Here is a 55,160-nt window from a genome sequence, read left to right as displayed (position 1 = left end):
CTGCGACTTCGAGCACTCTCCGCTATCCGGCCCCGTCACGCGGGATGGCGAGACGGTCGAGATCGAGATCTATCGCTTCCCAGGCTCGCCGGAGTGTTGGCGCATGGAGGTTGTGCACACCTCCGGCTGCATCCGATGGGACACCACTTTTGCGACCGATACGGATGCACGTGCCGCCTTCGAAGCGATGCTGGAGGCGGTTGGCATAGCGTCGTTCGTCGGCATTCGACCCAAGGCGTGGAACTGATTGCGGACCCGCAGCACCGGAGAAGCCGCTGCGACGAACCCATTTCTTACTCCGAACGCCCTCTGAAACGCTGGCACGCCACGGTGCGGTTGCAGTTCGATGAACTGGGCGGCATCGGTGCCGTATGATCCGGTCCGAACTTGTCGCCCGCATCGCGGAGCAGAACCCGCACCTCTACGCCAAGGATGTCGAGGCGGTGGTCGACGTCATCCTCGATCGCATCGCCGCCGCGCTGGCGGACGGCAACCGTGTCGAACTGCGCGACTTCGGCACGTTCGCTACGCGGGAGATGCGCCCCCGCATGGGTCGCAACCCGCGCACGGGCCAGAGCGTCGTCGTCGTGGCCAAGCGGAACGTCCAGTTCAAGCCGGGTAAGGCCATGCGGGCGCGGCTGAACCTCAGAGAAGGCGTTCGGGACCATGCTGTCCGCCACAATCATAGCTGCCCAGACACCGCTGTGATCCTTTGCCGCCCGGCTCCGCCCCGATCCGCATAGCGGCGAGGATGCGTCGAGCCTTCAGCTCATCCTCAGTGGATCTTGGTGCCCCGGGGCCGTTGGGGAACGCCCGCTTCCTCGCGCAGTGAAGCCGCGAGTTGGCAACCAAGCTCGTGTAGGAGGGCCTCGATCAGCGGACGGAGCCGAACCGACTTGCCCGCGTCCAAGCTGCGGATCAGCTCGCAGATCTCGATCGCTCGCTGAGCGATGCGGTCCAAGACAGCGCCCGGCGTCTCGTAGGTCGTGAGGAAACGTGACGGACCATCGATCTCTCCATCGGTCCGACTATCGGTCACGTCGATGACGATCCCACGCCCATGCATCCCACCGTTCGGGCCCCGCTCGTAGTGGCCACGGGCGAGTACCCAGCGCACGACGCCGGGCGTAGGCAGAATGCGGTGTTCCCACACGAACAAGCCGCCGTCCTCGCGCACGCTGCGGCGAAGCTCCGGGTCTTGGACGACGTCCTCGGGATGGAAGATCGACATGAGTTGCGCCCGTGAGATCCCCTCACTGGCCTCCGCGGCAGACAGTCCAAACATTTGAGCCATCACCGCATCGCATCGGACGCGATCCGTACCGACGTTCTCCTCCCACAAGCCGATGTTGAGCGTCGTCAGCGGTAGCGATGCGGGAGATAGCGTGTTCTGCGACGACCGACGCGGCATGAGCGAAGATGCCTTTCGTAATCTTGAGAAGCCGCATCACCACAACTTTTAGTGACGTTTCAATCGGAAAATCAATCATAAGATGGGAAAAACGCTAGGCCTATGATAGGTGGGTGCGGCAAAAACGACTGTCGAAGATATCTGCCTCCGTCAGTCGACACCATCTCTGTCAGTCGGTGCCATCAAAGTGGGGATCTCGCGCTTCCCGGGTCGGTATGCTGCGGCATGCAATTTTCTGAGCAACCTTGAGCAGGAGCGTTCGGCTTAGAGTCTTCATCTCCTGTGTGCCGTGCTCCTCGATAAGGCGATGAGCGGCGATGATTGCTTCGGCAACGGCATCCAGATCACGGCTAAGATCCACGATGTTTTCCTTCCACCCTAGGATAAAAAAATGTAATTTTTTTACATAAAGCTCTTTTACCGCTATCATTGTATATATTTTACTGTTCTACAACCTAATTTACAATGCTAAGGTGCATCTGTACCTGACCATACACGCTTGAGCGATGCGAGAAACCGCATGGATATGCCGACGCCGGATGCGCCCGCCACCGGTACCGATACTGATGATCACCCGATCCTTGTCCGGATCGCGGGGTTGCTCGACTGCGCCCCGGCCAGCTTCTACGAAGCCGCCCCGACGAGCCAGCCGAAAGACACCTCGCAGCTGATCCAGACGTGGCTCGCGATCAGTTCGCCGGAAGGTCGTGGCGCGGTGTTCGCGTTCGCCAGGGAGGTCCTACGCGCGGAAAAAATTAGGTCTTATGCCCTAAAAGATACGAACGCGGCACAGTGATCTGACGTCTAGCAGTATATGTAAAATATTTACATAACTCACTCGTCGTTTAAGTAGGTTGCTAAACTAAGGAAATCACAATAGCTCCAGCGCGTCGCTGGCTCGATCCGGGCGCTGGCGCTTGAGGGACGATATGCGCTCTTGCCCTCCGCGCGAGAGTCGTCGTGGCAGACCTCAGGCAGGCCGACCTGCGCAACCGCCTCTTGCGCGCACTCGCGCCGGAGGATTTCGCCGCACTGCTGCCCGCCCTGCGCCCCGGGGCAATGGCTCTCAAACAGGTGCTCATCTCGGCCAACACACCGGTCGAGACCGTCCACTTCGTGGAGGCGGGCATCGTCTCCGTCACCAGCGACGCGCCGAGCGGTCGCGTCGAGATCGGGCTGCTCGGGCGCGAGGCCGCAGTCGGCGTCCTCCCCATCCTACTCGAGGACGACCGCAGCCCGCACACGCACTTCGTGCAGATGGCCGGGCGCGTGCAGTCGATCGACGTGCACGCGCTGCGCGTGATGATGGAGGCGCGCCCCGCGCTTCGTCGTGTCCTGTGCCGATACGTCCGGGCCCAACATATTCAAACCGCCCAGACGGCCTTCGCAAACGCCAAGGGCAGCACGGCGATGCGTCTCGCCCGCTGGCTGTTGATGTGCCAGGACCGGAGCGACCGCGATGAGATCACGGTCACGCAAGAGTTCATGTCGCTGATGCTGGGCGTCGAGCGGCCTGGCGTGACGACCGCATTGCGAGCGTTGCAGCGAGATGAATTGGTCACCAAGCGCCGTGGCGTCGTCCAGATCATCGACCGCGACGGCCTGCTCGACCGCGCGGGGGACACCTACGGTCTAGCCGAGATCGAGTACGCCCGGCTGATCGAGGGGAATACCGCTCCGGAACTCTGATCCAGCTGTGCGACAGGCGTCATGTCGCTGGTTCATCCGCCAGTTCGCGTAGGCATTCCAGTGCTCGGCGCCGGCCATCGGCGGTCTTGATCCTGTCCCATAGCCGCAGGCACTGACCCACCTCGACGAAGCGTCCTGCGGCCTCATGGCCGGTAAAGAAGCTGTCCACCGGGATACCGAGGCAGGCAGCTATCACATGCAGCCTCACCATGGGGGCGCCTGTCAGATCGTCCATGCTCACCTCCCCTAGAGGCCGTGTGCGTCGTCAGCCTCAAACATGCGCCTCCCGGGACGGAATGTAAAAAGCTTACATTTTAGGGTCTTCGTAGGATCGCCCGCACATCCGCGTCGTGCTCGGGCTCGGGGATCCCCGGCAGCATGGCGGCTATCCGCTCGTGCAGCGCCAGCCATCGCCACATCAGGCGCAACAGCCGGTCATCAGCGAAGCCCTGGCCCCGCCGAACCTCGACGTTCATCCGAAGGTCGAGGAGCTGTAGTCGCGACACCCTGATCGACGCTGCGGTCTTCCGCGAATGGCTGGTCAGCATGGGCCGTCGCACGTCTTTCGAACACGTCGCGCACCTGTTCTGCGAGCTGTACCTGAAGCTGCAATCGGTGGGCTTGGCTGGCGATCACCGCTGCCCGCTGCCGATCACACAGACCGATCTCGCCGACGCGCTGGGTCTCACGCCCGTGCACATCAACCGCGTGCTGCAGGGGATGCGCGGCCGGACCCTGAGCACGCTCCGGCCACGTCTCTCCCTCCCCCGCAGAGGGGGGAGGGAGAGACGTGGAACCGTGGATACGACCCCCTACTTCACCAGCGCGTAGATATTCACGTCGAGATTGTCGTCGGTGCCGTCCTTGAGGTCGGTGGCGTATTCCTCGACGAAGCGGTCCTGCACCACGATGTCCTTGGCATCGAGGTAGGCGGTCAACGTCTCGTAGGTGCTGTCGATCGACTCGTAGGAGCCCCTATGGGCGAAGCGCAGCGCCTTGCCGGAGGGCGTCGTGCCGAAGCGCAGCCCGTCCGGCTCGGCGGGCACGGGGTTCGGCGCGGCCGCCACCGGGATCATCGCCTCGAACTCGAAGCCATCGTCGTCGGTGCGGGTGAAGACCGCGAGCGGCCGGCCCGCCGGCGCGACGCCGAGCTTGGCAAGATCCGCCTCGATCCGCGCGAAGGCCTGCTTGAGGTTTACGACCGCCTCCTCCCACTTCGTCTTGCCGGTGACGATGGCGGCCGGCTTGGCGGGCAGCGTCACTTCGTCGACATCGCCCGGCTCGCCGGGCTTGTCGATCAGGGTCGGGCGTGCGGGCGTCCCAACGGCGCTCTGACCGGCCGGCGGCGGCGCTACCGCCTGCTCGGGCGCCGGCGCCGGGCTCTTGCCCGGATCGGGCGCCGGGTTCGGAGCCGTGGTGGTCGGCAACGGGTTCGTCTGGGCCGGGGACGGTGCGGTCGAGGGTGGTGGAGCCGGCTGCTGGGCGGCCAGCGGGCCGACACCGAGCATGAGACCGACGGACAGGATTGCAAGCGGACGAAGGCGGATCACGATGGGCGCTCCGGACGGGGCCCAGCGGATGGTCCGGGCTTTCCACCACATAGGGTAGCGACGATCGGGATCGCCCGCGAGTGCGACGTGCATCAGTGCTGCGCAAGAGGGTCGCGCAGGAGGGTCGCGGATGCGGCGCATCTGCCACGACGGCAGGCCACTCGCGCCGACCCGTCGGTTTTGCCATATAGCCGGCCAACCCCTTCCAGCTGCGGGACCGCATGAGCGCACTCGCCCACAGACGCTTCCTGAAGATGCACGGCGCCGGCAACGCCATCGTGGTGCTGGACCTGCGCGGCGCGAGCGCGCGGGTCCAGCCCGGTGAGGCGCGGGCGATCGCCCAGGATCCCGCCTCGTCCTTCGATCAAATGATGGTGCTGCACGATCCCGTGAGCCCCGGCACGGACGCGTTCCTGCGGATCTACAACACCGACGGCTCGGAATCCGGTGCCTGCGGCAACGGCACGCGCTGCGTCGCCTATGCGATGCTCGACGATCCGGCCATGGCCCGCCCCGCCGAGGGGGGCCGGCTGACGCTGGAGACCCAGGCCGGCCTCCTCGGCGTGCGCCGGGTGTCGGAGCGCGCCTTCACGGTCGATATGGGCCGGCCGAAGCTTGCGTGGGACGAGATTCCCCTGTCGGAGCCGTTTCCCGATACGCGGCGGATCGAGTTGCAGATCGGGCCGATCGACGATCCGGTCCTGCACTCGCCGGCCGTGGTGAATATGGGCAACCCGCACGCGGTGTTCTTCGTCGAGGCCGACCCCGAGACCTTCGATCTCGGCCGGATCGGACCCATGCTGGAGAACCACCCGCTCTTTCCCGAGCGGGCCAACATCTCGATCGCCCAGGTGACGGACCGCGAGATGATCAAGCTGCGGGTCTGGGAACGCGGCGCCGGGCTGACGCTCGCCTGCGGCACCGCCGCCTGCGCGACCGTGGTGGCGGCCTCCCGGCTGCGGATGATCGGCCGGCAGGCGCAGGTCGCGCTGCCCGGCGGCGAATTGTTCGTGGAGTGGCGGGCTGACGACCACGTCCTGATGACCGGCCCCGTCGCCCTCGTGGCCGAGGGGACGCTCGCGCCGGAATTGTTCTCCGGCCTCGCCTGATGGGCGTCGAGACCCTCACCTTCGGCTGCCGGCTCAACATCGTGGAGTCGGAGGCCCTGCGGGTCCATGCCGGCGCCGACGGGCGCGACCGGATCGTGGTGAACACCTGCGCGGTCACCGCCGAGGCCGGTCGGCAGGCGCGCAAGGCGATCCGCCGGATCGCACGCGAGCAACCGGGGGCCGAGATCGTCGTCACCGGCTGCGGCGCCGAGGTCGAGACCGAACTTTACGCAGCCATGCCCGAGGTGGGGCGCCTCGTCGGCAACGGCGAGAAGCTGCGGCCGGAGGGCTGGTCGGCCGCGGGGACCGGGCCGGGGGCCGTCATGGCGGTGCGCGCGGCCGATACGACCCGGATCGCAGCCGTCGCCGGGCATACGCGGGCCTTCGTGCCGGTGCAGAATGGCTGCGATCACCGTTGCACCTTCTGCGTGATCCCGTTCGGCCGCGGCCCGTCGCGCTCGGTGCCGGTCGCCGCGGTGATCGCGCAGGTCGAGACGATCGTGGCGCATGGCGGCCGCGAGGTCGTGCTGACCGGCGTCGATCTCACGGCCTATGGCCGGGACCTGTCGGGTTCGTCCCTCTCCCTCGGTGCTCTGGTGCGGGCGATCCTCCGGGCGGTGCCGGACCTCGCGCGCCTGCGCCTGTCCTCGATCGATTCCGTGGAGGCGGACGCGGCCCTGCTGGCGGCTCTGGCCGAGGAGGAGCGGCTGATGCCGCACCTGCACCTGTCGCTTCAGGCCGGCGACGACCTGATCCTCAAGCGGATGAAGCGCCGGCACAGCCGCGCCGATGCGATCCGCTTCTGCGAGGCGGCGCGGCGGCTGCGCCCCGACCTCGTGTTCGGTGCGGACCTGATCGCGGGCTTCCCCACCGAGACCGAGGACCAGTTCGCGCGCTCCCTCGACCTCGTAGCCGCGTGCGGCCTGACGCATCTGCACGTCTTCCCGTACTCGCCCCGGCCCGGGACGCCGGCGGCCCGGATGCCGCCCGTGGCGCAAGGGGCGATCCGCGAGCGGGCGGCGCGGCTGCGGGAGGCGGGGGCGGAGGCGGTTCGGCGGCACCTCGACGCGCAGGTCGGGCGGGACCTGACCGTGCTCGCCGAGCGCGGCGGGATGGGACGCGCCGAGGATTTCACGCCGGTGCGGCTGGCGGCAGATACGGAGCCTGGCACCATGTGCGCGGTCGCCATCGCGGCTCATGACGGCGCACGGCTCATCGCGATCTGAAGGCCCATCGCGGCGACCGCCGCGGCGATGTGGGCCGGCGGCGGCGCCGTCACCGTGATGGCCTCACGTTTCGGATAGAGCGGGATCGACAACGTCCGCGCATGGAGATGCAGGGCGCTCCCGCGCGGAGCCGCCCCGTAGATCGCGTCGCCGAGGATCGGCCATCCGGAAGCCGCGCAATGCACGCGGAGCTGGTGGGTGCGGCCGGTGACCGGCTTCAGTTCGAGCCACGTGCGCCCGTCCGCTCGGCCGAGGACGCGCCAATGCGTCAGCGCGGGGTCGCCGGCGGGATCGGCCTTCATCCACCACGAGCGCGGATCGTCCGAGCGGCGGGCGAGCGGCAGGTCGATGCGTCCCGCCTCCTCGGCGGGGCTGCCCTCGACCAGAGCCCAGTAAGTCTTGTCCACCGCGCTGCCGGCGAAGAGCTTGCCCAGCCGGGCCAGCGCCTTGGCGTGGCGCCCGAGGGCAAGGCAGCCCGACGTGTCGCGGTCGAGCCGGTGCGCGGCCTCGGGCCGGCGCGGCAGGCCGAACCGCAGGGCGTCGAGATGGTCGGTCAGCGTCTCGCCGCCGCGCGGGCCGGGATGAACCGGAAGACCCGGCGGCTTGTCGATGACGAGCAGAAGGGCATCGCGGTAGAGCAGGCGCGCGCCTATGTCGAAGGCGTTGGACATCGGGATCGGCTAGAGGGTTGATCCCGGATCGGCAAGGTAGGGCGAGGACGCGACGACATGGCGAGCGAGGAGAAGCCCGGCTGGTTCGGACGCCTGTTCGGGCGGAAGGGCCACGACGCGGCCGAGGAGAAGCCCCAGGACACCACGGAGCCGACGTCCGAGGAGAAGCCCGAGGCGGACCTCCCCGCGGAGGCGGCCTCGCCCTCCGAAGGCCAGCCCGACTTCGCCACCGGGGCGGAGGATGTCGCGACCATTCCGCTGCCGCCGGAGGAGACCGGGGAGCCGGTCGCCGACGTCGTCGAGGGAGCGGACCTCCTGCCGATCGAAGGCGAGCCGGAGCGTCCGCCCGCCGGTACGGCCGGCGACGATCCGGCCCATGGCGCCGACCCGGTCGACACGGGGGATGCGAACCGCGAACCGGTGATCGCGCCGCAGCCCGACATCCAACCGGTCGATTCCGCGGCGGCTTTGGCCCACGATGCCGGCGCCGGACCGGACCGCGAGCCGGAAGCCAAGGGGTGGTGGACCCGCCTCACGTCCGGGATGAAGCGGACCTCCTCGGCGTTGTCCGAGCGGGTGACGGGCCTGTTCACCAAGCGCAAGCTCGACGCCACGACCCTGGAAGACCTGGAGGACGCCCTGATCCAGGCCGATTTCGGCCTGGAGACCGCGATGCGGATCTCGGAAGCCGTGGGCAAGGGCCGCTACGAGAAGGGCATCTCGCCCGACGAGGTGCGGGCGATCCTGGCCACCGAGGTGGAGCGGGCGCTCGAACCCGTGGCGGTGCCGCTGGCAATCGATGCCGGGAACAAGCCGTTCGTGATCCTCACCGTCGGGGTGAACGGTGCCGGCAAGACCACCACGCTCGGCAAGCTCGCCTCGAAGCTGCGGGCGGAGGGCCGCACCGTGATGCTGGCGGCGGGCGACACGTTCCGGGCGGCGGCGATCGACCAGCTCAAGGTCTGGGGCGCGCGCACCGGCACGCCGGTGGTGAGCGGCGCTCAAGGGGCGGACGCGGCCGGCCTCGCCTTCGATGCGCTGAAGCAGGCCCAGGCCGCCGGGACCGACGTGCTGCTGATCGACACCGCCGGCCGGCTCCAGAACAAGACCGGGTTGATGGCCGAGCTGGAAAAGATCGTGCGCGTCCTGCGCAAGCAGGATCCGGACGCCCCGCACGCCACGCTCCTCGTCCTCGACGCGACGGTCGGCCAGAACGCGATCAGCCAAGTGGAGCTGTTCTCGCAGGCGGCGCCGGTCTCGGGACTCGTGATGACGAAGCTCGACGGCACCGCCCGGGGCGGCATCCTGGTGGCGCTGGCGGCCAAGTTCGGCCTGCCGGTGCATTTCATCGGCGTCGGCGAGGGCGTGGAGGATCTGGAGCCCTTCGCGGCCCGGGATTTCGCCCGGGCGATCGCCGGGTTGGAGAAGGATTAGGTCGCGGCCCGCAGGACATCAGCCGGCCGGACACCGCCGCTACGCTGGGACCCGCGTCAGTCCCGGGCGAGCTGCGCCCGGCCGATCGCGAAGACCCGCCCGTCGCCGAGGAGGTGCGCGTTGAAGCCCTTCGGGAACAGCCCCTCGATCGCCTTGTCGCGGACGTTCAGGCCGCCAGCATAGGCGCCGAAGGCGGGCATCACGAGGCGGCTGCCGTCGGTGACGAAGCAGCGGCGACGCACCGCCCGGCCGCGCATCGCGACCTTGCCGCAGGGATGAAGGTGGCCGGCGATCTCGCCGGGCGCCGCCCCGGGGCTCGGCTCGTGGCGCAGGAGGAGGCCACCGAGCGTCAGCGCGTCGGCGTAGCGGCCGCCGACGCCCTCGCTGACCGCGGCGTCGTGGTTCCCGGCGATCCAGACCCAGTCCCGGCCGTCCTGCAGCGCCGCCACCATGGCGCGGTCGCCCGGCTCCATGCGCTCGGGCCCCCGCGCATCGTGGAACGAATCGCCCAGCGCGACCACCCGGGCGGGATCGTGGCGGATCACCGCCTCGTGCAGGCAGGCCAGGGTCTCGCGGGTGTCGTAGGGCGGCAGGAACTGGCCGGACCGGACCGCATAGGAGGAGCCCTTCTCCAGATGGAGATCGGACACGATCAGCGTCCGGTGGTCCGGCAGCCAGAGGCCGCCGCACAGGTCGAGCACCAGGGTCTCGCCCGCGAGCTGAAGGGTCGGGTGCTTGGAAGTCTTCTCGAGTCTCAGGCCGGCCGCCAAGATCGCATCCTCGTCGTCGGGGGAGGGCGGATCGACGGTCAGGACAGGGCCTCTTGAAGAAGCTCCGCCTCGGCCTCGGCCAGGATCTCGTCGGCGCCCTCGCCGTAGACCCGCTCGCGCCCGATCTCGAGCATCACGGATACGGAGAGCGGCGAGACCCGGTCGAGAGACCTGTGGATGATTCGCCCCTGGATGCGCTCTAGCATCATGCCGAGGCGCCTCACGTCGAGGAGTCCGGTTGCCGCATCCTGCCGCGCCGCCCGCAGCAGCAGGTGGTCGGGCTGGTGCTTGCGCAGCACGTCGTAGATCAGATCGGTCGAGATCGTGACCTGCCGGCCGGATTTTTTTTGTCCCGGATGATGGCGCTCGATCAGCCCGGCAATCACCGCGCATTGCCGGAAGGTGCGCTTCATCATCGCCGATTCGTCGAGCCAGGCCTCCAGATCGTCGCCCAGCATGTCGACCGCGAACAGGTCGCCGATGAAGTCCGGATCGAGGGCGGCACGCTCGGCGACGTCGCGGGTCGTCCAGATCGCGATGCCGTAATCGTTGGCCGCGAAACCGAGCGGCCGCAGGCCATCGCGCTCCAGCCTGCGGGTCAGCAGCATGCCGAGCGTCTGGTGGGCGAGACGGCCCTCGAACGGGAAGGCGGTCAGGTAGTGGCGCTTGCCCCGCGGAAACGTCTCGACCAGCAGGTCGCGCTCGCCCGGCAGGACCGAGCGGCGGCGCTGCTGCTGCAGGTACGCGCCGATCTGCTCCGGAAGCCGGTCCCATTCGAACGGATCGGCGATCAGCGCCCGGACCCGCGCGGCCAGGGAGGTCGAGAGCGGGAACTTCGAGCCGGCATAGGACGGGATCGCCGGATCGGTGTCGGGCGGGGCGCGGGTCACGAGGCACTCATCCTCGGCGAGTCCCTCGAAGCGCAGGGTCTCGCCCGCGAACAGGAAGGTGTCGCCGACGGTGAGCGTCTCGGCGAACTCGTCCTCGATCTCGCCGAGCACCCGGCCGCTCTTGGGCAGGACCGTGCCGGGTTTTCCGCGCAAGGTACGCCCCAGACGGACACGTACCCGCGCCGCCTCGACGATCGTCCCGACATTCATCCGATAGGCCTGCGCGGTCCGGGCATCGCGCACCCGCCAGAGCCCGTCGGGCCCCCGCAGGATCTTGGCGAAGCGCTCGTAGGCGCGCAGCGCGTAGCCGCCGGTGGCGACGTAATCGACCACCTGCTCGAAGGATTCCCAGGTGAGGTCCGCATAGGGTGCCGCCGAGACGATCTCGTCGTAGAAGTCGAGGGGGTCGAAGGCGTCCGCGCAAGCCATGCCGAGGACGTGCTGGGCGAGCACGTCGAGGGCGCCCAGACGGGCATCGGGGGTGTCCTGCGCGGCCTCCTCCACGGCGTTGAGCGCCGCCTGACATTCCAGCATCTCGAAGCGATTGCCGGGGACGAGATAGGCCTTCGATGGCTCGTCCATCCGGTGGTTGGCGCGGCCGATCCGCTGCATGATCCGGCTCGCGCCCTTCGGCGCGCCGACATTGACCACGAGATCCACGTCCCCCCAGTCGATGCCGAGGTCGAGGGTCGCGGTGCAGACGATCGCGCGCAGCTGCCCCGCCGCCATGGCGGCCTCGACCCGGCGGCGCTGCTGCGCGTCGAGCGAACCGTGGTGGATCGCGATCGGCAGCGCATCCTCGTTGAGCCGCCACAGCTCCCGGAACGTGTACTCGGCCTGGAGGCGCGTGTTCACGAAGACCAGCGTGGTGCGGTGCTCCTTGATCAGCGCATAGATCGCCGGCATCGAGTGCCAGGCGGTGTGGCCGGAGATCGGCAGCGCCCGGCCGAGGTCGAGCATGCGCAGATCCGCCTTGGCGCCGCCCGCCACGGTGACGAGGTCGGCCATGGGGGGCGCCCCTCTCTCTCCCCCCTCTGCGGGGGAGGGTGGGCCGGCCGTAAGGCCGGGTCGGGAGAGGGGAGCGCGGCTTCCGGACGAGATGCGACCAGTATGCAGGCCGGCGCTTTCTCCTGAATCGTCGCGCTGCCCCTCTCCCCCCCTGCTGCGCAGGGTACCCTCCCCCGCGGAGGGGGGAGGGAGGGGCTGGTTCTGCGGCACCAGATACTTCCGCAATTCATCCGGCTCGCGCACCGTCGCGGAGAGCCCGACCGCCGCGAGTCCCGGGCTCAGCCGGTGCAGCCGGGCCATCGCCAGCGACAGCAGATCGCCGCGCTTCGACGTCACGAGCGCGTGCAATTCGTCCAGCACCACGCAGCGTAACCCCGAAAAGAACTCAGCCGCCTCGCGATGGGCAATCAGCAGCGCCAGCTGCTCGGGCGTGGTCAGCAGGATGTCGGGCGGCCGGCTGATCTGACGGGTGCGCTTGTGGGCCGGCGTGTCGCCGGTGCGGGTCTCGACGCGCACCGGTAGATCCATCTCGGCGATCGGCGCATCGAGGTTGCGGGCGATGTCGACCGCCAGCGCCTTCAGCGGCGAGACGTAGAGGGTGTGGAGCCCCTTGGGCTTCAACGTCTGCGGCCTGCGTTCCGCGAGGGCGACGAGGCTCGGCAGGAACCCCGCGAGCGTCTTGCCGGCCCCGGTCGGCGCCACCAGCAGGGCCGAGCGGCCGGCCCCGGCGATCCGCAGGAGATCGAGCTGGTGCGGCCGGGGGGCCCAGCCGCGCGCGGAAAACCACGCCCGGAACCGCTCCGGCAGGATCTCCGCCGGGTCGCTCAGGCGAGCGCCATCAGGAAGCGGTCGATCAACTCCAGGGCCTGCTCACTGATCGGGCTCGGATAGCGGGCGAAGACGTGGCAGCCGCCGGGATAGATCGCCGTGTGGCCGCCATTCCCCGCCGCCGCCCAGCGCGCCGACATGTACAGCGTATCGTCAAGCAGAGGATCCCTGGTGCCGATCGTGAACAAAGCGGGCGGGAGTCCCTTCAGCTCGGCATAGATCGGCGACACGTCCGGCCGGCGGCGGTCGATCCCCTCGCGGACATAATCATCGGCGAACCGCGTCAGGTCGCGGGTGTTCACGACCAAGCGCTCCTCGCCCCAGTTGCGCACCGAGGGGGTGAGACCGAGGTCGAAGAACCCGGCATTGAGGTTGGCGCCACGGAAGGCCCGCGTCAGGTTGTGCTTGTCGCGCAGCCGCAGCAGCACCATCACGGCGAGCTGAGCGCCCACCGATTCACCCCCGATGGTCAGGGCGTTGATGCCGAATTCGGCCTTGCCGGGCCCGGCAAGCCAGAGAGCCGCCGCCTCGCAGTCGAGGAGGGCGGCCGGGTAGGGATGCTCGGGGGCCAAACGGTATTCCACCGACAGCGCGACGAACCCGCAGGCATCGGCGATCCGCTCCAGCCAGGGATCCTGCTCGTCGGCCGCACCCCAGACCCAGCCGCCCCGGTGGATGTGCAGGTAGGCCCCGCGCAGCTTGGTGCCCGCCTTGGGTTTGATCACGCGGATCTTGAGCGGACCGCCGGGCCCGTCGATCGTCAGCCACTCGGCTCGGGCGCTCTGCGGCATCGCGGGCGCGGCCTTCGTACCGGCCCGACGGCGCGCGCGCACCTCCGCGATCGACAGCGACCAGGGATCGGGCAAGGCCGCGTGGGCGGCCACGATCTCGGCATTCAGCCGGGTGATCTCGGGATCGATCGTCGCCGGGTCGAACAGGGCGTGGTCGATCATCGTGCGTCTGGTCCCGTCGGCACTTCAAACCCCTCGGCAACGTACAGACCCGGGAGGTTTTCCCACGGCCTTCGTAACACACGCCGGGCATTCCTCGGACGCGCCTCCCGCCGCGCCGGACATCTTGGCGAGGTGATCGCCACTTGCCATGTCGAGAGCGCGGGAGAAATTAGCCAACGCTCGATCGCCCAACGGGTTTCGATGCGGTGTGACGTCCTGGCCACGGTTCCGCCCGCTTCATCGCCGATCGAACGGCACAGAGTTTCACGAGGACACGATGCTCGTCGATCATCAGCGGCACCGGCGGGACGACACACACCACACGGTGCCGCCGGGCGCCTACGGGCCGGATTCCCATCGCCCCCGGGACTCGACGCTCCGGCGCTTCCTCGGCGGCTCGCCCGCCGGCGTGATGGCGCGCCTGCTGTTCCTGTCGATCCTGGTCGGCGCCTTCATGTCGATGCTCGGCGTGACCCCGGGGCGCCTGTTCTGGCACCTCTATGACTCGACCCGGGCGCTGCTGGAGGTCGGCCTTGCCTCGCTGCACGATTTCGGCGGCTGGATCGTCGCGGGGGCGATCGTGGTCGTGCCGCTCTGGTTGATCGCGCGGCTCTTCGCCGTCTCGCGCTGACCGGCAGCCCACGCGTCGGCGCGCGTTCAAGATGGTTTGCGTCCGCGTGGGTTCACGAATCGTTCGTGCCCGCTAAGCTTGCGGCATGACGACCGTGATCCCGCGCCTCGACCGACCGACGCATCGCCGGGTGCTGGCTCTCGCCCTGCCGATGACGCTCGCCAACGTCACGACGCCGATGCTCGGCTTCGTGGGTGCGGCGGTGATCGGCCGGCTGGGCGACGCGGCCCTGCTCGGGGCCGTCGCGCTCGGCGCGGTGATCTTCGACGCGATTTTCTGGTCCTTCGGCACCCTGCGCATGGCGACCGCCGGGCTGACCGCGCAGGCGGTCGGCGCCCGAGATGACCGGGAGGTCGACCGGATCCTGGCCCGGACGCTGGCGGCGGGTGGACTGATCGGCCTCGTCCTCGTGACCCTGCAGGGCTTGGTCGGGCCGATCGCCTTCGCGATCAGCGGGGCGAGCGACGCGGTGCGCGCCGGGCTCGCCACCTATTTCCACATCCGCATCCTGTCGGCACCCTTCGTGCTGGCGAATTACGGGGTGCTCGGCTCGGTGCTGGGCCGCGGCCGGACCGATCTCGGCCTGCTGCTCCAGGTGGCGATCAACCTGATCCATATCGGGCTGACGCTCGCCCTGGTCCTGGGCTTCGGTTTGGGGCTAGCCGGGGCGGCGCTGGCCACGGTCTGCGCGGAAGCGCTGGGATTCGGGCTGGGGCTGGTCGTCCTGGGGCGGCTGGGCTCGCATCCGTTCCGGGTGCGCCTGCGCGACCTGCGCGACGCCGCAGCCCTGCGCCGGACGCTGAGTGTCAACGTCGACGTGATCCTGCGGACGCTCGCGCTGATCACCGCCATCGTCCTGTTCTCGGCACTCGGGGCCCGGCAGGGCGACGTGGTGCTGGCGGCCAATTCGGTGCTGTGGAATCTCTTCCTGATCTGCGGCTTCTTCCTCGACGGCTTCGCCACCGCGGCCCAGACGCTGTGCGGGCGCGCGGTGGGCGCCCGGGACGAAGAGGCGTTCCGCGCCTCGGCCGCTTTGAGCCTGCGCTGGTGCCTCGGTTTCGGGCTCGGGGTGAGCCTGCTGTCGCTGGTCGGCGGCCCCGCCTTCATCGACTTCGTCACGACGAACGCGCCGGTACGCGAGACCGCGCGGGCCTATCTGCTCCTGGCCGCTCTGGCCCCGCTCGCGGCCGCGGCGCCGTTTGCCTATGACGGGATCTATATCGGGGCGACCTGGACGCGGGCGATGCGCAACCTGATGCTGTGCGCCCTGGCTGTCTACGTCGCGACGCTGGCGCTGGTGCAAGCGCTCGGCCTCGGCAATTTCGGGCTGTGGCTCGCCTTCGTGGCGTTCCTGGGCGCCCGCGGGTTTGGTCAGGCCGTCGCGTACTCGGCGCTCGCCCGCGCCACATTCACGTCCGGTATCCCGCAATCCCTTCGGAATGCAGCCTGAGGCGCCGGGGGCGGGTTAGGTCGACCGTCGCACCGCCCTGTCAGCGCGGGTCCTTCCACGTGGTGGCGACGGCGGCGGGCGCCTCCGCCGCTGCGGATCTTTTCACGGAAGGCGCCTCCCGCGGCACCGCGGCCTCCGCCGGGCGCGGGAGGGGCCGCCGCGAAGCCGCATCGCGGTAGCGGCGGCCGCGCCGCACGCGGCGGTGCCGCCGTTCCGTCGAATGACCGACGAAGCCACCGACCACGGCCCCCGCGACGGCACCGATCGGTCCGCCGACCAGAGCGCCCGCGACGGCCCCGGAGCCGACCCCGAGCGTCGTCCGGCTCTGCGCGCCGGCCGGTCCAGGCACGGCGAGTGCGCCGACCAGAACGAAGGCGGCCAGAACTTTGCGCATGTCAGAGATTCCACAGTCCGAGATTTGAATACGGGCCGCTTTTAATCGTCTGAACATGACCAAACCGCGGCTTCGACTCTCGAAGATTGAGGCTGGTGTCAAACCACGGCGGAACTCACGAAACCGTACCTCTGGGGGTGTGGCGCGCCGCGCGACGTGCTTTAGGGTGCGCTGCAACGACGACGGGCCGCGCGAGCGGCCGCATGCGGGAGAAGCCCATGGCCCTGACGACCGACCTGCGCCTGCGCCGGAGCGTGCTCTACATGCCCGGCTCGAACCAGCGGGCGCTCGACAAGGCGAAGACGCTGCCGGTGGACAGCATCATCCTCGATCTCGAGGATGCGGTCGGCCCGGAGGAGAAGGAACTCGCCCGCACGCAGGTCTGCGCGGCGGTCAAGGGCGGGGAATACGGCAGCCGGGAGCTCGTGATCCGGGTCAACGCGCCGCAGACACCCTGGGGCGAGGCGGATCTCCATGCCGCCATCGAGGCCAAGCCCGACGCGATCCTGATGCCCAAGGTCTCGTCACCAGCCGTGCTGGAGAGCATCGCCGACCGGTTGGAATCCCTCGATGCACCGGAGAACCTCGCGATCTGGGCGATGATCGAGACGCCGGCCTCGATCCTGAACATCCAGGAGATCGCCCGGGCCAAGCGCGACCCGCGCAATCGCCTGACCTGCCTCGTGCTCGGCACCAATGACCTCGCCAAGGACACCTGGGCGAAGATCGTGCCCGGCCGCGTGCCGATGCTGCCCTGGATGATGATGGCTTTGGCCGCTGCCCGGGCCGAGGGCCTGGCGATCCTCGACGGTGTCTACAACGACATCGCCGACACCGAGGGCTGCCGCGAGGAATGCCGTCAGGCCCGAGACCTCGGCTTCGACGGCAAAACCCTGATCCACCCGACGCAGCTGGAGCCCGCCAACACCTCGTTCGCACCGACCGAGGAGGAGGTGCGCCGGGCCAAGCTCGTGATCGAGGCGTTCGAGCGGCCGGAATACGCCAAGCGCGGCGCGATCAAGCTGGAGGGCCGGCTCTACGAACGGCAGCACCTCGGCGTGAACCGTCGGGCGGTGACCTGGGCGGAGGCCATCAAGGCGAAAGGGTTCTGAGGGGCGGGCGGACGGACGTGTTTCGTTCGCTGCGCCAGCGAAAGCCACAGTCCCCCCTCGCCCCGCTTGCGGGGAGAGGGATGCGGCGACCCTGTCGTCGGCGCATCGAGGCGGCAGCCGAAGGTGAGGGGGCGATTCTGGAGGAGTCTCGTCCTAAATCGCCCCCTCACCGCCGCTGCGGCTTCGCCGCCGCTTCCCGCACGGACGACGAGGTCCATGCGGGCCTCTCCCCGCGCGGGGAGAGGGATTCGCCGGCTGAAAATCCCGACCCTCAAACAGACACCACCGTAAATCGCGTCCGCTGCGTCCGCGCATCCCGGGCCGTGACGGCGATGTGGCCGCCTTCCTCAAGCCCGGCCAGCGCCCGCAGCACGAGCGCGTGCTCCACCCCGAAAGTGCGCGCAAAGGCGCGGCTGTCGCCCGGCAAGCCGACTTCCAGCGACGCAAGAAGGCCAGCCTCGAGAGGCGGCAGCGTTGGGTGGGCCGCCGATACCCGGTCGAGGGCCGCGACGAACGCCGCTTCCTCGGGCGATGTGCTCACGCCGCCGCGCGCGCCTCAAGCGTCACCAGCACCGACTTGGAGGTCGGCGTGTCGCTCTTCTCGCCGAAGGTCGAGAGCGGCACGAGCACGTTCAGCTCCGGATAATAACCTGCCAGCGCACCACGGGGCATGTCGAACGGCACGAGGCGGAAATCCTCCGCGCGCCGGGTGATGCCGTCATCGTGCGTCCCGACGATGTCGACGCGCTCGCCGAGCCGGTCGCGGATCTCCACGAGGTCGTCGGGGTGGGCGAACACCACGCGGCGCTCGCCGTAGACGCCTCGGTATCGATCATCCAGGCCGTAGATCGTGGTGTTGTACTGGTCGTGGCTGCGGAAGGTCTGCAGCACGAAGGTGTCGTTCGTCTTCCGCGCGGCCTGATGCTCGGTCTCGTCCGGCAGGGCATCGGCGGAGAAATTGGCCCGGCCCGTGGCGGTCTCGAACACCCGCTCGGCCGCGAGGTTGCGGAGCTTGAAGCCGCGCGGCTTGCGAACCCGGCTGTTGTAATCCGAGAAGCCGGGGATCGTGGCGGCGATCGCCGCGCGGATCCGGTCGTAATCGGCCGCGAAACCGGGCCAATCGATCGTTGCGGTACCGACCGTCGCCGCAGCGATCCCGGCGATGATCGCGATCTCCGAGCGCAGCTCCTTCGAGGCCGGCTTGTTGATGCCGCCCGAGCCGTGAACCATGCTCATCGAATCCTCGACGGTCACGATCTGGGTCTTGCCCTCCGCGTTCCGGTCGATCTCGGTACGGCCGAGGCAGGGCAGCAGGTAGCCGACCGCGCCCGGCACGAGATGGCCGTGGTTGAGCTTCGTGGCGATGTGCACGGTGAGCCGGCATGAGGCCAGAGCCTGCGCCACCACCGGGGTATCGGGGGTCGCCCGCAAAAAGTTACCGCCGAGCCCGATGAAGGCCTTGGACGTGCCGTCCCGCATGGCCCGGATCGCCGCCAGCACGTTGTGGCCGTGCCGGCGCGGCATGGCGACCCCGAAATGCCGCTCCAGCGCATCGAGGAAGTCCGCCGGTGGCCGCTCGTTGATGCCGACCGTCCGATCGCCCTGCACGTTGGAATGGCCGCGCACCGGGCAGAGCCCCGCACCGGGTCGGCCGATATGGCCGCGCAGGAACAGGAGGTTGGCGATCTCGCGGATCGTCGCCACCGAGTGCCGGTGCTGGGTCACGCCCATGGCCCAGGTCGCGATGACCCGCTGAGCCCCGAGATAGACATCCGCCATCGCGGCGATCTCGTCCATCGTGAGGCCCGACTGGTCGAGGATCGCCTCCCAGGCGGTCGCCTCGACGGCGGCGCGGTAGGCGTCGAGCCCCGCGGTGTGGTGCTCAAGGAACGCCCGGTCGAGGAGCGAGGGCCGGCCGGCCGCCAGCGCCTCGGCGTCGCGGTCGAACACGATCTTGGCGATGCCCCGGAACGCCGCCATGTCGCCGCCGGAGCGCGGCTGCAGGTAGTGACTGGCGATCGCGCCGCTCGAACCGCGCAGCATCTCGACGGTGTTCTGCGGGTCGGCGAAACGCTCCAGCCCGCGCTCGCGCACCGGGTTCAGCACCACGATCTCGGCGCCGCGCTCGGCCGCCCGGCGCAGGTCGCCGAGCATGCGCGGATGGTTGGTGCCGGGATTCTGGCCGACGCAGAAGATCGCGTCCGCCTTCTCGAAATCCTCCAGCAGCACCGTGCCCTTGCCGATGCCGATCGCATCGACGAGGGCCACGCCGCTGGCCTCGTGGCACATGTTGGAGCAGTCGGGGAAGTTGTTGGTCCCGTAGGCGCGGGCGAAGAGCTGGTAGATGTAGGCGGCCTCGTTCGAGGCGCGGCCCGAGGTGTAGAACTCGGCCTGATCCGGGTGATCGAGCCCGCGGAGTTCCGCGCCGATCTCCGCGAAGGCCTCGTCCCAGCTCACCGGCAGGTAGCGGTCGCTTGCCGCGTCGTAACGCAGCGGGTGCGTGAGGCGACCCTCGCCCTCAAGGGCGTAGTCGCTCCAGGTCCGCAGCTCGGTGAGCGTGTGCTTGGCGAAGAAGGACGGCGGCGTGCGCTTGTCGGTCGCCTCCCAGGAGACGGCCTTCACGCCGTTCTCGCAGAACTCGAACGACGAGCCGTGCTCCGGGTCACCCCAGGCGCAGCCGGGGCAATCGAACCCGTCGGGCTGGTTCGCCTTCAGCAGGGCGCGGGCGCCCGTCAGGGGCGCGCGGCTGCTGAGCAGATGCTTGCCGCAGCTCTTCAGAGCACCCCAGCCGCCGGCGGCGGAGGAGCGCTTGGAAGACCCTTTAGACTGGGCCATGAACCGTCCTGAAATTGATGACACGAGCAATCTCGCAACCGCGAGATAAGCGTGTCTGCGCCGCCCTCACAATGGCGTGCGGGCGCAGGCCCCTCATGCACGGGGCACAGGCTAAACGCCCGTTGTGCAAAGTGTTTCTAAGGAATGATCCAGGGTATCTACGCGGCGCGGGCGAGATCCCCCGCATCACGCCCGACCAGCGCGTCGAGTCGCGTCACGCCCGCCCGGTCCATCCGCTCCCGCAGCCCCGCCTTGATGCGCCCGATCAATCCCGGCCCGTCATACACCAGGGCCGAGTAGAGCTGCACGAGGCTCGCGCCGGCCAGGATCTTGGTCCAGGCGGCCTCGGCCGAGTCGACGCCGCCGACGCCGATCAGCGGCAGGTCTGTGCCGAGTCGCAGCCGCGCCTGGGCCAGCATCCGCGTCGCCGGCCCGAACAGGGGCCGGCCGGACAGCCCGCCGGTCTCCCGGGCGAGCCCCTGGTCGACGAGGCACGCAGGGCGCGCCACCGTGGTGTTCGAGACGACGAGCGCCTGCACGCCCCGGCGCCGGGCGGTGGCGCAGACGGCATCGAGGGCGTCCAGCGCCATGTCGGGGGCGATCTTCAGCAGGATCGCCGCGGACGCACCGGTCGCGTCCCGGGCCTCGACCGTGCGGGCGAGCAGATCGTCCAGGAACGCCTCGCCCTGAAGATCGCGCAGGCCTGGCGTATTCGGCGAGGACACGTTGACGGTGACGAAGTCGATCAGGGGCGCCAGGGTGGATGTGCACGCCGCGTAATCGGCCAGGCGATCGGCCGACTCCTTGTTGGCCCCGATATTGACGCCGACGATGCCGGGCCGACCGGCCCGGGCGCGCAGGCGGGCGGCCACGACCGCCAGCCCCTCGCTGTTCAAGCCGTAGCGGTTGATCACCGCGCGGTCGGCGGTGAGACGGAAGACCCGCGGCTGCGGATTGCCGGGCTGAGGCTGCGGCACGACGCCGCCGACCTCCACGAAGCCGAATCCCAAGCCGAGCAGCGCGTCCGGCACACGCGCGCCCTTGTCGAAGCCGGCCGCGAGCCCGACCGGATTGGGAAACCGGCGACCGAGGAGTTCGACGGCCAGCCGTGGATCGTCGTCGGGCCGGCGTCCGGCCGGCATGAGCGCCAGGGCGCGCAGGGTCAGATCGTGCGCGCGCTCCGCGTCGAGGCGGTGGAGCAGCGGCCGGACGAGCGGAAAGACCGTGCCGATCATGCCGGCAGGAGCCCGGCCGGGAACACGTGCCGGCCTTCCGCATCGAGGGGCAGCGCGTCTACCGACGTCACGGCATTGAGGGAGAGCGGGCCATAGAGATGCGGGAACAGATCGCCGCCCCGCGACGGCTCGTGGCGCAGGGCGTCGCCGAGGGCTTCCGCGTCGACGGCGATCAGGAGCAGATCGGCCTGCCCGGCGAAGTGGCGGGCCGCCGTCTCGGCCGCCTGGGCCGCGGTCGAGAAGTGGATGAAGCCGTCCTGACGGTCGATCGGGGCGCCCTCGAACCGCCCCGCGGCCTCGGCCTCCTGCCACAGATCACGCGGACAGATCTTATAGATGAGCGCCATCGAAGCTCCCCGAACCGTGGCGTGGATAGAGGTGCCGCCGACCTGCGGCAACACCGAGACGCCCCGCGATTCGAGGAGCGATTGCAATCTGCCGCCTATAGTTCTACTTTCCTACGACTAGGCGGCGCGTCATAGAGCAACGTCCGGGCCGGGATATCAGGCCGCGGCCGCGGCAGGTCTGATGTTTCCGTGCGTAACCGCGGGGTGCCGACCCTGCCCGGCGGGATATCGTCTTCGTGCCCCTACGACGGCCAGCCTCAAGCTGGCAGGATGGAGGCGCCGGCCCGCTCACGGTGAAGCCTTCGAGTCCGCCATGCTGTCGCACGAGCAGATCTGGAACGCCATCGACCGGCTCGCCGAACGGCACGGTTATTCGGCCTCGGGCCTTGCCCGCCGCGCCGGACTCGATGCGACGAGCTTCAACCGCTCCAAGCGTGTCGGTGCGGACGGGCGCAAGCGCTGGCCCTCGACGGAATCGGTCTCGAAGGTGCTGGCCGCCACCGGCTCCAGCCTGGACGAGTTCCTCCGGCTGATCGAGGCGCGGGAGATACCGGCCCGCACCATGGTCCCGCTGATCGGTCTGACCCAGGCCGGCGCCGGCCGCCTGTTCACCGACGAGGGCATGCCCACCGGCGGCGCGGGCTGGGAGGAGATCGAGTTCCCGGATCTCGGCGAGGAGCGTGCCTTCGCACTCGAGATCCAGGGCGATTCGATGATGCCCCTGTTCCGCGACGGCGACGTGCTGATCGTCTCGCCGACCGCAAGCGTGCGCAAGGGCGACCGCGTCGTGGTCCGGCTGCACGGGGGCGAGGTGCTGGCCAAGGAACTGAGGCGGCGCACGGCCCGGACCGTGGAGCTTGCCTCTCTGAACCCCGAGCACGCGGATCGGGTCCTGAATCTCGGCGAGGTCGCCTGGATGGCGCGGGTGATGTGGGTGCGGCAGTAGAGACCTTCGGCTCGACCGAAGGCCCCGATCGTCACAGACGGCTTGGCCGCGGCGGCGTTCGCCGTTATCGCTGGCCCGTCGCGGGCCTCCCGCATCCGCTGAGCGCGAACGCAGCATGGCGCAACCCGGGACGGATCCCCACGCGGAGGCGCTGTCGCCCGAGACACGTGCGCTCTTCGACGCCCTGCCGACGCCGAGCCTGCTGCTCGATGCACAGGGCCGCATCCGTCACGCCAACCCCGCCCTCGAACGCCTGACCGCGCAGCCGGCGGAGGCGCTCGTCCGGCAGGGGCTCGACCTCATCAAGGCCCCGCACGCTCAGACGCCGCACACACCTGATCCCGCCCGCAACGGCGCGCAGGAATTCCCGGCGGCGCGGGCGGACGGGACGAGTTTCTGGGCCTGCCTGACCACGGTACCGCTGCCCGGCACCCCGTTCCGGATCGGCCAGATCCTCGACATCACGACGCGCCGCGAGGCGGAGGGTGCGCTCGCCCTGTCCCGGCAGCGCGAGGCGCTGGGGCTCCTGACCAACAGCGTCGCCCACGAGTTCAACAACTTCCTCCAGATCCTGATCGGCTACATCGACGGCCTGAAGCGCCGGCTCGGTGACCGCCAGGAACCGTTCATCCAGCGAGCGATCTCCCGCTCGGCCGACGCCACCGAGCGGGCGGCCATCCTGACGCGCCAGCTCCTCGCCTATTCCCGCCGCATCGCCCCGGACGTGCGGGCGGTCGATCTCGATGCCATCGTGGCGGATCTCGCGGCGCGCATCGCGCCCGACCTGCCCGCCGGGATCCGCCTGACGGTCACGCCCACCGCCGGCCTGCCGCGGGCGATCAGCAACCCGACCCAGATCGAGTTCGCCGTGCGGCACCTCGTCGCCAATGCCTGCGAGGCGATGCCTTCCGGGGGTACCCTGACGCTCTCGACCTTCCGGATCGACCCCGGCGACCGGGCGATGCAGCATCCGGGGGAGGGCAGCGTCGGCATCCTGGTGGCCGATACCGGGCAGGGCATGTCGCCCGAGATGCTGGCCCGGGCGCTCGCCCCGTTCCAGACCAGCCGCGAAGCCGGCCGCGGCGCGGGCCTCGCGATCGTCCACGGCCTGATGAAGCGGCAGAACGGGACCATCACCCTCGACAGCCGGACCGGCGCGGGGACGGAGGTGCGTCTATCGTTCCCGGCGGCACCGGACCGGACGCTGCATTGAGCGCTCTCCACCGAAGTGGAGACCGGTTCGGCGCATGAGCGCGCTTCACAACAGGCGCGGAGAGCCGCGCGCGATTGCGACGCGCACGGTACACGACAGTGATGCCAGCGTCGCCGGATGAGGCGGAGGTTCCCTCTCCCACACTGGCGAGGGGGCCTGTCGCGCTTGCCAACCCTGTCCGGCGGACGCATGTCGCGTATCGCGTGCAACGCGATCGGGCACGGCCCTAAATCACCTTGCGCCCTGCCGGATCGGCCATGCGCAACAGCGAACGTCACCGCGCCGTCGCTGACGCAGGACTAAAACCCGCGCTCAGCCGTTCCCATATTGTTGCTGGCGCTCCGCGCCGTTCGGTTCTCGTCCCCAGGGGCCTGTTCATGTTGACTCAGATTTCGCGCCGCCGGCGTGTGGCCGCCCTCCTGGCGCTGGCCACCGCGCTGACCGTCGCGGCGCCCGTCGTCGAGGCCCGTCCGGGCGGCGGCGGCTCCATGGGCTCGCGCGGTTCGCGCACCTTCAACGCGCCCTCTGCCACGCCGACAGCGCCGGGCGGCGGCATGACGATGCAGCGTTCGCAGACGTCTCCGTCCCCCGGGATGGGCAGCCCCGGTATGCAGGCCCCCGCGCAGGGTCGCCGGTTCGGCGGCGGCTTCTTCGCGGGCCTGCTCGGGGCCGGCCTGATCGGCGCGCTGCTCGGCGGCGGCTTCTTCGGTGGCCTCGGCGGCCTCGCCTCGATGATCGGCCTGCTGTTCCAAGTCGGGCTGGTCGTGGTCGTGGTGATGCTGGCGCTCCGCTTCTTCCGCCGCCGGAACGAGCCGGCCGGCGCGGGTGCGCCCTACGCGCGCTCGTCCCTCGACGGCCAGCAGGGTCCGACCGGCCCGATGGGCGGTGCACCGGGCGGTCCCGGCGCCGGAATGTTCGGCGGCCAGCGCCCGCCGCAGAACCGCCCCGTGCAGATCGGTCCGAACGACTTTCAGGCGTTCGAGCGCCTGCTCGGCGACATCCAGGACGCCTACTCCCGTGAGGATCGCGTCACGCTCGGCAACCTGTCGACGCCCGAGATGGTCAGCTACTTCGACGAGGAGCTGCGTAACAACGCGTCCCGCGGCGTGGTGAACAAGATCACGGACGTGAAGCTGCTCCAGGGTGACCTCGCGGAATCCTGGGGCGAGGATCGCACCGACTACGCCACCGTCGCGATGCGCTACGCCCTCAAGGACGTGATGGTGGAGCGGGCCGGCGGCCGGATCGTGAGCACGGATTCGTCGGAGGCCACCGAGTTGTGGACCTTTCAGCGCCAGCCCGGCCGCGGCTGGGTGCTGTCGGCGATCCAGCAGACCCGCTGACCGCACTGCGCCCCGGCATGCGCCGGGGGGCTGCTTACCTCAGGCCGGCGCCGCCTCCGCGGGGCCGGCTTTTCTTTGGGCGTCCCACAGGTTGGCGAGGTCCACGAACCCCGACACCGGGATCTCCTCGGCCCGCGCGGTCTCGGCGAGGCCCGCGGCCTCCAGAAGGCGTCCGGCCTCCGGTGTCAGGGCCTTCAGGCTCTGGCGCAGCATCTTGCGGCGCTGGCCGAACGCCGCACGGGTCACCGCCTCGAGCGCTCCGACGCGGCAGGGCAGGGGCTCCCGTCGCGGCACCAGCCGGACCACGCTCGACGTGACCTTGGGCGGCGGCACGAAGGCCGTGGGGCTGACATCGAACAGGATCTCGGCCTCGCTGCGCCAGCCGCACAGCACGCCGAGGCGCCCATAATCCGCCCGCTGCTCCGGCCCGGCGACGATCCGCTCGGCCACCTCGCGCTGGAACATCAGTACGGCCTGATCCCACCAGGGCGGCCACGCCGCACCGTCGAGCCAGCCCGTAAGCAGAGCCGTGCCGACATTGTAGGGCAGGTTGCTGACGATCCGGGCCGGGCCGGACCCGATCAACGGCCGCGGATCGAACACCAGTGCATCGGCATCGACCACCTCCAGGCGTCCGGGATAATGAGCGGCGATCTCGGCCAGCGCCGGCAACGCACGGGGGTCGCGCTCGATCGCCACGACGCGGGCGGCGCCCTCGGCGAGTAGCGCCCGGGTCAGCCCGCCCGGCCCGGGGCCGACCTCGACCACCGTGATGCCCTCGAGCGGTCCTGCGGCGCGAGCGATCCGGCCCGTCAGATTGAGATCATACAAAAAGTTCTGACCGAGTGCCTTCTTGGGTTCGAGCCCGTGCCGGGCGACGACCTCGCGGAGCGGGGGTAGACCGTCTCCGGCGCTCATAGCTCGTCCTCGGGGTCGAAGTGCCGGGCGCCGACGGGTCTCGGCCGTCCGGCATAGACGTTGGACGGGATGACCTCGCCGCCGGGCGTTGCAGCGGGATCGGCAGAGTTGGCGGCGAGCCGGGCGGCCAGGCGCAGGGCCGCCATGAGGCTGTCGGGCCGCGCGATCCCCTGGCCGGCGATATCGAAGGCCGTGCCGTGGTCCGGAGAGGTGCGCACGAAGGGCAGGCCCAGGGTGACGTTCACGCCGTCGTCGAACGCGATGGTCTTGATCGGGATCAGGGCCTGGTCGTGGGTCGGCGCCAGGGCGACGTCATAGGCTGCCCGGGCGCGGGCGTGGAACAGGGTGTCGGCTGGCAGTGGCCCCCGGATGTCGATCCCGGCCGCGCGCAGCCGCGCCACCGCGGGGGCCAGCACGTCGCGATCCTCGTGGCCGATCGTGCCGGCCTCGCCGGCATGGGGGTTCAGGCCGGCAAGCACGAGGCGCGGCTCCGGCAGCCCGAATTTCTGTCGCAGGTCCCGGGCGACGATGGTGGCGGTTTCCTCCACCAGGTCCTGTGTGAGGAGGCCGGGCACATCCTTCAGGGGCACGTGGATCGTCACCGGCACGACCGAGAGCCCCGCGCTCCAGATCATCATCACCGGCCGCGGCGGCGTGCGCCCGGGGGGCACCGACAGGGCCGCCAGGAACTCGGTATGGCCGGGATGGGCGAAGCCGGTCCGGGTCAGAACGAACTTGGCGATCGGGTTAGTGACGACGGCACTGGCGCGGCCGGCCTTCACGAAGCCCACGGCGGTGGTGATCGACTCGATGGTCGCGCCCGCGTTGACGGTGTCCGGAACGCCGGTCTCAGCGCTGACAAGGGCGCCGCTCGGCAGAGGCACCACCGGCAGGGCGCGGGGAAACACCTCGGCGGCGGTCTCGGGATCGACCTCGGCCACCGGGACGGGGCGGTTCAGGCGGTTCGCGAGGCGCTCGATGAACGCCGGATCGGCCACTAGGAAGAAGGGCGGCAGCGGATCGGCACCGCCGCGCGCGAGCCAGGCGCTGAGCGCCAGTTCCGGACCGATTCCGGCGGGGTCTCCGAGGGTGAGGGCGAGGGGCGGCATGGAGGGTCTATAGCGCCCGCCGGACGCGGGCGCATCCGCGTCGCCGCCGTCCGGCGGCGATTACCGCACCGAGGCGATGCCGTCCGCGGTGGTCGCGGTGCCGACGTTCTGGCGCAGGTCCGCCTCGCCCAGCGTCTTCAGCTCGACGCGCAGCAGCACCGTCTGGTTGCGCTCGCGCACGCCCGTGGCGGTGGCGATCGGCGAGTTGATGTAGTTCAGCGAGACCGTGGTGCACTCGTCTTGGTAGCCGCCGCCGAAGCTCGCCCCGGAGAGGTAGAACCGGCCCGGATTCTGGTAGGTCGGCACGGTCCCGATCGGGTTCACCAGATAGGAGGCCAGCGCGTCCTGATAGGTGTTGCGGACGTCGAGGTAGTGCGTGAGGTCGACCAGCAGCGAGCCGGAGATGAACCAGTTCGGCGTGATGTTGTAGGTGGCGGTGGCGGTGACGCCCTCGCGGTAGTGGCTGTAGCCCAGCAGCGGCTGCGCCTCGTAGTACGAGTAGAACGCCGACAGGGTCAGCGGCAGGAACGGCGCGAACCGGGCCGTCGCACCGGTCTCCAGCCGCGCCACGTGGAAGTCGGACTGGTTGAACCGGGCCCGGGTGATGAAGGTGATGTTCTGGTTCGGCGAGACCTGGAACCGGCCCACGAAATCCGACCGTTGGGTTTCGAGCCCGGAATCGAGGCCGACATCGGCGATGTCGCCGCGGCGGAACGAGTTCACGCCCGCAAGCTGGACCGACTCGCCGAACAGCACGTTGGCGTACCAGCCCGACGGCGTCACGACGGAGTATTGGCCGCCGAGATTGGTGCGCACGCCGCCCTCGACCCGATCGTAGCCGGAGAACTTGTCCCACTCGAACAGCGAGGTGTCGTCGAAGACGAGGCTCTGCGCGTCCTCGTTCGGCAGGTGGCCGATCCGCGTCTCGGAGGGGCGGGCGATGATCTGGCCGATCGGCTCCAGGGTGTGGACGCCGAGGGCGCCGAAATTGGCGACGAACGGGTAGCGGTAGTCGAGGCCGATCGCCGGCATGACCCGGCCGGCCAGTCCCTGGTCGACATGGGCGATCTGCGGGACGAGGTTGTTCTGGTAGCCCGAGAAGTCCGTGCTGTTGAAGAACGCGTCAGTGCGCAGATAGGCGAAGGGCGTGAACTTCTGGCCCAAATCGTCGATGAAGCTGCGCCGCCAGGACAGCTCCGCGGAGGCGCGGGTGTTGTTGCCGGCGAGCCCCTGGATCGCGCAGGTGCCACGCTGGAACACCGTGCAGGTCTGGTACAGCGGGAAGCTCACGCCGTTGACGCTCGGCGAGAACAGGTAGCTCGACGTCCGCGGCAGGCCCTGGAACTGCGTCGTCTCGCGGTTCAGGCTGGTGATGTTCGCCTGGAAGCGCACCTCGCCGCCGATCTCCGCGGGGCCGTTGATGCGCTTGTCGTAATCGATCACCGGCGCGACGATCGGCTGCTGCTTCTGCCAGTCGAAGCTCGACAGACCCTTGAAGTAGTAGCCCCGCGCCTCGAACCACGAGCGGTCGCCTTGGCCGATCAGGTAGGCGGTCGAGGTCGCCTCGCGGAAATAATCGGTGGTGATGTTCTGGTTGCGGATCCGGTAATTGTCGAGGAACCACTTGTCGGTGACGCCGACGAGGTCCCAGCCGGCGCGCCAGCGCGGGTTGATGTAGAACCGGCCCTGGGACTCGACCGAGCCGCGGAAGTCCCGCTCGCCGGCGCCGAGCGGACTCGGCAGGAAGGCCGAGGGCGTGGTCTGCGAGATGCCGGACAGGCGCAGGTTGTAGAAGCCGTTGTCGACCCGCTGGCGGAACTCGCCCTGCGCCAGGAGACCCTGGCGGCTGAGCACGGTCGGCGTCAGGGTCAGGTCGTAGTTCGGCGCGAGGTCCACGAAATAGGGGATCGACACGCCGGTGCCGAGCGCCGTGGTGCTGACGAAGCGCGGCGTCAGGAAGCCGGTCTTGCGCTTCACCGTCGGGTCCGGCGCCTCGAAATACGGCAGGTAGGCGACCGGGATGCCGGCGAGTTCGAGCGTCGAGTCGTCGAAGTAGACCGTGTGGGTCTCGTTGTCGTGGATGATCTTCTTCGCCTTGATCTGCCAGAGCGGCGGCGTCTCGGGGTGGTCCTTGCAGGGCTCGCAGGCGGTGTAGCTGCCGGATTCGAAGCTCGTCTGCTCGCCGTTCAGGCGCTCGGCCCGGGGCGCGGAGAAGCGGGTGCGCACGGTCTCGAACTTGCGCTGCACCGTCTGCTGGCCGCGGAAGGCATCGACGAAGCCGGTCTTGAAGTCGTCGGTGAGTTCCATGCGCTCGCCGGTCACCACGCCGCCATCGGCTTCGGTGAGGCGGACGTTGCCCTCGGCGAAGACCCGGCCGGTGTTCCGGTCGTAGCGCACCCGGTCGGCCTGCAGCGTCCGGGGCCCGTAATGCAGCTCGGCATTGCCGCGCGCGGTCACCGTGCTGTGGTCGTTGTCGTAGATCAGCTCGTCGGCCTCGACGAGGAGCTTGTCGCCGGGCTTGCCGGTCCTGAGCTCCGGCAGGCCTTGCGCGTGCGCCGACAGGCCACCCGCCAGCGGCGCGGCAAGCGCCAGCATGACCAGGAGACCCGCCTTCCGCAGGATGTCGGCGACCTTACGCAACGCGTGTCCCAACCCCTGTGACGTCAACCGCCACCAACCCCACCACCGGTCTCCCTGCCCACGCGTGACCGCGAGCGTCAGCCGTCTTCCTGGTACAGAAGCGTGAGCGTACCGAGAAGACTGCCTACCACGGCGGGGAACCAGGCCGCCACCGGTGCGGCGACGAGACCGGACGCTCCGAGCCCCTCCATGACCTGTCGGATCACGTAGAGGGCGAAGCCGGCCGCGACGCCTCCGAGGACGAGTTTGCCAACACCACCAAAGCGGAAGAACCGTAAGGAAACGGTTGCAGCGACGATCACCATCGCAACGAAGAGGATGGGTCTTGCCCACAGGACATCGTACTGGAGGCGGTATCGGGTGGCGTCCAAACCGGCCCGCTCGGTCCGTGCGATCGTTGTGGGAAGTTGCCAGAAAGGCACAGATTCCGGGGGTGTGAAGCGCTGCCGGACCTGCCCGGGGTCGAGATTCGAGGCGATCAGGTAGGTGTCGAACGACTCAGGCGGCGCGTCCGGCGTGAGAACGCGCACATCGGTCAGCTCCCAGTAGCCGTCGTGGAGCGTGGCGTGGGCGGCCACCAGCTGGTCCACGAACTTGCCCGACGCGTCGAACGCGAAGACCGAAACGCCCGACAGGATCGTGGTGCCCTCGATCGCGGTCTCGGCGCGCAGGATCGCCTCGCCGTCGACGCCCTTCTGGCGGATCCAGAGATCCTTGCCGGAACTCGCCTTCGTGGCCTTGGCGAAGATCTTCGCCTCGATCTCGGTGGAGCGCTGCTTCAGCATCGCCGAGACTGGGTTGTAGATCCCGACCGCCGCCGCACCGAGGGCCAGCGCCACGAAGATCCCGGGCTGCAGGAACTGCCACGCCGAGATGCCGGCCGCCCGGGCCACCACCAGCTCCAGCTTGCGCGAGAGCTGGAGCAGGGCCGCCATCGAGCCGAACAGGACCGCGAAGGGCAGCACGCCCTCGGCCACCGCGGGGGTCCGGTAGAGGGAGAGCTGCGCCATCAGCCCGGTGGAGGCGCCCTGGGTCTCGCCGGCGCGGCGCAACAGCTCCACGAAATCGAGGGTGTAGACCAGCGCGAAGACGGTGACGAAGACGCCGAGCACCGTGCGCGCGAAGCGGGCGGCGAAGTAGCGCCCCAGGGTTGGGCCGATGAACATGGCCGGGTCAGGTCGCCGGCGCGAGGCGGCGGCCGGGCAGGAGACCCCGCAGCCCCCGCGCCACCGCAGCGTTGAACGCCCGCACCCGGGGCCCGAAGAAGATGACGAGGCAGGACAGACCGATCGAGAGCAGCGGCACGCCATAGACCGCCGCCACCGCTGCCTGGCTGCGCGCCGCCGCACTGACCGCCGCGAAGCCCGCGATGCGCAGCCCCACCACTGCGAGGATCGCCCCCGCGATGGCGAGCCCGCGCCCCTGGCGGGTGGTGCGGGGGTCGCCGAGCGCCGCGAACGCGATGAAGGCGAAGGCCAGCGGGTACAGGCAGGCGGAGAGCCGGTCGTGCAGTTCCGCCCGGAAGCGGCCCTTCTGCAGCTTGTAGTAGCCCTCGCTCGCATCGGGGAACAGGAGCTGCGTGGTCGAGCGCTCCCGCGGCTTGTAGATCGTGTCGGCATCCGGGGGCGCGAATGCCGCGAGGTCGATCGTGTAGCGCTCGAAGGTCAGGATCGAGGAATCGCGCGAGTCCGTCTGTTGCTGATGGACGCTGCCATTCTCCAGGATCAGGTAGCTCTGCCCATCGATATCGACGGCGTTGCCCCGGTCGGCGAGGTAGACCTTGGTCTTGCCGGCCTCGCGGCGGTCCTGGATGAACAGGCCCTTAAGGGTGCCGCCGGGTCCGCGCTCGCGGAAGTGGAAAGTGATGCCGTTGTCGAGCTGGGTGAACTGACCCTCCTTGACGACATTGGCGATGAAGTCGCCGCGCACCCGGGTGATGACGTCGCGCAGCTCCTGAAAGCTTGCCGGCATCACGACGACGACCAGGAATCCGATCACGAAGCTGACGATCACCGCGAGCCTGCGGAACGGGCGCAGGAGCGCCCGGGGCGGCATGCCGGCCGCCGACATCACGATCAGCTCGGAATCGCCGTTGAGCTTGTTGAGGGCGTAGATCGTGCCGATGAACAGGGCCACCGGGGCGATCACGACGATCAGCGTCGGCAGTGACAATCCCGTGACGAACAGGAAGACGAGCAGCGTCTGCCCCTTCGCGGTCACGAGATCGAGCTCGCGCAGGGCCTGCGTCAGCCAGATGGTGCCGGTCAGCCCGATCAGGCAGGCCAAGGTGGCCCCCAGGGCGATCCGGAAGATGTAGCGCTCGATCTGCCTCATCGGCCCGGCAGTTCCGCTTGTTCCTTCGCACCCTCGAGGCGGGATGACCCGACAAAAGGGGCGATTCGAGGGCTTTCGCGCCGCGTTGCGTTCTCCGTCTCAGCGGCTACACAGGGCGGATGGCCTGCGCGGGCACCGCGCGGCCTCGGTTTGCGGCTCCACACAAGCGGGCCATAGGGCGGCAGGGATGGCGGCGGGTATGGCGGACGGTATCGAGATCGGTTTCGGTCCCCTGGAGACGAGCGGGCCGGGCCCGGGTGGATCCGGCGATCTCGTGGTCTTCGTCGGCGACGACTTGGCCCTCGGATCAGCGGCCCGGGAGATCATCGGTGCGTCCGGCGCGGATCTCGTCACCCGCGCGGCCGCCTCGGAAAAATTCAAGGGCCGCTCGCTCAGCGCGATGAGCCTGCCGGCGCCCGCGGGCATCGCGGCGGATCGCCTCGTGGTCGTGGGCCTCGGCTCCGACAAGGACCGCGCCAAGACCGACTGGCCGGCGCTCGGCGGCTTCACGGCCGGCAAGGTCTCGGGCCGCACCGCCCGCGTGGTGCTCGACTGGCCGGGTGCGACGGTATCGGCCCGCGAGGCCGGCGAGTTCACCCTGGGTGCGCGCCTGCGCAGCTACACCTTCGACCGCTACAAGACCAAGAAGAAGCCCGATGCCGAGGACAAGGCCGGGACGTCGCTGACCCTGCTGCTCTCCGACCATGAAGCGGCCTCCGGCGAGGGGGAGGGCGCCCGGACGCTCGCCGACAGCGTGATCCTGGCACGCAACCTCGTGAACGAGCCGCCGAACGTGCTCTTCCCCGAGGAGTTCGCCAAACGCGCCTCGGAACTCGGCACACTCGGCGTCGAGATCGAGGTGCTGGAGCCCGCCCGGATGCGCGAACTCGGCATGGGCGCGCTGCTCGCTGTGGCGCAGGGCTCCGTCCGCGAGCCGCGGATCGTGATCATGCGCTGGAACGGCGGCCCCGCCGGCGAGGCGCCCGTGGCGCTGATCGGCAAGGGCGTGATCTTCGATTCCGGCGGCATCTCGATCAAGCCGGGCGGCGGCATGGAGGACATGAAGGGCGACATGGGCGGCGCGGCCGCGGTGGTCGGGGCGCTCCACGCCCTCGCGTCGCGGAAGGCGCGCGCCAACGTGATCGGCGCCATCGGCATCGTCGAGAACATGCCTGATGGCGGCGCCTATCGGCCCTCCGACATCATCACCTCCATGTCCGGCCAGACCATCGAGGTGATCAACACCGATGCCGAGGGCCGGCTCGTGCTCGCCGACGTGATCACCCACGTGGTCCGCAGCTACAAGCCCAAGGCGATGGTGGACCTCGCGACGCTGACCGGGGCGATCATCGTGGCTCTGGGCCAGGACATCGCCGGGATGTTCTCGAACGACGACGCGCTGGCGGGCCATATCCACGCGGCCGGCGAGGCCACGGGCGAGAAGGTCTGGCGGATGCCGCTGATCCCCGCCTACGACAAGGCGATCGACTCCAAGTTCGCCGACATGAAGAACACCGGCGGTCGCCACGGCGGCGCGGCGACGGCGGCCTCGTTCATCAAGCGCTACGTCGAGGAGGTGCCGTGGGCGCATCTCGACATCGCGGGCGTAGCGATGTCGTCCAATGCCAGCGAGATCAACCGCAGCTGGGGCGCCGGCTGGGGCGTACGCCTGCTCGACCGGCTGGTGCGGGACCATTACGAGGCGAAGTAGGCTTGAGGCGCATATCGGCGGCGTGGAGCAACGTATGAGGCCTGCGCCGCCGACAGCGATTGAGCTGGCCGGCGCGGCTCCGGCTGCGGAGCGATGGACCGGCGCGCGGTTGCTGGCGGCGACCGGGCCGATCCTGGCCATGCTGCTCGCCCTGGCCCTGGTCGTAGCGACCGGTCTCAGCCAGCGCTCGGCGCTGCCGGAGGCGGCCGAACCCTGGGTGTTCGGCTATTTCGCCGGGCGCTACCCGCTCTTCATCTTCGCCCTCGTCTACGGGCTCGCCCATCTCGCCCGCGTGGCCGGAGGGGCGGGGCCGGCCGCCATCCCGCGGCGCATCGCGTTCGGCCTCTTGGGCGCTGTTATCCTGTTGCTGGCCGGGCTCTATCCGACCTTCGGCGGCGTGATCCTGCGCGCCGGCTTCGCCACCGGCGGGATGGCGTTCCTGACCCACCAGCCGCTGTGGCTGGCCTACGCGCTCGGAGCCGGCGTGGCGGCGGCCTTGTTCGGCGGCATTCTCGGCCTGTTCGCCATTGTGGCGAACTGCCCGCTACGGCCGCGGCTCAGGCGGTTCGGCGCGGGAGCACTCTCATTCCTGGCGCTCTGGTTCGGCGCGGCCGTCATTGGTCTGTCCGGCACGCTCGGGCTCGGCCCCTGGCCGCACCGGGCGCTGCGCATCGACGAAGCCGGCTTGGCCGCCCTTCTGCTGGTCGCCGCCGCCCTGCCGCACGCTGCGCTGACGACACTGCGCCGGCTTCGTCCGGCCTCCTGAGCGCACCGCCTTGCGAGGCGGGCGCCGTTCCCGCAGAGTCAGCCCGTTCCGCGTTGAGGGACTCGGCCGTCGAGAGCCGGGCCCGGGGGAGGCTTCACGATGCATGAGGCGAACGTGATCGATCACGGCGCGCAGGCGCTGCCGTCTGGACGGATGCCGCATTCACCGGCCGGCGACGAAGCGGCGCGGCCCTGGCTGGCGTCGTATCCCCCGAACGTACCGGTCGAGATCGATCTGGCGCAACTCGGCACCCTGGTCGATTTGTTCGAGACCAGCGCGGCGACCTTCGCGGACCGCCCGGCGATGCTGTGCTTCGGCTCGGCCATGACCTACGCCACGCTGAGCCAGCAGGCGCGCGACCTCGCGGCCTGGCTTCAGGCGGAAGGGTTGGCCAAGGGCGACCGCGTCGCCATCATGCTGCCGAACGTGCCGGCCTACGCGGTGGCGATCTTCGGCGTCCTGCTGGCGGGCGGGACGGTCGTGAACACCAATCCGCTCTACACGCCCCGGGAACTCACGCAGCAGCTCAACGATTCCGGCGCGCGGATCCTGATCGTCCTGGAGAATTTCGGCGCCACGGTCGCGTCCGCCCTGCCGGATCTGACGCTGAACCGCGTCGTCCTGGTCGGACCCGGGGACGGGCTCGGCCTGAAGGGCCGCGTGATCAACCTTGCCAGCCGGCACGTGCGCAAGGCGGTGCCGCCGTTCCGGCTGCCGGAGGGGCTCGCACTGCCCTTCGCCGCACTGCTCCGCCAGGGCCGCGCGCTGCCCCGGGCCACGGCCAAGGTCGGCCCGGAGGACCTCGCATTCCTGCAATATACGGGTGGCACCACGGGCATCGCCAAGGCGGCGATGCTGAGCCACCGCAACATCATGGCGAATGTCGAGCAGTCGCAGCTCTGGTTCGCCTCGAAGGATCCGAGCATCGAGCGCTGCGCCGTCACGGCGCTGCCGCTCTACCACATCTTCGCGCTGACCGCGTGCTTCTTCCAGTTCATGCGCAGCGGCGGATCGTGCCTGCTGATCCCCAACCCGCGCGACTGCGACGGGATGGTCAAGACGCTCAGCCGCTATCGCTTCACCTGTTTGATGGGCGTCAACACGCTGTTCAACGTGCTGATCAACCACCCGAAAATCGGCACGGTGGATTTCTCCCACCTCGATTTCGTGGTCGGCGGCGGAACGGCGGTCCAGCGTGCCGTGGCCGAGCGTTGGAAGGCGCTCACCGGCAACACGATCATCGAGGGCTACGGCCTGTCGGAAACGTCTCCGGTCGTCTGCGTCAACCCGCGGGGGATGCGCGAATTCTCCGGCACGATCGGCTTCCCGCTGCCCTCCACCGAAGTTTCGATCCGCGACGCGGCCGGCGCGCCGGTCCCGCCCGGGCAGCCGGGGGAGATCTGCGTGCGCGGCCCCCAGGTGATGTGCGGCTACTGGAACCGGTCGGACGAGACGGCCCGCGCCATGACGGCCGACGGTTTCTTCCGCACCGGCGACGTGGCGATCATGCTGCCGGACGGCCAGTTCAAGATCGTCGACCGGATGAAGGATATGATCCTCGTCTCCGGCTTCAACGTCTATCCGAACGAGGTGGAGGAGGTGCTCGCGGCCCATCCCGGCGTGCTCGAATGCGCGGTGGTCGGCAAGCCGAATGCGGAGACCGGTGAGATGGTGGTCGCCCACGTGGTGCTGAAGGATCCGTCCCTCGCACCCGACGCGATCCGGGCCCATGCGCGCACGCAGCTCACAGGCTACAAGGTCCCGCGCCAGATCGTGCTCCACGAGGCCCTGCCCAAGACCAACGTCGGCAAGGTGCTGCGGCGGGTGCTGCGGGACGAGACGCCGGGGGCCTGATCACGGCCCGCGACGCCTGGACGCGTAACCGCCCAGCCGCACGCGCCGAAAGGTGAGGCTGCGGCGCTTGCAGCTCTGTCGGCCTGAGCCGATCTGTGAGTTGTAGGCCCAGGAAACGCGAAGAGGCGGCGATGTTGATCAAGCGCAAACGCGGCTGGGAGATCCCGGAGCATCTCGTCACCCCGGAATCCCTGTTCCTCAATCGGCGCGCGCTGATCGGCGGTGCGGCCGGACTCGCCGCCGGCTCACTCCTCGGCGGCCGGACCGCCCTGGCGGCCGCGGGCGATCCGTCTCTCTATCCGGCGCCGCAGAACCCCGCCTACACCCTCGACCGGCCGGTGACGTCCGAACGGTTCAGCGGCGACTACAACAATTTCTACGAGTTCGGCACGTCTAAGACGGTGCTGCCGGCCGCGAATGCGCTCAAGACCCAGCCCTGGATTCTGAAGATCGACGGGCTGGTCGAGAAGCCGTTCGAGATCGGCGTGGACGATCTCATCCGAAAGGTCGGCCTGGAGGAGCGGCTGTACCGCCACCGCTGCGTCGAGGCGTGGTCGATGGCGGTGCCGTGGACCGGCTTCCCGCTCGCGAAGCTGGTGGCGCTGGCCAAGCCGACCTCGGGGGCGAAGTATATCCGCTTCGAGACCTTCATGGACAAGGCGATGGCCCCGGGCCAGCGCGCCTTCTACTACCCCTGGCCTTACACCGAAGGCCTGACACTGGCCGAGGCCGGAAACGACCTCGCCTTCGTGGTGACGGGCGTCTACGGCAAGCCGCTGCCCAACCAGTTCGGCGCGCCGATCCGCATCGCGGTGCCGTGGAAGTACGGCTTCAAATCGGCGAAGTCGATCGTGAAAGTGTCGTTCACGGCCGACCGGCCGAAAACCTTCTGGGAGGGTCTGCAGGCCTCCGAGTACGGCTTCTGGGCCAACGTGAACCCGGCCGTGCCGCATCCGCGCTGGAGCCAGGCGACCGAGCGGGTGCTCGGCACCGACCAGCGCGTGCCGACGCTGATCTACAACGGCTACGGCGAGCAGGTCGCTGCGCTCTACAAGGGTCTGGAGGGCGAGCGGCTATTCGTCTGAACCGTCCGCGCCGATCAGTAGGTCCAGCGCTGCGCCTTCGACACGAGGAAGTCGCGGAATGCCTGGACCCGGGCAACCGATCGCATCTCCTCGGCATAGACGAGGTAGCTCTCCAGGCTCGGCATCTCGGTTTCGCGCAGGACCTGCACGAGTTGCTGGTCGCCATCCACCGCGTAGTCGGGCAGAATCCCGATACCGGCGCCGGCCTCCATCGCACGCTGTAGCGCGCCGATATTGTTCACCGTCAGGTGAACCTGGCGCCGGTCGCGACCTTCCCGGCCGGCATCGGCCAGCCAATGCGCGGCGAGCAGGTAGGACGGCTCGTTGCCGCCGAACGAGACGAGGCGATGGTCGTCGAGGTCGTCGACCGATTTGGGCTCGCCGAAGCGCTTGACGTAATCCTGGCTCGCGAAGGCGTGGTAGTGGACGGTGAATAAGCGCCGCTGGATCAGGTCGGGCTGGGCCGGGCGGCGCATGCGAATCGCCACGTCGGCCTCCCGCATGGCGAGATCTAACTCCTCGTTGGTAAGGATCAATTCGATCCGCACGTCCGGATAGAGATCGAGAAATTCGCCGACCCGCTGGGACAACCAGGAGGTGCCGAGGCCCACCGTCGTGGTCACCTTGAGATCACCGGTCGGCCGCTCGGCGGTCTCGACGAGACGGGCTCGGGTATTCTCCAGCCGCAGCTTCATGTCCCGGGCAGCCCGGAACAGCAGGTCGCCCTGCTCGGTGAGGAGGAGGCCACGTGCGTGGCGATGGAACAGCGGTGCCTTCAGCTCGCGCTCCAGGGCACTGATCTGACGGCTGACTGCTGACTGGCTGAGCCCGATATCGTCACCCGCCTTGGTGAAGCTGCCCGCCTCGGCGACGTTCAGGAAGATCCGGATCTTGTCCCAGTCCAAGGCGAGAATCCCTACCAGCGCAAGCCCGCTCTCGATGCCCGAACGCGGCGGACACGTGGCGTAGCGGGCGGATCACCGGGCGAGCTGCGCGGCGCCGACGGTTGAGAAACACGCGCGGCGTCGCGCGGGTATGCGTGAGATGCATCCCGGCGCAGTCGATACTCCTATGCGCACGGCGCATGGTCGAGCGCAAGCGCATGGATCAGGAATCTCGTGCAAGACCGCGCTTCCGCACCACAATCACAGCCGCACGTGGCGTTACTGGGGAATGTTGGCCTACTCGGCCGCCGCAGCCTGGACAGGATTCTCGCCGATCTCGAGATTTGCCAGGAATTTTTCCGCCTCCAGCGCGGCCATGCAGCCCATGCCGGCGGCGGTAATCGCCTGCCGGTAGACGTCATCCGTCACATCGCCCGCCGCGTAGACGCCGGGAATGTCGGTCTCCGTGGTGCCGGGCTTGACGGTCAGGTAACAGCCGTGGCGCATCGGCAGCTGCCCCTCGAAGATCGCGGTCGCCGGCTGATGGCCGATCGCCACGAACACCCCGTCCGCCTTAACCTCGCTGATTTCGCCGGAGCGCGGGTCCTTCAGACGGACATGGGTGACGCCCGGCGCAGGCTTCAGCGCGCCGCAGATCTCGGCGATCTCCCGGTGCCAGAGCACCTCCACGTTCGGGTGCTTGAACAGGCGCTCCTGCAGGATCCGCTCGGCCCGGAATGCATCGCGGCGGTGGACCACCGTGACCTTGCTGGCGATGTTGGCGAGATAGAGCGCCTCCTCGACCGCGGTGTTGCCGCCGCCGACCACCACGACCTCCTTGCCGCGGAAGAAGAAGCCGTCACAGGTGGCGCAGGCCGAGACGCCGCCGCCCTGGAAGGTCGCCTCGGAGGGGATCCCGAGCCATTTGGCCTGGGCGCCGGTGGCGATGATCAGCGCGTCGCACGAATAGGTCTCGCCCGAATCGGCCTCCAACCGGAACGGCCGCTGCTTCAGATCGACCTTCGTGATGTACTCGGAGACGATCCGGGTGCCGACATGCTCGGCCTGAAGCCGCATCTGCTCCATCAGCCACGGTCCCTGGATCGCCTCGGCAAAGCCCGGATAGTTCTCGACATCCGTGGTGATCATGAGCTGGCCACCCGGCTGAAAGCCCGAGATCAGCAGCGGCTCGACCATGGCGCGCGCCGCGTAGATCGCCGCCGTGTAGCCGGCCGGCCCCGAGCCGATGATCACCAGCTTGGCGTGGGTATGGGCCATCTCTCGGTCTCCTCAGGCGTGGTCGGCCGTGCGGTGCGCAGCATAGGCGGTCGCAAGCGCCTGCGCGATCACCGGCGTCGCGTCGATGGGCTTGTACGACAGATCCGCCAACTGACCGGTGAACGGCCGCAGGGCTCCGGCGATCGCCAGCCCGGCGAACATCCGCCGATGCCGGATATAGGTACGCGGCAGGTCGAACAGCAGAACCGGCGCGCCGGTGGCCACGGCCTCGCTCACCATATTGGCCGAATCGGAAGTGACCACGATCGCCTCGGCCAGGGCCAGCATGGCGACGTAGGGATTTTCGCCGGTCCCGTCCCAGAGGAAGCCGCCGGTCTCCGCAGTCAGCGCCTTCACGGCATTGCGCAGCGGATCGGGGGTCCGGCGGGAGATCGTCACCATCAACCGGCACCCCTTGTCGCCCAGCGAGCGCAGGTCGCCGACGAGGCGGACCATATCGGTCTTGCGGTAGCTCAGGTGGCGGCTGTCACCGCCGACCAGGACGGCCACCCGTGGCCGGTCGAGCTGGGCGAGGCGTGGGTCGGGCCGGGCGCGGGCGGCGGCGAGGCGCGCTGCCGTCACGAGATGCGGTGCCGTCAGCGTGGTGAAGACGTTCGGACCGCGCAGGTCGTCGTAATCCGGGACCCAGATGAAGTCGGCGCTGTCCTCGCCGGTGCGCGGATCCTTGAGAAAAGCCGTGAAGGTGCGCCCGCCTGTGGCGCGCCGCACCGCGCGCAGGTAGGGCACCGACCGGCGCCCGGAGGCGATCAGGATGTCGGGATAGGGCCCCGCAAGGGCACCGGCCCTGCGCCGGGGACCCTCCCGCGGATCGATAGGGCCCCAGGGCGCCATCCAGCCGAACGGCCCGGAAGCCGGAACCTTCCGGATCTCGAAGGCAACGCCCAATGTCTCGGCGATCCCGACGCACTGGTTCTCGTCGCCGGCCTTACCGTCCGTAACGATCCAGGCGCGGGCGCGGGCCAGTTCGGGCAACGGTTCGGACCGCGCGTCCGGGCGGTTGCGCGAAGCGGGTTTCGCCTCCGTGACGTCAGTGCTTGCCATGCGCCTTGCTCGAAAAACCCGCTCTGCCCCGGTGCCGAGCCCGACCGTCAGGACACCGCCTAGAGCGACTGCCTCTGCGATCCCGGACGAATAAAGGGAATAGGACCCCGCGCCTTCAACACATGCCGCACCGACGGATCAGCGCGTCGTCTTCAACGCGAAATCGTCGGCGGAGCACCCTCACTCCTTCGGCAGATCCCGTGCGAGCCACTGGGCGTAGATGTCGGCGATCGCCGCCAGCCGGCGCCCGTCGAAGTTTGGATCGTACCACGCGCCGCCGTAGCTCGACGGCGTTGCGGTCATTTGCGGGTGACGGCCGAGGATTTGTCCCTTCGGCCCGACGAGCAGTGCCTCGCCCTCAAGATAATCGGTCTGGAAATTACCGCCCAAGCCCGGCCGCCCGCCACTGCCGGCAAAAGGCCGCAGCGACAGGCCGCTCAGCACCACGACGAGGCGGGGTCCGCGCCCGCCGACCCGGCCCGCAAAATTCTTGCGCAGGGCCTCGGTCAGGTCGGCCGCCAGCGCCTCCGCCTGCAGGCCCGCCCCCTTGTCGATCAAAGGCCGGACGTCGACGCGGATATCGGAGAACTGGGCGGTCGCCGGAAAGTCGTCTGCCGCCGCGGAGCCCGCGACGGCGGAGAGGATCAGGCCGGCAAGCCAGCCCCGGGAACGCGCAGGCATGCGCTCAGCCGCCGAACCGGACGGCAACGACCTCGTAGGACTTGCCGCCGCCGGGCGTGGTCACCTCAACGGTGTCGCCCACCCCCTTGCCGATCAGCGCGCGGGCGATCGGCGAGGTGATCGAGACTCGGCCAGAACGCACGTCGGCCTCCGGCTCGCCCACGATCTGGTAGGTCTTCTCCTCCTCCGTGTCCTCGTCGACGAGTTTCACGGTGGCGCCGAACTTGATCTTATCGCCCGAGAGCTTCGAGACGTCGATCACCTCGGCGCGCGCGATCATGCTCTCCAGTTCCATGACGCGGCCCTCGTTGTGGGACTGCGCCTCCTTGGCGGCATGGTATTCTGCGTTCTCCGACAGATCGCCTAGGGCGCGCGCTTCCGCGATCGCCTGGATGATGCGCTGGCGCTCCACCTGCTGACGGTGCTTCAGCTCCTCTTCGAGGGCTGCAAGCCCGCCCACCGTGATCGGAACTTTATCTATCGCCATCATCTCGCGCCACAATGAAGAGGCCCGGCCGAGAGTGTAGCACTCCCTCCGGGCCACGAGATTAAGTCGGCGGAACCCTGAGGCTCAGGCCGCGAAGTATTCCTGCAAGGCACGGACCTTGAGATCGCCTTCTAAGTAGGCCTTGATCCCCTCGGCCGCAGCCATCGCGCCAGCTAGAGTGGTGTAATACGGCACCTTATGCAAGAGGGCCGCACGCCGGAGCGAGCGTGAGTCCGACAGGGCGCCGGCGCCCTCTGTTGTGTTGAAGACGAGGTGGATCCCGCCGTTCTTGATGGCATCGACCACGTGCGGCCGGCCTTCGAGCACCTTGTTGATCCGCTCGGTCGGGACGCCGTTCTCCACGAGGTAGCGCTGCGTGCCGCCGGTCGCCACGATCGTAAAACCGAGATCTGACAAAAGCTGCATGGTCGGCAGGATGCGGGCCTTGTCGGCATCCCGCACGGAGACGAACACGGAGCCGGCCTTCGGTACCTGGGTCCCGGAGCCGAGCTGGCTCTTGGCAAAGGCGACGCCGAAGCTTGCATCGAGCCCGATCACCTCGCCGGTGGAGCGCATCTCCGGGCCGAGCAGCACGTCGACGCCCGGGAAGCGCGCGAAGGGGAACACGGCCTCCTTCACGGCGATGTGCGTCAAGGTCTTCGGCTTGAGCCCGAAGCTCGCCAGAGGCTCGCCCGCCATGATCCGCGACGCGATCTTGGCGATCGGCTCACCGATGACCTTGGCGACGAACGGCACCGTGCGCGAGGCGCGGGGGTTCACCTCGAGCACGTAGATGAGGCCGTCCTTGATGGCGTACTGCACGTTCATCAGGCCGACGACGTTGAGGGCCAGCGCCATCGCCTTCGTCTGCCGCTCCAGCTCCTCCATGATCTCGGGCGAGAGCGATCGCGGCGGAAGCGAGCAGGCCGAGTCGCCGGAATGGATGCCGGCCTCCTCGATGTGCTCCATGATGCCGGCGATGAACACGTCCGTGCCGTCGCAGACCGCGTCGACATCGATCTCCACCGCGTCCGAGAGGTAGCGGTCGAACAACAGCGGGTTCTTGCCCAGGACCGTATTGATCTGGCCGGTCTTGTCGTTCGGGTAGCGGGCCTTGACCTCGGAGGGGATCAGGCTGGGCAGCGTGTCGAGCAGGTAGTCGGCGAACTGCGCCTCGTCGCGAATGATCGCCATGGCGCGCCCGCCGAGCACGTAGCTCGGGCGCACCACGAAGGGCAGGCCAAGATCGGCTGCGATCAGCCGGCTCTGCTCCACCGAGTAGGCGATGCCGTTCTTCGGCTGCTTCATGCCGAGCTTGTCGAGGAGGCGTTTGAACTGGTCGCGGTCTTCGGCGAGGTCGATCGCGTCGGGCGAGGTGCCCAGGATCGGCACGCCGGCGGTTTCCAGAGCCCGGGCGAGCTTCAGCGGGGTCTGGCCGCCGAACTGCACGATCACCCCGTGCAGGGTGCCGGCCTGACGCTCCGTCTCGATGATCTCCAGCACGTCCTCGGCGGTCAGCGGCTCGAAATAGAGCCGGTCCGAGGTGTCGTAGTCGGTCGAGACCGTCTCCGGATTGCAGTTGACCATGATGGTCTCGTAGCCCGCATCCGCCAGCGCGAAGCAGGCGTGGCAGCAGCAATAATCGAACTCGATGCCCTGGCCGATCCGGTTCGGGCCGCCGCCCAGGATGATGACCTTCTTGGCGTCGCTCGGGAACGCCTCATCGGCGACCGTGCCGGCGAAGGGCGCCACGTAGGTCGAGTACATGTAGGCGGTGGGCGACTTGAACTCGGCCGCGCAGGTGTCGATCCGCTTGAACACCGGGCGCACGGCGAGCGCACGACGGGCCGCGGTGACCGCGGCCTCCTCGGTCTTGGCCAGCACGGCGAGGCGGGCATCCGAGAAACCGGCGGCCTTGAGCTGCCGGAAGGCGCCGGGCGTCTTCGGCAGGCCGTGGGCCTTCACCCGGTTCTCCAGATCGATGATCGCCTGGAGCTGCTCCAAGAACCACGGATCGATCTTGCAGGAGGCGTAGACCTGCTCGTGGCTGACGCCGAGCCGCAGGGCCTGCGCGACCTTGAGCAGCCGGTCCGGAGTCGGGGTGCCGATGGCGGCCTTGATGGCGTTGTGATCGTCGCCCTTGCCCAGGCCCTCGATCTCGATGTCGTCGAGGCCGGTCAGGCCGGTCTCGAGCGAGCGCAGCGCCTTCTGCAGGGACTCCGCGAAGCACCGGCCGATCGCCATCGCCTCGCCCACCGACTTCATGGCGGTGGTGAGCGTCGGCTCGGCGCCGGGGAATTTCTCGAAGGCGAAGCGCGGGATCTTGGTGACCACGTAGTCGATCGTCGGCTCGAAGGAGGCCGGGGTCGCGCCGCCGGTGATGTCGTTGGCGATCTCGTCCAGCGTGTAGCCGACGGCGAGCTTGGCGGCGACCTTGGCGATCGGGAAGCCGGTTGCCTTCGAGGCCAGCGCCGAGGAACGCGAGACGCGCGGGTTCATCTCGATCACGATCATGCGCCCGTTCTCGGGGTTGATCGCGAATTGGACGTTCGAACCGCCGGTCTCGACGCCGATCTCCCGGAGCACCGCCAGCGATGCGTCGCGCATCACCTGGTACTCCTTGTCGGTGAGCGTCAGAGCCGGGGCGACGGTGATCGAGTCGCCGGTATGCACGCCCATCGGATCGATATTCTCGATGGAGCAGACGATGATGCAGTTGTCGTTCTTATCGCGAACGACCTCCATCTCGTATTCCTTCCACCCGAGCACGCTCTCCTCGATCAGCACCTCGTTGGTCGGCGAGGCGTCGATGCCGCGCTCGACGATGTCGAGGAACTCCTCGCGGTTATACGCGATGCCGCCGCCGGTGCCACCCATGGTGAACGACGGTCGGATGATTGCCGGCAGGCCGACCTCGGCCAGCGCGATCAGCGCCTGCCCGATAGCATGCTCACCGTAGCGCTTGCGCCGGTCCGACTCACCCGCCATCCAGCTCTTCTCGAAGGCCTTCAACGCGGCTTGGCGCGCCTCCGGATCCGTATTGGCAGATTCGATCCGCGCAACCTCGGCCAGATACTTCTCGCGGTCGGCCTTCTTGGCGGCAGAGGCGTTGGCCAAAGCCGATTTCGGGGTGTCGAGCCCGATCTTGGTCATGGCGTCGCGGAACAGGCTCCGATCCTCGGCCTTGTCGATCGCCTCGGCGGTGGCGCCGATCATCTGCACGCCGTACTTGGCCAGCACACCCATCTTCTGGAGCGACAAGGCGCAGTTCAGCGCCGTCTGGCCGCCCATGGTCGGCAGGATCGCGTCGGGGCGCTCCTTCTCGATGATCTTGGCGACGATCTCGGGCGTGATCGGCTCGACATAGGTCGCGTCCGCCATGTCCGGATCGGTCATGATCGTGGCGGGGTTCGAATTGACCAGGACGATGCGGTAGCCCTCCTCGCGGAGCGCCTTGCAGGCCTGAGTTCCGGAATAGTCGAACTCGCAGGCCTGTCCGATGATGATCGGACCCGCACCAATGATCAGGATCGAGGAGATGTCGGTGCGTTTGGGCATCAGGGGCCTTCTCAGGCCAAGCGCGCCCGATCGGGCAAGGCTGACATCAGCCCTGCTCCCGGACGCACGTGGCGGGAATGTCGTTGAGCCCCGCGTTAACACGGGGTGTCCACGCTTTGGAAGGCCGGGTCGGATTCGCGCGCCACGTGCACACACGACGCATCAGGCTGCCGCAGGCGAGTTGTTTTTGAAGATTTCCAACTTTGTCGGCGGATGACGCAATTGCTTGCAGACCCTGGATGCGGTCCGTAAGGCATCAACGATCGTCATTTCCGTCGATCGACAGCATAACAATTCGAGACTGACAATGATCAGGGCATCCATGGGAGCCGTGGCCGTGCTGATCAGCTCGATCTTGGGAGCGGGCGCCGCGGAGACCGTCGCGAAGACCTCGAACAGCGGCCCAAGCGGGATGATGGTCTTCGATCCCGCTGACGTGAAGATTCAGCCCGGCGACACAATTCGCTTCGTGGCAGCCGACAAGGGCTACAACGCCGAACGCATCAAGGGCATGGCCCCCGAGGGTGTGCCGGGCTTCAAAACCGTGGTGGGGAAGGAGGAGGCCGTGACCTTCGACCAGCCCGGCCTGTACGGCTTCAAATGCGCGCCGCACGACATCATGGGCATGGTCGGCCTGTTCCAGATCGGCGACAAGCCGCAGAACCTGGAGGCCGCCAAGGCGGTCCCGCACGGCAAGCTCGCCGCCAAACGGTTCGGGCCGCTGTTCGAGAAGGTGCAGTAACCCGTTCGGAGCGGCAGATGCCGCCCTGTCTCAGAAGCCGGCGTAGAGGGCGGCCACGGCCCGGTCGATCGAGAGGTAGAACACCCCGAAGGCCACTAACGCGGCGGCCGCGAACTCGACGGCGACGTTGGAGAGCGTCTGCGCACGGCGGAGGGCCGCGCGGCCGAAAAAGAGCGACACCCAGGCCAGGGCGAGGACGGCCGGCAGGACAAAGAGGTACGACATCGTGCTCTCGACGCGGTCGAGGCCGCCGTTCGGATCGATCAGCGCGCGGATGTTGCGCACCCACGGGGCGTAGAAGGCAGCGGTGAGGGCAGTCAGCCAGGACAGGCCCACGGCGACGCCGAGATGCAACGTGAAGGTGCGGTGCAGGCGGGTGAAATCGTCGCGCGCCTCGTCGATGGTCATCCGGCATTCCCCTCTGACGGGCCGCTGCCGGTCGGCGCGGATGCGCCGCCGTTCGAGGGCCGTCATGGGTCGTCTTAAAGCCGGTCAATTCGGCGGATTTTATGGCCCCGGCGGGGCCCGAATGGGATACCGCCGGGCTGCCGATCAGACCTTTGCCTCTGGCTCGCCCGAGCGCATCAGCGTCACGAATCGCTCGAACAGGTAGTGGCTGTCGCGCGGGCCGGGCGAGGCCTCCGGGTGGTGCTGGACCGAGAAGGCCGGACGGTCGGTGAGCGTCAGGCCGCAATTCGAACCGTCGAACAGCGAGACGTGGGTCTCCACCGCGGTCTGCGGCAGGCTCGTCGGATCCACCGCGAAGCCGTGATTCATCGAGACGATCTCGACCTTGCCGGTGGTCTTGTCCTTCACCGGATGGTTCGCGCCGTGATGGCCCTGGCCCATCTTCACGGTCCGGCCGCCGAGGGCGAGGCCCATCAGCTGATGGCCGAGGCATATGCCGAAGGTCGGCACCTTCTCGTCGAGCAGCTTGCGGATCACCGGAACCGCGTAGGCGCCGGTCGCCGCGGGGTCACCGGGTCCGTTCGACAGGAACACGCCATCCGGCTTCATCGCCAGGATCTCGTCCGCCGGGGTGGTGGCCGGCACCACGGTGACGTCGCAGCCCGCCTGGGCCAGCAACCGCAGGATGTTGCGCTTCACACCGTAATCGATCGCCACGACCTTCAGGCCTTCGCCGGCGACGCGCTTGCCGTAGCCGTTGCCGAGCGCCCAGACGGTCTCGGACCACTCGGACGGCGCCCGGCTCGTCACCGGCGGCACGAGGTCGAGCCCTTCCATCGGCGCGAGCGCGGCGGCCCGGGCCTTCAGGGCCTCCCGGTCGAACCGGCCCTCCGGGTCGTTGGCGATCACGGCGTTCGGCATGCCCTGGTCGCGGATCCGGGCGGTGAGCGCCCGGGTGTCGACGCCGGTGATACCCACGATGCCGCGGGCCTTGAGCCAGCCGTCCAGGTGCGAAGAAGAGCGCCAGCTCGACGGCTTCGTCACCGCCGAGGCGATCACCGTGCCGCGCACGCCGGAGGCCGGGGCCGCATCCAGGCTCTCCAAATCCTCGTCGTTGGTGCCGACATTGCCGATATGCGGGAAGGTGAAGGTGACGATCTGCCCGGCATAGGACGGGTCGGTCAGGATCTCCTGATAGCCGGTCATCGCCGTGTTGAAGCAGACCTCGCCGTCGGCCATACCGGTCTGCCCGATGCCGAAGCCCTCGAGGATGGTCCCGTCTGCCAGGACCAGCAGCGCCGTGGCCACCGGCTCGGCCCAGGGCTCGGGCGCCGTGGCGTCTGGGGCGTGCGCGGCGGCGTCTTGCAGCATGGGGTGAGTCTCGCTTATGTCCGGCCGAAGGCGAGCGCCGGGTTGCGGCGCTCTCGGCTTGCGGCATGATCGTGTGCGGCGCTCTTAGCGAGCGGCCCGCGATGAGGTCAATGTGGCTCCGCGCCCCGAAGGTCTCAACGTCTGCTTATCACGGGGCAGATCCGCAAATCGCAGGCCAGCCCGCCGTTTCGACCGTTGGAAGGTTTACCCGAATGTTGCGCGCCCGCTTCACCACCGAAATGAAGGAGGCCATGAAGGCCGGCGACAAGGAGCGGCTGGCGACCGTCCGGATGATACAGGCGGCCCTGAAGGACCGGGACATCGAGGCTCGCGGCAACGGCAAGGATCCGATCTCCGACGACGAGATCCTGTCGCTGCTTCAGAAAATGATCAAGCAGCGCACCGAATCGGCCGAGGTCTTCGAGCAGAACGGCCGGCCGGAACTCGCCGCCAACGAACGCGGCGAGATCGCGGTCATCGAGAGCTTCCTGCCGAAGCAAATGGACGAGGCCGAGACGACGGCGGCGATCGAGGCCGCAATCGCCGAGACCGGCGCCGCCGGGCCGAAGGATATGGGCAAGGTGATCGCCGCCCTGAAGGGCGCCTATGCCGGCCGGATGGATTTCGGCAAGGCGAGCGGGCTGGTGAAGGCGGCCCTCGCCGCGAAGGGGTGACGGCGCTCAAGTCTCTCCGGCGGTGCAGGCCCTGACATAGCTCCGCAGCACCGCATTGATCCGGCTCTGATAGCCACCGCCGCCATCCCTGAAATAGTCGAGGATGTCGGCGTCCAGCCGAATGGAGACGGCGACCTTGCGCGCCGGGACCACCACCTCGGCGCGCGCCCAATCGATATCGAGCGGCGCGGCATCCGGATCGTCTGCGACCGCCGCCGCGATCTCGGCGTCGCTCAGCGCGGAGATACGCGCCAGATCGGTCACACCGGGCTGGCGCTCAAGCACCGAAGCGCGCCGCGAAGATCTGTCTCTCATTTCGCCTCGCTGCTCTCGCGGAGATGATCCGCACGACACCCGCCCGGTCGGTCCAGACGACGGCGATGACGCTTTCGGCGATCCGACCGAGGCTGACCATCCGAACCTCATCGTTCCGGATCGTCTTGCTTGTCAGGTGCGGCCCATCGAAGATGCCGATCGCGTCGCGGAAATCGATACCGTGCTTCTCGAGATTGGTGGCTCGCTTGCTCTCGTCCCAGGCGAACCCGTCCCATGGCATATCCTAGCCCAAAGTCGAATCAACGTCGATACAGATGTATATACACCGGCAGGCCTGCCGGAGCGCCGGCCCTGGGTTGCCATCGCCTAGCGGAGACCGGTACGCGCAGTTCTCCACGCAATCCCCCGGCGATGCCTTTTCACGACGGCGGCGTTGAGACTCCGGCACGTCCGGCACGCTATGATCGGCGGCCCCGCAAACCATCCCAGGCCCCGTGCGCTATCCGCCCCACATTCTGGAAGAAATCCGTGCCCGGCTGCCGGCCTCCGCCGTGGTCGGGCGGCGGGTGCAGCTCAAGAAGGCCGGCCGGGAATGGCGCGGCCTGTCGCCGTTCAACGCCGAGAAGACCCCGTCCTTCTACGTGAACGACCAGAAGCAGTTCTACCATTGCTTCTCCTCGTCCAAGCACGGCGACATCTTCACCTTCCTGATGGAGACGGAGGGTCTCAGCTTCCCCGAGGCGGTCGAGCGGCTGGCCGGAGAGGCGGGCGTCAGCCTGCCTGCGCCCACTGAGGACAACCGGGCCAGCGAGCAGAAGCGGGCCGGCGCCATCGAGGTGATGGAGATGGCTGCCCGCTGGTTCGAGGACCGGCTTCAATCCGGGCAGGGCAGCGAGGCCCGCGCCTACCTCGAACGCCGGGCCCTCGGCCGCGAGACTCAGCAGAAGTTCCGGCTCGGCTATGCGCCGAACGACCGTTACGCCCTGCGCGATCATCTCGCCGGGCAGGGGGTCGAGAAGGATCTGATGCTCGAGATGGGCCTTCTGGCGACCGGGGAGGGCGTGTCGGTCCCGTACGATTATTTTCGCGACCGGGTGATGTTCCCGATCACCGACACGCGCGGTCGGGTCGTGGCCTTCGGCGGGCGGGCGCTCTCCAAGGAGGTGCGCGCCAAGTACTTGAACTCCCCCGAAACACCGCTCTTCCACAAGGGCCGGACGCTCTACAACCTGCACGGCGCCCGCAAGGCCGCGCATGATCGCGGCTCGATCATCGCGGTCGAGGGCTATGTCGACGTCATCGCCATGACGTCGGCCGGCCATCCCGAGACGGTGGCGCCGCTCGGCACGGCGCTGACCGAGGAGCAGCTCGGCCTTCTCTGGCGCCACGCCGACGAGCCGATCCTGTGCTTCGACGGCGACAAGGCCGGCCAGCGGGCCGCCTTCCGCGCGCTCGACATCGCGCTGCCGCTTCTCGAACCGGGCCGCTCGCTGCGGATTGCGTTGCTCCCCGGCGGTCAGGATCCCGACGATCTGCTGCGCTCGGGCGGAGCGGGCGCGATCGATCAGGTGCTGAACGCGGCGCTGCCACTCTCCGAACTTCTCTGGCGTCGCGCGGTCGAGGCCGGTCCGATCGACACCCCGGAGCGGCGTGCCGGCCTGACCCAGACCCTGCGCACGACCGTCGCGACGATCCGCGACGAGACCGTGCGGCGCTACTATCGCGACGATATCGAGGAACGGCTCCGCTCTCTGTCTCCGCGCAGCGCTCGGGCCTCGGGACCGGCGCCCCGCGGGCGAACCCGCTTCGTCCGCCCCGGCGAGACGGTCTCGCCACGGATCACCGGCAGCCCGAGCGCATCCATGACGGCCTCGGCGGGCTTCATCGGTGCGGCGCCGGTCCGCGAGGCGGTGATCGTCGGAACGCTGCTGGCGCATCCCGAGATGCTCGGTGAGTTCGCCGAAGAGATCGCCGAACTGGATTTCGAGGATCCGGACGCGCGGGCGCTCCTGTCGGTGCTCCTTGCCAGCGCAGCCGAAGATCCGCACACGGATCCCGCAATGTTGCAAAATCGCATCAGTCGCGCCGGACTTACGGCGGCCTCCGAGCGGATTCTGACGCTGGGACGCTCGCGAGACCGCTTGACCCTTGCGCCCCATGCCGATCCGGCGCACCGCGCAGACGCGCTCCGACAGGCGATGATCTTGCACCGGCAGGCAGGAGCGCTACATAGCGAACTTCGCGAAGCACGGCAGGCGTTTGAGAACGATCCGACCGATGCCGGATGGGCATGGCTCTGCGAGGTGAAGGCGAGGCTGGAGACCGTCATCGCTGCCGAGGCTGAGGCCGACAAGCCGGAGTCGAGCGACTCGACGGCTGCCTGACGGCCGTGTCATGGCGGTATGGGCTGGCGGTAGCGACAGGGGGCAGCCCGTCATAGTTAACAATCGGTCAAGCCTCAGGCTTGCATACGGATACCGACGACTCAAGGCGACGGAGCAATCCGGCGCCGATCCCGTACCGCGGCGTCGCTGGCGTGGACCGGCCTCTCAAGGGCCTCCGCAGCGCTCCGCCCACGAAACAATAGGCTGATCATGGCAACGAAGGCAACGGAACGGGACGAGACGGACGCTGCCCCCGAGCAGCAGACCGACGGGCCGCTCCTCGACCTGACGGATGCTTCGGTCAAGCGCATGGTGAAGCTCGCCAAGAAGCGCGGCTACGTCACCTACGAAGAGGTCAACGAGGTTCTGCCTGAGGGCCAGTCCGATCCGGACCAGCTTGAGGACGTGCTGTCGCAGCTGTCCGAGATGGGCATCAACGTCGTCGAAGCCGAGGAGACCGACGAGGCCGCCACCGGCGAGAAGGCGGCGGAGGGCGAGGAGGAGGAGGCCGAGGGCGGCGAGGTCGCCGAGGTCGCGCCGGCGCGCGCGGTCACGGTAGCCACGACCACCAAGGAGCCGACTGACCGCACCGACGATCCGGTGCGGATGTACCTGCGCGAGATGGGCTCCGTGGAGCTCCTGTCCCGCGAGGGCGAGATCGCGATCGCCAAGCGCATCGAGGCCGGCCGCGAGGCGATGATCGCCGGCCTGTGCGAGAGCCCCCTGACTTTCCAGGCGATCATTATCTGGCGGGACGAGCTGGTGGAGGGCAAGGTCCTCCTGCGCGACATCATCGATCTGGAGGCGACCTACGCAGGTCCGGACGGCAAGAACGCCCCGCAGATCGCCGAGGGCGAGGGTGAGGACGCCGAGGACGCCGAGGCGCCCGCGCCCCCCGAAGGCGGCGACGACGAGGACGATCTGGAGAACAACGTCTCGCTCGCCGCCATGGAAGCCGAGATCAAGCCGCGGGTCCTCGAGACCTTCGATGCAATCGCGGCGAACTACCGGAAGCTGCGCAAGTTCCAGGCGGAAGGCACCGAGCGCAAGGCGACGGGTGGGCAGAACACACCGGCTCAGAACCAGAAGCAGGGCGAGCTGAAGGACATCGTCGTCGCCGACGTGAAGTCCCTGTCGCTTAACAACAATCGCATCGAGGCGCTGGTCGGCCAGCTCTACTCGATCAACAAGCAGCTGATCGGCCACGAGGGCCGGCTGATGCGCTTCGCCGAGAGCCACGGCGTCGCTCGCGACGAGTTCCTGCGCCACTACCAGGGCTACGAGCTCGATCCGAACTGGATGGAGCGCGTCGGCACTCTCGGCGGCAAGGGCTGGAAGAACTTGGTCGAGAAGGGCTCGAAGCAGGTAACGGATCTGCGCGCGCAGATCCTCGACCTCGCCTCCGAGACCGGCCTGGAGATCGGCGAGTACCGCCGCATCGTCAACATGGTCCAGAAGGGCGAGCGCGAGGCCCGGCAGGCCAAGAAGGAGATGATCGAGGCGAACCTGCGCCTCGTGATCTCGATCGCCAAGAAGTACACGAACCGCGGCCTGCAGTTCCTGGACCTGATCCAGGAGGGCAACATCGGCCTGATGAAGGCGGTGGACAAGTTCGAGTACCGCCGCGGCTACAAGTTCTCGACCTACGCCACGTGGTGGATCCGGCAGGCGATCACCCGCTCGATCGCCGATCAGGCGCGCACGATCCGCATCCCGGTGCACATGATCGAGACGATCAACAAGATCGTCCGCACGTCGCGCCAGATGCTGCACGAGATCGGCCGCGAGCCGACTCCGGAGGAGCTGGCCGAAAAGCTGGCCATGCCGCTGGAGAAGGTTCGAAAGGTCCTGAAGATCGCCAAGGAGCCGATCTCCCTCGAAACGCCCATCGGCGACGAGGAGGACAGCCACCTCGGCGACTTCATCGAGGACAAGAACGTCGTCCTGCCGATCGACGCGGCGATCCAAAGCAATCTTCGCGAGACGACGACGCGCGTCCTGGCGTCGTTGACCCCGCGTGAAGAACGCGTGCTGCGTATGCGCTTCGGCATCGGCATGAACACCGACCACACCCTCGAAGAGGTCGGCCAGCAATTCTCGGTGACCCGCGAGCGCATTCGCCAGATCGAAGCGAAGGCGCTGCGCAAGCTGAAGCACCCCTCACGCAGCCGGAAGCTGCGGAGCTTCCTGGACAACTGAGCCCCCGCCGCGGCACGGTCCGCGGCGCCTGCACTTCAACCGCGCCGCCGCGCGGCATGACACTGGCGCCATGCTCGAACGCCGCCCGCCAACGCCCGGAGTTCCAACGGCCTTCGCGGATGGCTCCGAGGCCGACGACGTGCCCTTCGGCGCGTTGCAGCCCTCCGTGGGCATCCGCGACTGGCTGCTGGGCGAGGGCGCCCGGTTGGAAAAGGCCGAGGAGATGCTCGAAGGCCTCGCCGAGCGGCTGATCGCCGTCGGCGTCCCGGTAGACAGGGCTTCCACGGCCATCGACACCCTGCACTCGGAATATGCCGGCGTCGGGCGGATCTGGACCAGGGACAGCGGCACCACCGTGCGGTTGTTTCCGCACGGTGCCCGATCCACGGACGCCTATCTCAACAGCCCGTTCCACACGGTTCACGAAACCGGGGAGTGGCTGATCCTCGACCTCGCCGAGACTCCGGACGACGCCTACGCGATCATCCCGGACCTGAAGGCCGGGGGCTACACGCATTATGTCGTCGCGCCGCTGTTCTTCACCAACGGCACCAAGAACGGCATCACCTTCGCGACCCGCGCGCCGGAGGGCTTTGGTGAGGACGACATCGCCATCTTGCGCTTCGTCATGCCGGCGCTGGCCGCCGTGGCGGAAATGCGCGTCCTCAACAAGCAGCTCGATCACGTGCTGCGGCTCTATGTCGGCGACGAGCCGCACCGGGCGATCCTGGCGGGCGACATCCGCCGCGGGCAGGTCACACGGATCCGCTCGGCGATCCTGTTCGCCGACATGCGCGATTACACCCGCACCTCCGCCGACATGACGCCCGAGGAGGTGGTGGGCCTGCTCAACGTGTTCTTCGACTGCCTCGTGCCGCCGATCGAGCGCGAGGGCGGCGAGGTGCTGAAGTACCTGGGCGACGGCCTGCTGGCGATTTTTCGCGAGACCGGTGATGATTTGGGCGGCGCCGCCAAGGGGGCGCTAACGGCGGCCCAGCACGCGCTCGCGGCCCTCGACGAGGCCAACGCCCTGCACCAGTTCCCGGTGCCGGTCGCGGCGGGCATCGCGCTCCACCACGGCGAGGCCGCCTACGGCAATGTCGGCTCGGGCTCCCGTCTCGACTTCACGGTGATCGGCCGGGACGTGAATCTGGCGAGCCGTCTGGCCCAGCTCAACCGGATCCTGGGCGAGCCGCTGCTGATGTCGAAGCCGTTCGTCGATTTTCTCTGGGGGGATCCGATCCCCCTGGGCGAGCACGTGCTCGACGGTTTCCGGGAGCCGATGGCGGTGTTCCGACCGAAGTTCCTGCGGCCGCGCAAGCCGAGCTGAGCGCGCTGTGCAGGGCGATACCACCAACCCTTTGATCCTGACGTGCTGGGCACCGGCGTCGAAGCAGGGCTGCAGGGATCGCGAAGCCTTCGAAAGGCCTCCGCTTTGCACCCGCACCTCCTCAGGACGAGGGTGTGGGTTGGACAGTTGCACCGGAGGCTTTCAGGTCTCGTTGACGATGTCGTCACGCGACCTCTCCCTCCCCGCAGCGCGCTAGAGCGCTCTCCGCCGAAGTGGACACCGGTTCGGCGCAAGAGAGCGCATCAATACGAAGACTTAGAGCCGTGCTCGATAGCAACGCGCACGGTACACGACTCACAAGGCTGGGAGGCGTTTTGGGCATCGATTGGCCCAGAGGGTCGCT

General features: G+C 68.7%; 52 protein-coding genes (1 of these 52 running past the window's edge). 23 read left to right on the top strand and 29 right to left on the bottom strand.

The features are described from left to right. Both MKK63_RS22495 and MKK63_RS22490 read left to right on the top strand, forming a co-directional pair. A protein-coding gene (locus MKK63_RS22495; protein WP_244005765.1) for a hypothetical protein crosses the window boundary here: on the top strand, window positions 1-247 show its 3' portion. The gene continues 17 nt to the left of window position 1, outside the view; 247 of the gene's 264 nt are visible here — the last part of the coding sequence; its start codon lies off the left edge, out of view; its stop codon occupies window positions 245-247. Between the two features lie 124 nt (window positions 248-371). Next, window positions 372-743 carry an HU family DNA-binding protein gene (locus MKK63_RS22490; protein ID WP_244005763.1) on the top strand — a complete coding sequence of 124 codons (372 nt, stop codon included), beginning with the start codon at window positions 372-374 and terminating at the stop codon, window positions 741-743. 32 nt (window positions 744-775) lie between these two features. Here MKK63_RS22490 and MKK63_RS22485 read toward each other — a convergent pair whose 3' ends face one another. Together MKK63_RS22485 and MKK63_RS22480 are read right to left on the bottom strand one after the other, a co-directional pair. Beyond that, complete coding sequence (locus MKK63_RS22485; RefSeq protein ID WP_279574805.1) at window positions 776-1,411, bottom strand: PAS domain-containing protein; 636 nt, start codon at window positions 1,409-1,411, stop codon at window positions 776-778. Between the two features lie 169 nt (window positions 1,412-1,580). After that, entirely contained in the window at window positions 1,581-1,841 is a 261-nt protein-coding gene (locus MKK63_RS22480) for a hypothetical protein (protein ID WP_244005761.1), read from the bottom strand. Window positions 1,842-1,931: 90 nt separating this feature from the next. On the opposite strand from MKK63_RS22480, the gene MKK63_RS22475 reads away from it, so the two are divergent. Both MKK63_RS22475 and MKK63_RS22470 read left to right on the top strand, forming a co-directional pair. Beyond that, entirely contained in the window at window positions 1,932-2,207 is a 276-nt protein-coding gene (locus tag MKK63_RS22475; protein WP_244005759.1) for a hypothetical protein, read from the top strand. Window positions 2,208-2,410: 203 nt separating this feature from the next. Continuing rightward, on the top strand, window positions 2,411-3,100 hold the full coding sequence (locus MKK63_RS22470) for a Crp/Fnr family transcriptional regulator (RefSeq protein ID WP_244005757.1): 690 nt from the start codon (window positions 2,411-2,413) through the stop codon (window positions 3,098-3,100). A 19-nt stretch (window positions 3,101-3,119) separates the two neighbouring features. On the opposite strand, the gene MKK63_RS22465 is transcribed toward MKK63_RS22470, so the two are convergent. Together MKK63_RS22465 and MKK63_RS22460 are read right to left on the bottom strand one after the other, a co-directional pair. Further along, on the bottom strand, window positions 3,120-3,335 hold the full coding sequence (locus MKK63_RS22465) for a hypothetical protein (RefSeq protein WP_244005754.1): 216 nt from the start codon (window positions 3,333-3,335) through the stop codon (window positions 3,120-3,122). Between the two features lie 79 nt (window positions 3,336-3,414). Then, window positions 3,415-3,576 (bottom strand): hypothetical protein, encoded by a 162-nt coding sequence (locus MKK63_RS22460; RefSeq protein WP_244005800.1) that lies wholly within the window; start codon window positions 3,574-3,576, stop codon window positions 3,415-3,417. 70 nt (window positions 3,577-3,646) lie between these two features. Here MKK63_RS22460 and MKK63_RS22455 point away from each other — a divergent pair, with 70 nt between their 5' ends. Further along, complete coding sequence (locus MKK63_RS22455; protein ID WP_313901789.1) at window positions 3,647-3,931, top strand: helix-turn-helix domain-containing protein; 285 nt, start codon at window positions 3,647-3,649, stop codon at window positions 3,929-3,931. Here the strand turns inward: MKK63_RS22455 and MKK63_RS22450 are convergent. Beyond that, window positions 3,913-4,650 (bottom strand): GyrI-like domain-containing protein, encoded by a 738-nt coding sequence (locus tag MKK63_RS22450; protein ID WP_244005752.1) that lies wholly within the window; start codon window positions 4,648-4,650, stop codon window positions 3,913-3,915. The two genes, MKK63_RS22455 and MKK63_RS22450, sit on opposite strands and share 19 nt — an antisense overlap. Window positions 4,651-4,871: 221 nt before the next feature. Here MKK63_RS22450 and dapF point away from each other — a divergent pair, with 221 nt between their 5' ends. Together dapF and mtaB are read left to right on the top strand one after the other, a co-directional pair. Beyond that, window positions 4,872-5,759, top strand: coding sequence for a diaminopimelate epimerase (gene dapF, locus MKK63_RS22445; protein WP_244005750.1), 888 nt, complete (start codon window positions 4,872-4,874; stop codon window positions 5,757-5,759). Then, window positions 5,759-6,985 (top strand): tRNA (N(6)-L-threonylcarbamoyladenosine(37)-C(2))-methylthiotransferase MtaB, encoded by a 1,227-nt coding sequence (mtaB, locus tag MKK63_RS22440; RefSeq protein ID WP_244005748.1) that lies wholly within the window; start codon window positions 5,759-5,761, stop codon window positions 6,983-6,985. Before dapF ends, mtaB begins: the two co-directional genes overlap by 1 nt. Here mtaB and MKK63_RS22435 read toward each other — a convergent pair. Further along, complete coding sequence (locus tag MKK63_RS22435; RefSeq protein ID WP_244005746.1) at window positions 6,955-7,656, bottom strand: RluA family pseudouridine synthase; 702 nt, start codon at window positions 7,654-7,656, stop codon at window positions 6,955-6,957. The genes mtaB and MKK63_RS22435 overlap by 31 nt on opposite strands. A gap of 57 nt (window positions 7,657-7,713) precedes the next feature. Here MKK63_RS22435 and ftsY point away from each other — a divergent pair, with 57 nt between their 5' ends. Next, on the top strand, window positions 7,714-9,090 hold the full coding sequence (gene ftsY / locus MKK63_RS22430; RefSeq protein ID WP_244005744.1) for a signal recognition particle-docking protein FtsY: 1,377 nt from the start codon (window positions 7,714-7,716) through the stop codon (window positions 9,088-9,090). A gap of 56 nt (window positions 9,091-9,146) precedes the next feature. Here ftsY and pdeM read toward each other — a convergent pair whose 3' ends face one another. Genes pdeM through MKK63_RS22415 form a run of 3 tightly spaced genes read right to left on the bottom strand, consistent with a single transcriptional unit; the run spans window position 9,147 to window position 13,539 of the window. Continuing rightward, window positions 9,147-9,860: a ligase-associated DNA damage response endonuclease PdeM gene (gene pdeM / locus MKK63_RS22425; RefSeq protein ID WP_244005741.1), complete on the bottom strand. Its 714-nt coding sequence runs from the start codon at window positions 9,858-9,860 to the stop codon at window positions 9,147-9,149. A 38-nt stretch (window positions 9,861-9,898) separates the two neighbouring features. Further along, on the bottom strand, window positions 9,899-12,586 hold the full coding sequence (locus tag MKK63_RS22420) for a ligase-associated DNA damage response DEXH box helicase (protein ID WP_279574808.1): 2,688 nt from the start codon (window positions 12,584-12,586) through the stop codon (window positions 9,899-9,901). Further along, window positions 12,583-13,539 carry an alpha/beta hydrolase gene (locus MKK63_RS22415; RefSeq protein ID WP_244005737.1) on the bottom strand — a complete coding sequence of 319 codons (957 nt, stop codon included), beginning with the start codon at window positions 13,537-13,539 and terminating at the stop codon, window positions 12,583-12,585. Before MKK63_RS22415 ends, MKK63_RS22420 begins: the two co-directional genes overlap by 4 nt. Before the next feature lie 277 nt (window positions 13,540-13,816). Between MKK63_RS22415 and MKK63_RS22410 the strand changes: the two genes are divergently transcribed. Together MKK63_RS22410 and MKK63_RS22405 are read left to right on the top strand one after the other, a co-directional pair. Then, a complete protein-coding gene (locus MKK63_RS22410) occupies window positions 13,817-14,170 on the top strand; it encodes a DUF6460 domain-containing protein (RefSeq protein WP_244005735.1) in 354 nt (117 codons plus the stop codon). Window positions 14,171-14,255: 85 nt separating this feature from the next. Next, window positions 14,256-15,620, top strand: coding sequence for an MATE family efflux transporter (locus MKK63_RS22405; RefSeq protein WP_244005733.1), 1,365 nt, complete (start codon window positions 14,256-14,258; stop codon window positions 15,618-15,620). A 40-nt stretch (window positions 15,621-15,660) separates the two neighbouring features. Here MKK63_RS22405 and MKK63_RS22400 read toward each other — a convergent pair whose 3' ends face one another. Continuing rightward, on the bottom strand, window positions 15,661-16,014 hold the full coding sequence (locus MKK63_RS22400) for a hypothetical protein (RefSeq protein ID WP_244005731.1): 354 nt from the start codon (window positions 16,012-16,014) through the stop codon (window positions 15,661-15,663). Between the two features lie 218 nt (window positions 16,015-16,232). Here MKK63_RS22400 and MKK63_RS22395 point away from each other — a divergent pair, with 218 nt between their 5' ends. Then, entirely contained in the window at window positions 16,233-17,126 is an 894-nt protein-coding gene (locus MKK63_RS22395; protein WP_244005729.1) for an HpcH/HpaI aldolase/citrate lyase family protein, read from the top strand. Window positions 17,127-17,397: 271 nt separating this feature from the next. On the opposite strand, the gene MKK63_RS22390 is transcribed toward MKK63_RS22395, so the two are convergent. From MKK63_RS22390 to MKK63_RS22375, 4 genes are all read right to left on the bottom strand, one after another. After that, window positions 17,398-17,667 carry a hypothetical protein gene (locus MKK63_RS22390; RefSeq protein ID WP_244005727.1) on the bottom strand — a complete coding sequence of 90 codons (270 nt, stop codon included), beginning with the start codon at window positions 17,665-17,667 and terminating at the stop codon, window positions 17,398-17,400. After that, window positions 17,664-19,961 (bottom strand): FdhF/YdeP family oxidoreductase, encoded by a 2,298-nt coding sequence (locus MKK63_RS22385; RefSeq protein WP_244005725.1) that lies wholly within the window; start codon window positions 19,959-19,961, stop codon window positions 17,664-17,666. The genes MKK63_RS22390 and MKK63_RS22385 overlap by 4 nt, the downstream gene beginning before the upstream one ends. 158 nt (window positions 19,962-20,119) lie before the next feature. Further along, the gene (locus MKK63_RS22380; RefSeq protein ID WP_244005722.1) at window positions 20,120-21,196 is read right to left on the bottom strand and encodes a quinone-dependent dihydroorotate dehydrogenase; all 1,077 of its coding nucleotides are present in this window, start codon (window positions 21,194-21,196) and stop codon (window positions 20,120-20,122) included. Further along, a complete protein-coding gene (locus tag MKK63_RS22375) occupies window positions 21,193-21,543 on the bottom strand; it encodes a DUF952 domain-containing protein (RefSeq protein ID WP_244005720.1) in 351 nt (116 codons plus the stop codon). The genes MKK63_RS22380 and MKK63_RS22375 overlap by 4 nt, the downstream gene beginning before the upstream one ends. 313 nt (window positions 21,544-21,856) lie before the next feature. On the opposite strand from MKK63_RS22375, the gene MKK63_RS22370 reads away from it, so the two are divergent. The 3 genes from MKK63_RS22370 to MKK63_RS22360 all read left to right on the top strand — a co-directional run bounded on the left by MKK63_RS22370 (window position 21,857) and on the right by MKK63_RS22360 (window position 25,045). After that, window positions 21,857-22,489, top strand: coding sequence for a helix-turn-helix transcriptional regulator (locus MKK63_RS22370; RefSeq protein ID WP_243917142.1), 633 nt, complete (start codon window positions 21,857-21,859; stop codon window positions 22,487-22,489). A gap of 115 nt (window positions 22,490-22,604) precedes the next feature. Next, window positions 22,605-23,702, top strand: coding sequence for a two-component system sensor histidine kinase NtrB (locus MKK63_RS22365; protein ID WP_244005718.1), 1,098 nt, complete (start codon window positions 22,605-22,607; stop codon window positions 23,700-23,702). Window positions 23,703-24,079: 377 nt separating this feature from the next. Further along, a complete protein-coding gene (locus MKK63_RS22360; RefSeq protein WP_244005716.1) occupies window positions 24,080-25,045 on the top strand; it encodes a TIM44-like domain-containing protein in 966 nt (321 codons plus the stop codon). Between the two features lie 39 nt (window positions 25,046-25,084). Here the strand turns inward: MKK63_RS22360 and rsmA are convergent, their stop codons facing one another. From rsmA to lptF, 5 genes are all read right to left on the bottom strand, one after another. Then, window positions 25,085-25,963: a 16S rRNA (adenine(1518)-N(6)/adenine(1519)-N(6))-dimethyltransferase RsmA gene (rsmA, locus tag MKK63_RS22355; protein ID WP_244005714.1), complete on the bottom strand. Its 879-nt coding sequence runs from the start codon at window positions 25,961-25,963 to the stop codon at window positions 25,085-25,087. Beyond that, the gene (pdxA, locus tag MKK63_RS22350) at window positions 25,960-27,072 is read right to left on the bottom strand and encodes a 4-hydroxythreonine-4-phosphate dehydrogenase PdxA (RefSeq protein WP_244005712.1); all 1,113 of its coding nucleotides are present in this window, start codon (window positions 27,070-27,072) and stop codon (window positions 25,960-25,962) included. Before pdxA ends, rsmA begins: the two co-directional genes overlap by 4 nt. 60 nt (window positions 27,073-27,132) lie before the next feature. Further along, a complete protein-coding gene (locus MKK63_RS22345) occupies window positions 27,133-29,712 on the bottom strand; it encodes an LPS-assembly protein LptD (RefSeq protein ID WP_244005710.1) in 2,580 nt (859 codons plus the stop codon). 77 nt (window positions 29,713-29,789) lie between these two features. After that, on the bottom strand, window positions 29,790-30,878 hold the full coding sequence (gene lptG, locus MKK63_RS22340) for an LPS export ABC transporter permease LptG (RefSeq protein WP_244005707.1): 1,089 nt from the start codon (window positions 30,876-30,878) through the stop codon (window positions 29,790-29,792). A 7-nt stretch (window positions 30,879-30,885) separates the two neighbouring features. Further along, window positions 30,886-32,046, bottom strand: coding sequence for an LPS export ABC transporter permease LptF (gene lptF, locus MKK63_RS22335; protein WP_244005705.1), 1,161 nt, complete (start codon window positions 32,044-32,046; stop codon window positions 30,886-30,888). A 199-nt stretch (window positions 32,047-32,245) separates the two neighbouring features. Between lptF and MKK63_RS22330 the strand changes: the two genes are divergently transcribed. The 4 genes from MKK63_RS22330 to msrP all read left to right on the top strand — a co-directional run bounded on the left by MKK63_RS22330 (window position 32,246) and on the right by msrP (window position 37,462). Beyond that, the gene (locus MKK63_RS22330) at window positions 32,246-33,757 is read left to right on the top strand and encodes a leucyl aminopeptidase (RefSeq protein ID WP_244005703.1); all 1,512 of its coding nucleotides are present in this window, start codon (window positions 32,246-32,248) and stop codon (window positions 33,755-33,757) included. A 34-nt stretch (window positions 33,758-33,791) separates the two neighbouring features. Then, window positions 33,792-34,523: a hypothetical protein gene (locus MKK63_RS22325; protein WP_244005700.1), complete on the top strand. Its 732-nt coding sequence runs from the start codon at window positions 33,792-33,794 to the stop codon at window positions 34,521-34,523. 99 nt (window positions 34,524-34,622) lie between these two features. Then, the gene (locus MKK63_RS22320; protein ID WP_409564543.1) at window positions 34,623-36,377 is read left to right on the top strand and encodes an AMP-binding protein; all 1,755 of its coding nucleotides are present in this window, start codon (window positions 34,623-34,625) and stop codon (window positions 36,375-36,377) included. A 131-nt stretch (window positions 36,378-36,508) separates the two neighbouring features. Further along, window positions 36,509-37,462 (top strand): protein-methionine-sulfoxide reductase catalytic subunit MsrP, encoded by a 954-nt coding sequence (msrP, locus tag MKK63_RS22315; protein WP_244005698.1) that lies wholly within the window; start codon window positions 36,509-36,511, stop codon window positions 37,460-37,462. Window positions 37,463-37,476: 14 nt separating this feature from the next. Here msrP and MKK63_RS22310 read toward each other — a convergent pair whose 3' ends face one another. From MKK63_RS22310 to carB, 6 genes are all read right to left on the bottom strand, one after another. Continuing rightward, entirely contained in the window at window positions 37,477-38,367 is an 891-nt protein-coding gene (locus MKK63_RS22310; protein WP_244005696.1) for a LysR family transcriptional regulator, read from the bottom strand. Between the two features lie 276 nt (window positions 38,368-38,643). Further along, complete coding sequence (gene trxB / locus MKK63_RS22305) at window positions 38,644-39,624, bottom strand: thioredoxin-disulfide reductase (protein ID WP_244005694.1); 981 nt, start codon at window positions 39,622-39,624, stop codon at window positions 38,644-38,646. Between the two features lie 12 nt (window positions 39,625-39,636). Further along, on the bottom strand, window positions 39,637-40,686 hold the full coding sequence (locus tag MKK63_RS22300; RefSeq protein WP_244005692.1) for a mitochondrial fission ELM1 family protein: 1,050 nt from the start codon (window positions 40,684-40,686) through the stop codon (window positions 39,637-39,639). 180 nt (window positions 40,687-40,866) lie between these two features. Beyond that, entirely contained in the window at window positions 40,867-41,367 is a 501-nt protein-coding gene (locus MKK63_RS22295) for a hypothetical protein (protein WP_244005690.1), read from the bottom strand. Between the two features lie 4 nt (window positions 41,368-41,371). Continuing rightward, window positions 41,372-41,848 carry a transcription elongation factor GreA gene (greA, locus tag MKK63_RS22290; RefSeq protein ID WP_243917246.1) on the bottom strand — a complete coding sequence of 159 codons (477 nt, stop codon included), beginning with the start codon at window positions 41,846-41,848 and terminating at the stop codon, window positions 41,372-41,374. A gap of 90 nt (window positions 41,849-41,938) precedes the next feature. Further along, a complete protein-coding gene (gene carB / locus MKK63_RS22285; RefSeq protein ID WP_244005687.1) occupies window positions 41,939-45,412 on the bottom strand; it encodes a carbamoyl-phosphate synthase large subunit in 3,474 nt (1,157 codons plus the stop codon). 307 nt (window positions 45,413-45,719) lie between these two features. On the opposite strand from carB, the gene MKK63_RS22280 reads away from it, so the two are divergent. Continuing rightward, on the top strand, window positions 45,720-46,154 hold the full coding sequence (locus MKK63_RS22280; RefSeq protein ID WP_279574807.1) for a pseudoazurin: 435 nt from the start codon (window positions 45,720-45,722) through the stop codon (window positions 46,152-46,154). 30 nt (window positions 46,155-46,184) lie between these two features. Here MKK63_RS22280 and MKK63_RS22275 read toward each other — a convergent pair whose 3' ends face one another. Together MKK63_RS22275 and carA are read right to left on the bottom strand one after the other, a co-directional pair. Then, window positions 46,185-46,562 (bottom strand): hypothetical protein, encoded by a 378-nt coding sequence (locus MKK63_RS22275; protein ID WP_244005787.1) that lies wholly within the window; start codon window positions 46,560-46,562, stop codon window positions 46,185-46,187. Window positions 46,563-46,706: 144 nt separating this feature from the next. After that, window positions 46,707-47,933 carry a glutamine-hydrolyzing carbamoyl-phosphate synthase small subunit gene (gene carA, locus MKK63_RS22270; protein ID WP_244005685.1) on the bottom strand — a complete coding sequence of 409 codons (1,227 nt, stop codon included), beginning with the start codon at window positions 47,931-47,933 and terminating at the stop codon, window positions 46,707-46,709. A 212-nt stretch (window positions 47,934-48,145) separates the two neighbouring features. Here carA and MKK63_RS22265 point away from each other — a divergent pair, with 212 nt between their 5' ends. Beyond that, window positions 48,146-48,607, top strand: a complete 462-nt coding sequence (locus MKK63_RS22265) for a GatB/YqeY domain-containing protein (RefSeq protein WP_244005683.1) — start codon at window positions 48,146-48,148, stop codon at window positions 48,605-48,607. A 6-nt stretch (window positions 48,608-48,613) separates the two neighbouring features. On the opposite strand, the gene MKK63_RS22260 is transcribed toward MKK63_RS22265, so the two are convergent. Further along, complete coding sequence (locus MKK63_RS22260) at window positions 48,614-48,892, bottom strand: BrnA antitoxin family protein (protein WP_244005682.1); 279 nt, start codon at window positions 48,890-48,892, stop codon at window positions 48,614-48,616. Continuing rightward, window positions 48,885-49,163 carry a BrnT family toxin gene (locus tag MKK63_RS22255; protein ID WP_244005680.1) on the bottom strand — a complete coding sequence of 93 codons (279 nt, stop codon included), beginning with the start codon at window positions 49,161-49,163 and terminating at the stop codon, window positions 48,885-48,887. The genes MKK63_RS22260 and MKK63_RS22255 overlap by 8 nt, the downstream gene beginning before the upstream one ends. Before the next feature lie 214 nt (window positions 49,164-49,377). On the opposite strand from MKK63_RS22255, the gene dnaG reads away from it, so the two are divergent. The 3 genes from dnaG to MKK63_RS22240 all read left to right on the top strand — a co-directional run bounded on the left by dnaG (window position 49,378) and on the right by MKK63_RS22240 (window position 54,796). Next, window positions 49,378-51,267 (top strand): DNA primase, encoded by a 1,890-nt coding sequence (gene dnaG, locus MKK63_RS22250; protein WP_244005678.1) that lies wholly within the window; start codon window positions 49,378-49,380, stop codon window positions 51,265-51,267. A 210-nt stretch (window positions 51,268-51,477) separates the two neighbouring features. After that, window positions 51,478-53,466 carry an RNA polymerase sigma factor RpoD gene (gene rpoD, locus MKK63_RS22245; RefSeq protein WP_244005676.1) on the top strand — a complete coding sequence of 663 codons (1,989 nt, stop codon included), beginning with the start codon at window positions 51,478-51,480 and terminating at the stop codon, window positions 53,464-53,466. A 70-nt stretch (window positions 53,467-53,536) separates the two neighbouring features. Next, window positions 53,537-54,796, top strand: coding sequence for an adenylate/guanylate cyclase domain-containing protein (locus MKK63_RS22240; protein ID WP_244005674.1), 1,260 nt, complete (start codon window positions 53,537-53,539; stop codon window positions 54,794-54,796). The last annotated feature ends 364 nt before the right edge of the window (window positions 54,797-55,160 follow it).

Origin of the sequence: Methylobacterium sp. J-088 (genome assembly GCF_022829295.1) — a bacterium.
In the GTDB taxonomy this organism is placed as follows: domain Bacteria; phylum Pseudomonadota; class Alphaproteobacteria; order Rhizobiales; family Beijerinckiaceae; genus Methylobacterium.
Note: the sequence above shows the minus strand (reverse complement) of the source record. Positions and strands in the feature narration are given on the sequence as shown.

What these genes read in the sequence shown, in the direction of transcription:
- carB (WP_244005687.1), bottom strand. Translation starts at nt 45,412, where the DNA reads ATGCCCAAACGCACCGACATCTCCTCGATCCTGATCATTGGTGCGGGT.
- MKK63_RS22365 (WP_244005718.1), top strand. Translation starts at nt 22,605, where the DNA reads ATGGCGCAACCCGGGACGGATCCCCACGCGGAGGCGCTGTCGCCCGAG.
- MKK63_RS22375 (WP_244005720.1), bottom strand. Translation starts at nt 21,543, where the DNA reads ATGGCGCTCATCTATAAGATCTGTCCGCGTGATCTGTGGCAGGAGGCC.
- trxB (WP_244005694.1), bottom strand. Translation starts at nt 39,624, where the DNA reads ATGGCCCATACCCACGCCAAGCTGGTGATCATCGGCTCGGGGCCGGCC.
- mtaB (WP_244005748.1), top strand. Translation starts at nt 5,759, where the DNA reads ATGGGCGTCGAGACCCTCACCTTCGGCTGCCGGCTCAACATCGTGGAG.
- rpoD (WP_244005676.1), top strand. Translation starts at nt 51,478, where the DNA reads ATGGCAACGAAGGCAACGGAACGGGACGAGACGGACGCTGCCCCCGAG.
- MKK63_RS22395 (WP_244005729.1), top strand. Translation starts at nt 16,233, where the DNA reads ATGGCCCTGACGACCGACCTGCGCCTGCGCCGGAGCGTGCTCTACATG.
- lptG (WP_244005707.1), bottom strand. Translation starts at nt 30,878, where the DNA reads ATGTTCATCGGCCCAACCCTGGGGCGCTACTTCGCCGCCCGCTTCGCG.
- pdxA (WP_244005712.1), bottom strand. Translation starts at nt 27,072, where the DNA reads ATGCCGCCCCTCGCCCTCACCCTCGGAGACCCCGCCGGAATCGGTCCG.
- MKK63_RS22275 (WP_244005787.1), bottom strand. Translation starts at nt 46,562, where the DNA reads ATGACCATCGACGAGGCGCGCGACGATTTCACCCGCCTGCACCGCACC.
- MKK63_RS22370 (WP_243917142.1), top strand. Translation starts at nt 21,857, where the DNA reads ATGCTGTCGCACGAGCAGATCTGGAACGCCATCGACCGGCTCGCCGAA.
- MKK63_RS22405 (WP_244005733.1), top strand. Translation starts at nt 14,256, where the DNA reads ATGACGACCGTGATCCCGCGCCTCGACCGACCGACGCATCGCCGGGTG.
- MKK63_RS22485 (WP_279574805.1), bottom strand. Translation starts at nt 1,411, where the DNA reads ATGCCGCGTCGGTCGTCGCAGAACACGCTATCTCCCGCATCGCTACCG.
- MKK63_RS22400 (WP_244005731.1), bottom strand. Translation starts at nt 16,014, where the DNA reads ATGCGCAAAGTTCTGGCCGCCTTCGTTCTGGTCGGCGCACTCGCCGTG.
- MKK63_RS22330 (WP_244005703.1), top strand. Translation starts at nt 32,246, where the DNA reads ATGGCGGACGGTATCGAGATCGGTTTCGGTCCCCTGGAGACGAGCGGG.
- rsmA (WP_244005714.1), bottom strand. Translation starts at nt 25,963, where the DNA reads ATGAGCGCCGGAGACGGTCTACCCCCGCTCCGCGAGGTCGTCGCCCGG.
- MKK63_RS22460 (WP_244005800.1), bottom strand. Translation starts at nt 3,576, where the DNA reads ATGAACGTCGAGGTTCGGCGGGGCCAGGGCTTCGCTGATGACCGGCTG.
- ftsY (WP_244005744.1), top strand. Translation starts at nt 7,714, where the DNA reads ATGGCGAGCGAGGAGAAGCCCGGCTGGTTCGGACGCCTGTTCGGGCGG.
- MKK63_RS22410 (WP_244005735.1), top strand. Translation starts at nt 13,817, where the DNA reads ATGCTCGTCGATCATCAGCGGCACCGGCGGGACGACACACACCACACG.
- MKK63_RS22465 (WP_244005754.1), bottom strand. Translation starts at nt 3,335, where the DNA reads ATGGACGATCTGACAGGCGCCCCCATGGTGAGGCTGCATGTGATAGCT.
- MKK63_RS22380 (WP_244005722.1), bottom strand. Translation starts at nt 21,196, where the DNA reads ATGATCGGCACGGTCTTTCCGCTCGTCCGGCCGCTGCTCCACCGCCTC.
- MKK63_RS22240 (WP_244005674.1), top strand. Translation starts at nt 53,537, where the DNA reads ATGCTCGAACGCCGCCCGCCAACGCCCGGAGTTCCAACGGCCTTCGCG.
- MKK63_RS22295 (WP_244005690.1), bottom strand. Translation starts at nt 41,367, where the DNA reads ATGCCTGCGCGTTCCCGGGGCTGGCTTGCCGGCCTGATCCTCTCCGCC.
- MKK63_RS22325 (WP_244005700.1), top strand. Translation starts at nt 33,792, where the DNA reads ATGAGGCCTGCGCCGCCGACAGCGATTGAGCTGGCCGGCGCGGCTCCG.
- MKK63_RS22415 (WP_244005737.1), bottom strand. Translation starts at nt 13,539, where the DNA reads ATGATCGACCACGCCCTGTTCGACCCGGCGACGATCGATCCCGAGATC.
- MKK63_RS22435 (WP_244005746.1), bottom strand. Translation starts at nt 7,656, where the DNA reads ATGTCCAACGCCTTCGACATAGGCGCGCGCCTGCTCTACCGCGATGCC.
- MKK63_RS22300 (WP_244005692.1), bottom strand. Translation starts at nt 40,686, where the DNA reads ATGGCAAGCACTGACGTCACGGAGGCGAAACCCGCTTCGCGCAACCGC.
- MKK63_RS22475 (WP_244005759.1), top strand. Translation starts at nt 1,932, where the DNA reads ATGGATATGCCGACGCCGGATGCGCCCGCCACCGGTACCGATACTGAT.
- MKK63_RS22255 (WP_244005680.1), bottom strand. Translation starts at nt 49,163, where the DNA reads ATGCCATGGGACGGGTTCGCCTGGGACGAGAGCAAGCGAGCCACCAAT.
- MKK63_RS22480 (WP_244005761.1), bottom strand. Translation starts at nt 1,841, where the DNA reads ATGATAGCGGTAAAAGAGCTTTATGTAAAAAAATTACATTTTTTTATC.
- carA (WP_244005685.1), bottom strand. Translation starts at nt 47,933, where the DNA reads ATGCTGCAAGACGCCGCCGCGCACGCCCCAGACGCCACGGCGCCCGAG.
- MKK63_RS22455 (WP_313901789.1), top strand. Translation starts at nt 3,647, where the DNA reads ATGGGCCGTCGCACGTCTTTCGAACACGTCGCGCACCTGTTCTGCGAG.
- MKK63_RS22280 (WP_279574807.1), top strand. Translation starts at nt 45,720, where the DNA reads ATGATCAGGGCATCCATGGGAGCCGTGGCCGTGCTGATCAGCTCGATC.
- lptF (WP_244005705.1), bottom strand. Translation starts at nt 32,046, where the DNA reads ATGAGGCAGATCGAGCGCTACATCTTCCGGATCGCCCTGGGGGCCACC.
- dapF (WP_244005750.1), top strand. Translation starts at nt 4,872, where the DNA reads ATGAGCGCACTCGCCCACAGACGCTTCCTGAAGATGCACGGCGCCGGC.
- MKK63_RS22490 (WP_244005763.1), top strand. Translation starts at nt 372, where the DNA reads ATGATCCGGTCCGAACTTGTCGCCCGCATCGCGGAGCAGAACCCGCAC.
- MKK63_RS22320 (WP_409564543.1), top strand. Translation starts at nt 34,623, where the DNA reads ATGCATGAGGCGAACGTGATCGATCACGGCGCGCAGGCGCTGCCGTCT.
- msrP (WP_244005698.1), top strand. Translation starts at nt 36,509, where the DNA reads ATGTTGATCAAGCGCAAACGCGGCTGGGAGATCCCGGAGCATCTCGTC.
- MKK63_RS22385 (WP_244005725.1), bottom strand. Translation starts at nt 19,961, where the DNA reads ATGGCCCAGTCTAAAGGGTCTTCCAAGCGCTCCTCCGCCGCCGGCGGC.
- MKK63_RS22360 (WP_244005716.1), top strand. Translation starts at nt 24,080, where the DNA reads ATGTTGACTCAGATTTCGCGCCGCCGGCGTGTGGCCGCCCTCCTGGCG.
- MKK63_RS22265 (WP_244005683.1), top strand. Translation starts at nt 48,146, where the DNA reads ATGTTGCGCGCCCGCTTCACCACCGAAATGAAGGAGGCCATGAAGGCC.